General features: G+C 29.8%; 39 protein-coding genes (1 of these 39 only partly in view). 16 read left to right on the top strand and 23 right to left on the bottom strand.

Annotation, left to right across the window (positions count from 1 at the left end):
• The coding region (locus KO500_RS09835) for a sugar transferase (RefSeq protein ID WP_215956370.1) at positions 1-625 on the bottom strand (625 nt) is incomplete at its 3' end.
• Entirely contained in the window at positions 618-1,679 is a 1,062-nt protein-coding gene (locus KO500_RS09830) for a hypothetical protein (RefSeq protein WP_215956369.1), read from the bottom strand. The genes KO500_RS09835 and KO500_RS09830, both read right to left, overlap by 8 nt.
• Positions 1,680-1,812: 133 nt before the next feature.
• On the opposite strand from KO500_RS09830, the gene KO500_RS09825 reads away from it, so the two are divergent.
• From KO500_RS09825 to KO500_RS09800, 6 genes are all read left to right on the top strand, one after another.
• Entirely contained in the window at positions 1,813-2,658 is an 846-nt protein-coding gene (locus tag KO500_RS09825; protein WP_215956368.1) for a formyltransferase family protein, read from the top strand.
• A 134-nt stretch (positions 2,659-2,792) separates the two neighbouring features.
• The gene (locus KO500_RS09820; protein WP_215956367.1) at positions 2,793-4,166 is read left to right on the top strand and encodes a sugar transferase; all 1,374 of its coding nucleotides are present in this window, start codon (positions 2,793-2,795) and stop codon (positions 4,164-4,166) included.
• Between the two features lie 42 nt (positions 4,167-4,208).
• Positions 4,209-5,312, top strand: coding sequence for a hypothetical protein (locus KO500_RS09815; protein ID WP_215956366.1), 1,104 nt, complete (start codon positions 4,209-4,211; stop codon positions 5,310-5,312).
• Between the two features lie 12 nt (positions 5,313-5,324).
• Entirely contained in the window at positions 5,325-6,812 is a 1,488-nt protein-coding gene (locus KO500_RS09810) for an AMP-binding protein (protein ID WP_215956365.1), read from the top strand.
• Positions 6,813-6,816: 4 nt separating this feature from the next.
• The gene (locus tag KO500_RS09805) at positions 6,817-7,062 is read left to right on the top strand and encodes an acyl carrier protein (protein WP_215956364.1); all 246 of its coding nucleotides are present in this window, start codon (positions 6,817-6,819) and stop codon (positions 7,060-7,062) included.
• 8 nt (positions 7,063-7,070) lie between these two features.
• Complete coding sequence (locus KO500_RS09800) at positions 7,071-8,099, top strand: GNAT family N-acetyltransferase (protein ID WP_215956363.1); 1,029 nt, start codon at positions 7,071-7,073, stop codon at positions 8,097-8,099.
• Here KO500_RS09800 and KO500_RS09795 read toward each other — a convergent pair.
• The 12 genes from KO500_RS09795 to KO500_RS09745 all read right to left on the bottom strand — a co-directional run bounded on the left by KO500_RS09795 (position 8,094) and on the right by KO500_RS09745 (position 21,388).
• Positions 8,094-9,047 carry a hypothetical protein gene (locus KO500_RS09795; RefSeq protein ID WP_215956362.1) on the bottom strand — a complete coding sequence of 318 codons (954 nt, stop codon included), beginning with the start codon at positions 9,045-9,047 and terminating at the stop codon, positions 8,094-8,096. The genes KO500_RS09800 and KO500_RS09795 overlap by 6 nt on opposite strands.
• Positions 9,048-9,052: 5 nt before the next feature.
• Positions 9,053-10,507 carry an MBOAT family O-acyltransferase gene (locus KO500_RS09790; RefSeq protein ID WP_215956361.1) on the bottom strand — a complete coding sequence of 485 codons (1,455 nt, stop codon included), beginning with the start codon at positions 10,505-10,507 and terminating at the stop codon, positions 9,053-9,055.
• A 35-nt stretch (positions 10,508-10,542) separates the two neighbouring features.
• Positions 10,543-11,529 carry an OmpA family protein gene (locus tag KO500_RS09785; protein WP_252732473.1) on the bottom strand — a complete coding sequence of 329 codons (987 nt, stop codon included), beginning with the start codon at positions 11,527-11,529 and terminating at the stop codon, positions 10,543-10,545.
• Positions 11,499-11,717: a hypothetical protein gene (locus tag KO500_RS17335; RefSeq protein WP_252732472.1), complete on the bottom strand. Its 219-nt coding sequence runs from the start codon at positions 11,715-11,717 to the stop codon at positions 11,499-11,501. Before KO500_RS17335 ends, KO500_RS09785 begins: the two co-directional genes overlap by 31 nt.
• A 121-nt stretch (positions 11,718-11,838) precedes the next feature.
• On the bottom strand, positions 11,839-12,273 hold the full coding sequence (locus KO500_RS09780) for a hypothetical protein (RefSeq protein WP_215956360.1): 435 nt from the start codon (positions 12,271-12,273) through the stop codon (positions 11,839-11,841).
• A 4-nt stretch (positions 12,274-12,277) separates the two neighbouring features.
• Positions 12,278-13,420 (bottom strand): N-acetyl-alpha-D-glucosaminyl L-malate synthase BshA, encoded by a 1,143-nt coding sequence (bshA, locus tag KO500_RS09775; RefSeq protein ID WP_215956359.1) that lies wholly within the window; start codon positions 13,418-13,420, stop codon positions 12,278-12,280.
• Positions 13,421-13,487: 67 nt separating this feature from the next.
• The gene (locus KO500_RS09770; RefSeq protein ID WP_215956467.1) at positions 13,488-16,400 is read right to left on the bottom strand and encodes a glycoside hydrolase family 3 N-terminal domain-containing protein; all 2,913 of its coding nucleotides are present in this window, start codon (positions 16,398-16,400) and stop codon (positions 13,488-13,490) included.
• Positions 16,401-16,505: 105 nt separating this feature from the next.
• Complete coding sequence (locus tag KO500_RS09765) at positions 16,506-16,988, bottom strand: ABC transporter ATPase (RefSeq protein WP_215956358.1); 483 nt, start codon at positions 16,986-16,988, stop codon at positions 16,506-16,508.
• Positions 16,989-17,006: 18 nt separating this feature from the next.
• Entirely contained in the window at positions 17,007-17,798 is a 792-nt protein-coding gene (locus KO500_RS09760; protein WP_215956357.1) for a (Fe-S)-binding protein, read from the bottom strand.
• A 12-nt stretch (positions 17,799-17,810) separates the two neighbouring features.
• Positions 17,811-19,127 carry a (Fe-S)-binding protein gene (locus KO500_RS09755; RefSeq protein ID WP_215956356.1) on the bottom strand — a complete coding sequence of 439 codons (1,317 nt, stop codon included), beginning with the start codon at positions 19,125-19,127 and terminating at the stop codon, positions 17,811-17,813.
• Positions 19,128-19,130: 3 nt separating this feature from the next.
• Positions 19,131-20,096, bottom strand: a complete 966-nt coding sequence (locus tag KO500_RS09750; RefSeq protein ID WP_215956355.1) for an MlaD family protein — start codon at positions 20,094-20,096, stop codon at positions 19,131-19,133.
• A 59-nt stretch (positions 20,097-20,155) separates the two neighbouring features.
• Positions 20,156-21,388, bottom strand: coding sequence for an N-acetylmuramoyl-L-alanine amidase family protein (locus KO500_RS09745; protein WP_215956354.1), 1,233 nt, complete (start codon positions 21,386-21,388; stop codon positions 20,156-20,158).
• 170 nt (positions 21,389-21,558) lie between these two features.
• Here KO500_RS09745 and KO500_RS09740 point away from each other — a divergent pair, with 170 nt between their 5' ends.
• Positions 21,559-24,303 carry a putative LPS assembly protein LptD gene (locus KO500_RS09740; RefSeq protein ID WP_252732471.1) on the top strand — a complete coding sequence of 915 codons (2,745 nt, stop codon included), beginning with the start codon at positions 21,559-21,561 and terminating at the stop codon, positions 24,301-24,303.
• 81 nt (positions 24,304-24,384) lie between these two features.
• Positions 24,385-24,765, top strand: a complete 381-nt coding sequence (locus KO500_RS09735; RefSeq protein WP_215956352.1) for a RidA family protein — start codon at positions 24,385-24,387, stop codon at positions 24,763-24,765.
• 2 nt (positions 24,766-24,767) lie between these two features.
• Here the strand turns inward: KO500_RS09735 and KO500_RS09730 are convergent, their stop codons facing one another.
• The 4 genes from KO500_RS09730 to KO500_RS09715 form a co-directional block, all read right to left on the bottom strand.
• Positions 24,768-25,619, bottom strand: a complete 852-nt coding sequence (locus KO500_RS09730) for an N-acetylglucosamine kinase (protein WP_215956351.1) — start codon at positions 25,617-25,619, stop codon at positions 24,768-24,770.
• Between the two features lie 75 nt (positions 25,620-25,694).
• Positions 25,695-26,696, bottom strand: coding sequence for a type I glyceraldehyde-3-phosphate dehydrogenase (gap, locus tag KO500_RS09725; protein WP_215956350.1), 1,002 nt, complete (start codon positions 26,694-26,696; stop codon positions 25,695-25,697).
• A gap of 33 nt (positions 26,697-26,729) precedes the next feature.
• Entirely contained in the window at positions 26,730-27,716 is a 987-nt protein-coding gene (pfkA, locus tag KO500_RS09720) for a 6-phosphofructokinase (RefSeq protein WP_215956349.1), read from the bottom strand.
• 143 nt (positions 27,717-27,859) lie between these two features.
• A complete protein-coding gene (locus KO500_RS09715; protein ID WP_436835711.1) occupies positions 27,860-32,305 on the bottom strand; it encodes a translocation/assembly module TamB domain-containing protein in 4,446 nt (1,481 codons plus the stop codon).
• A 58-nt stretch (positions 32,306-32,363) separates the two neighbouring features.
• On the opposite strand from KO500_RS09715, the gene tsaD reads away from it, so the two are divergent.
• Genes tsaD through KO500_RS09700 form a run of 3 tightly spaced genes read left to right on the top strand, consistent with a single transcriptional unit; the run spans position 32,364 to position 34,453 of the window.
• Entirely contained in the window at positions 32,364-33,392 is a 1,029-nt protein-coding gene (tsaD, locus tag KO500_RS09710; protein WP_215956347.1) for a tRNA (adenosine(37)-N6)-threonylcarbamoyltransferase complex transferase subunit TsaD, read from the top strand.
• 1 nt (position 33,393) lies between these two features.
• Complete coding sequence (locus KO500_RS09705; protein ID WP_215956346.1) at positions 33,394-33,735, top strand: TfoX/Sxy family protein; 342 nt, start codon at positions 33,394-33,396, stop codon at positions 33,733-33,735.
• A 1-nt stretch (position 33,736) separates the two neighbouring features.
• Positions 33,737-34,453, top strand: coding sequence for a 16S rRNA (uracil(1498)-N(3))-methyltransferase (locus KO500_RS09700; protein WP_215956345.1), 717 nt, complete (start codon positions 33,737-33,739; stop codon positions 34,451-34,453).
• A 72-nt stretch (positions 34,454-34,525) separates the two neighbouring features.
• Here the strand turns inward: KO500_RS09700 and KO500_RS09695 are convergent, their stop codons facing one another.
• On the bottom strand, positions 34,526-35,299 hold the full coding sequence (locus KO500_RS09695) for a DUF1223 domain-containing protein (protein WP_215956344.1): 774 nt from the start codon (positions 35,297-35,299) through the stop codon (positions 34,526-34,528).
• A 40-nt stretch (positions 35,300-35,339) separates the two neighbouring features.
• Between KO500_RS09695 and KO500_RS09690 the strand changes: the two genes are divergently transcribed.
• Genes KO500_RS09690 through KO500_RS09680 form a run of 3 tightly spaced genes read left to right on the top strand, consistent with a single transcriptional unit; the run spans position 35,340 to position 38,271 of the window.
• Positions 35,340-35,981, top strand: coding sequence for a DUF4159 domain-containing protein (locus KO500_RS09690; RefSeq protein WP_215956343.1), 642 nt, complete (start codon positions 35,340-35,342; stop codon positions 35,979-35,981).
• 3 nt (positions 35,982-35,984) lie between these two features.
• Positions 35,985-37,085, top strand: a complete 1,101-nt coding sequence (locus KO500_RS09685) for an AI-2E family transporter (protein ID WP_215956342.1) — start codon at positions 35,985-35,987, stop codon at positions 37,083-37,085.
• A 7-nt stretch (positions 37,086-37,092) separates the two neighbouring features.
• Entirely contained in the window at positions 37,093-38,271 is a 1,179-nt protein-coding gene (locus KO500_RS09680) for a class I SAM-dependent methyltransferase (RefSeq protein WP_215956341.1), read from the top strand.
• Here the strand turns inward: KO500_RS09680 and KO500_RS09675 are convergent.
• From KO500_RS09675 to KO500_RS09665, 3 genes are all read right to left on the bottom strand, one after another.
• Complete coding sequence (locus tag KO500_RS09675; RefSeq protein WP_215956340.1) at positions 38,268-39,197, bottom strand: alpha/beta hydrolase; 930 nt, start codon at positions 39,195-39,197, stop codon at positions 38,268-38,270. The genes KO500_RS09680 and KO500_RS09675 overlap by 4 nt on opposite strands.
• Before the next feature lie 13 nt (positions 39,198-39,210).
• On the bottom strand, positions 39,211-39,882 hold the full coding sequence (locus tag KO500_RS09670) for a M15 family metallopeptidase (protein WP_215956339.1): 672 nt from the start codon (positions 39,880-39,882) through the stop codon (positions 39,211-39,213).
• 190 nt (positions 39,883-40,072) lie between these two features.
• Positions 40,073-40,741 (bottom strand): bifunctional 4-hydroxy-2-oxoglutarate aldolase/2-dehydro-3-deoxy-phosphogluconate aldolase, encoded by a 669-nt coding sequence (locus tag KO500_RS09665; RefSeq protein WP_215956338.1) that lies wholly within the window; start codon positions 40,739-40,741, stop codon positions 40,073-40,075.
• A 252-nt stretch (positions 40,742-40,993) separates the two neighbouring features.
• Between KO500_RS09665 and msrB the strand changes: the two genes are divergently transcribed.
• Both msrB and msrA read left to right on the top strand, forming a co-directional pair.
• On the top strand, positions 40,994-41,440 hold the full coding sequence (gene msrB, locus KO500_RS09660) for a peptide-methionine (R)-S-oxide reductase MsrB (RefSeq protein WP_215956337.1): 447 nt from the start codon (positions 40,994-40,996) through the stop codon (positions 41,438-41,440).
• Positions 41,441-41,980 (top strand): peptide-methionine (S)-S-oxide reductase MsrA, encoded by a 540-nt coding sequence (msrA, locus tag KO500_RS09655; protein WP_215956336.1) that lies wholly within the window; start codon positions 41,441-41,443, stop codon positions 41,978-41,980.
• A gap of 54 nt (positions 41,981-42,034) precedes the next feature.
• Here msrA and KO500_RS09650 read toward each other — a convergent pair whose 3' ends face one another.
• Positions 42,035-43,477, bottom strand: the 3' portion of a protein-coding gene (locus KO500_RS09650) for a heavy metal translocating P-type ATPase (RefSeq protein ID WP_215956335.1). The gene runs 510 nt beyond the window's last position; 1,443 of the gene's 1,953 nt are visible here — the last part of the coding sequence; its start codon lies beyond the right edge, outside the window — the gene reads right to left on this strand; its stop codon occupies positions 42,035-42,037.

Here is a 43,477-nt window from a genome sequence, read left to right as displayed (position 1 = left end):
TTTCATCCTTTTTTGTTTTTGATCTATAAATATTAAAATCTTCTATAATTCCTGATTCTGGAATATTTACATTTGAAGATTTAAATACTTTAACAAATGACATGAAAAGTATTTTTAGATCTAAAATTAAACTCAAATTATTAACATACTCAACATCAAATTTAAATCTCTCTTCCCAATTCAAATGGTTTCTACCCGAAATTTGAGCTAAACCTGTTATACCAGGCCTTACCAAATGCCTCTTATTCTCTTCCTCTGTATAAAATGGCAAATAATATGTTCTAAGAGGTCTTGGTCCAATTATACTCATATCTCCTATTAATACATTTATCAATTGTGGAATTTCATCTAAAGAGGTTTTTCTAACAATGTTTCCAACCAAAGTAATTCTATCTTCATCAGGTAACAGTTCTCCATCTCCACCTCTCTCTTCTGTCATAGTTTTTAATTTATAAACATTAAAAACTTTTTGGTTTTTACCTGGGCGATCTTGAACAAAAAATGGAAAACCTTTGTTTTGAAAAAATAATATCAATATCACAACCAACATTATTGGAAATGATAATATTAATATTATAGATGATAGTAAAACATCAAAAAAACGTTTAAAAAATATTTTATACATTATCTGTTATCCATTTATTTATTACTGTAAAAATTTGCACCATTTGTTTCTCTGAATAACGAAAATCAATATGTATATTTAATAAGTATTTATAATCAGAAGTCAGTACGTTATCAGGCCATAACTCTGAGGGATAAATTGCATTACTAATCAAGTACATTTTTAAACTATTAAAATATTCTTTGTCTTTAAAAATTAAGTTTAACCCAAAACTTGCAATATCCCCCTTTTCTATCACTTTAAAATTCTCAGTTTTTATTAGGTTTAAAACTAAAATATCTAAATTATTTCTTTTAGGTTTGTTATAATCAAAACTCAAATATTTCTCTACTATAGATTTGTGTTCTTTTTTTAAGGTAACAATCTGATAATGATTATGTAAATATTTTTCTGTATCAGTTATGAGTGACAAAAACTTTTCTTTTGAGCTGTCATTATCACCCAACAAATAATCTTTTTTTAAACTCATTGCTTCTACATTGTCATCCCATTTAACGTAAAAATCAGAATCAACTATTTGCAAATCATCAATTAACTCCACTACTCCATTTGGTTTCCAACAGATACCTCCTAATGGTATTGGTAAAGTTTTTCTCAATGATGCAAAACAATAATCAGCGTTGCTATTAATACAATTTGGTGACAACCACCCGTGTGAATGATCCTCAATAAATAAAGCTCTATTTTTTAAACAAGGAATAATATAATCACTTAATCCCCAAAAATTGTTTAAAACAACTATATCATTTGAACCAAATTTTGCATAAAAAGATTCATCTAATTTTTCATTAGTTTCAAAAGGATTTATGTCATAAACAGCAATATTAGAATAGTTTTCTTTTAACCAAGCTGTCACATGTTGACAATAATATTTTGGTAACCATATAGTATCAACTTTTTGATTTAATGATAGCATATCTATCAAATACTTAATAGCTTGCCTACCCGTATAGAACAATTGATAATTAGATATAAAATCATTTATATCTAATTTAATTAAATTGCTACTTTCTGGATTATGGAAAAAAGATCCAATCTCATTTTTCTCGCTCATACCTTACTGCTCACTTTACTTGTTCGTAAATACTTAGTAAAGAAAATAAAAATAAAAAGAGAAATATATTAATTAAGTTAAAATACCTTTTTCTTATGATTAAAGTTTTAAGCAATCCATTAAATTTGTAATCATGGGAAAAAATATTTTATTTATAGGATCTAGAATTCATGTTTTTAAAGAATGTCAAAATTTTAACCTATCAATTGTAAAAATATATGCTTTAAAAAACAGTCCTTTATATCAATATTTAGCGGAACAAAAAATAGCATTTAAAAGCTTTGAGGTTAAAGACAAAAAAAATATTTTAGAAGATATTTATAAGCAAGACTTTGATTTTTTAATATCAAATGGATGTCCTTATATTTTCCCAGTTGACAAATTTAAGAATGATCAAATTTTATTGAACATACACCCAACTTACTTGCCTCATTTACAAGGCAAAACACCTTTAAATGGAATATTTTATTTAGAATATGATTTTTACGGTGCAACTTTTCATTTAATTGATAAAGGTATTGACACTGGCAATATTATTTATCAAGAAAAGCATAATATAACACCTGATTTAGATTTAGGATTAATTTATTACCTATCAATGAAATTAGAAGGTGTTGTTTTTAAAAAAGGATGGGAAATAATTTTAAATAACAATTTCAAAATTGATAGTTCTAAACAAATTGGTACATCGAGCTACTTTAATAGGACCGATGACATGAGAATAATTGATTTTGACTATCATACTACAGACGATATATTAAGAATTATAAAAAGTTTCGGAATTAGTTCACAAGGGTCATATTGCAATATTGGAAACAAAAAATATATCATATTTAAGGCATCAAAAATTATAAATAATGAAATTTTAACTTTATTTAACAAAAATAAAACAGGTTCAATTTTATTAAATTATGATACAAATATGCTCTTAAAGACGATAGACGGTGTAATTAAAGTTGAAAAATTTAATGTAGTTTAACCGATATTCACAACTAATATCTAATAAAACACTTATTTCATCTAGTTTTTAAAAAATGATTATTCTAATTAATATTATTATAATCATCTTTGAAAAAAAACTATAGTCCATTAACCATTATTTAACACATTAAAATGTCTACAAGATTTAAGTTTAATATACTTGAAAGAAAGTTTATTTTAGTAATAGGAGATATTATCATGGTTCTCTTATCACTATATTACTTTATACATTGTGCTTTTCAAATTCATGAAATATTATCAGTTAAAACAATTACATTTTACACATTAGGTTTGATTTTATATTTAATGTTAGCCTACGTTTTAAACTCATATAGTTTTGAAAAACTATCCGTTTTTAGCATAAAAATGTTATCAAGGTCTATAGCTATCTCTCTATTATTTGTTATTATAATCTTTTTTGTTGGCTTATTTTATTTCAACCCTTATATTAATAGAGTTAATATATTAATTTTTTATGCAGGAACACCGTCAATTATAATTGCATGGCGTTATTTATTTGATAATGTTTTTAAATTTTTGCCTCCAGTAAAAAACGTACTTTATATTTATGATAAAAACTCAAAAGAAAGTTTAAAAGAAGATGTTGAATCAATTAATGGTAAAGACAATAAAAACACTTTTTACGAGGTAAAAGAAAAATTATTTCTATCAAGCAAAGAATCTTATTTTAATGATACTTTATTAAAAAATATTGACACTTATGACGCTTGGGTTATAAATGTTAAAAACTACAATAAAATTAGTCCTGAAATTAAAAATTGCATGCTTTCCACAATTTTGTCCGGCAAAGAAGTAATTACGTATACATCATTTTATGAAAATAATTATGAGGCATTACCAATTAAATGGCATAATGATAGTTTTTATGAAATATTACAACTTCAAAATAGGAAAATTAGATACTTACACACTATTAGTAGCTTTTTTATTAATTTAATATTATCGATTACAGTTGGTATTGTATTCTTTTTAGTCACTCCTTTTGTGTGGTTTTTAAACTTATTTTTCAATAAAGGACCATTATTTTACACACAAAAAAGAGTGGGACAATATGGAAAAGAATTTGATATATATAAATTTAGATCAATGGTTATTGAAGCTGAAAAAACAGGAGCTAAAATGGCTGTGAAAAATGACACTAGAATTACACCTTTTGGGCGAATTTTAAGAATGTTCAGAATAGATGAACTCCCACAAATTTTAGCAGTAATTAAAGGTGACATGAAATTCATTGGACCAAGACCAGAAAGAGCTGTTTTTGTAAACCAATTAAACGAGATAACCCCTTTTTATAATATAAGACATTTTATTAAACCCGGTATAACTGGATGGGCTCAAGTAATGTACAAATACGGGGAAAACTTAGAAGACTCAATCAGAAAACTAGAATTTGATTTATTCTATATTAAAAATAAATCAATAACCTTAGATTTTAGAATTATATTTAAAACAGCCACAACAGTACTTTTTTCAAGAGGTTTGTAGCTACTTTATTTCAAATCAAACAAACCCAATTTAATACCTTAGATGAAAAAAGAACCATTAGAAATTAATACTATTACTAAAAAGAATCTTGTTGAATATTTAAATAACAATTCTTTATGGAGTTTTAAAAATGGTTACTATCCTTTTTCAAAAAGTAAAGCTACTTGGTTAACTAAAAACCCATTAATATCGGATGATGATATCTGTGCCGTAATTGCTACTGAGAACCAAGAGTTAGTTTCTTTTGTAGGTTTAGTACCAGATTTTATTAATTTAAATAATAAAAAACACAAAATTTATTGGACTAATAGATGGTGGGTAGCAAATTCGCATAAAAATACCATATTGCCAACATATGTTTTGAACACAGCATTGAATGCAGCTAAAAACAAGGTGTTAATAAAATATTTAGGTAAAGAAGTAGAAGAATTTTATGAAAAACAGCCTTTCAAAAAATTTTCAGAGAGAACAAGATATATTATCATTTTCAGCCTAGATTCTAATTTAATAAGTGGAAAATTCCCTTTTCTAAAAAAATTATCGGGAATTATGTCTTTTTTTGACAATGTTAGTTATGCTCTATTAAAAAAAATAAACAAAATAAAATTACCCAAAAAAAACAAGGAAATTAAATATAATTATTTCAGTCAAATCAATAACGATGATTGGAGTACTATTCAACAAATAATTAATAATAAAGACACAATTAAGAGTTTAGATTATTTTAATTGGCAAATTTGTAATAATCAATATACTATTACGACTATGAGTAAAAAGAATGAAAATTCTTGTTTACTTGATAGTACATCTAAATTAATTTATAATTTAAATTTTTTTATTATTCATAATGAAAATGAAATTGGATTTATTTCTGCTTTAATAAAAGATCGAAAATTTATCATACGATACTTTGAATGTGTAAGCGAAACAAAATTTGAACTGTGCTTAAGTGCTTTAATGGAGAATTTCATTAACACGAACACTACATTTATTCAAACAGATAATGCTTTATTAGCTGATGAAATACAAAAAAACTACAAGTACATTTTAGCTAATAAAAGAAAATTATATTCTTATGCTCATAACAGTATAAATGAAGATTTTACTTCAATTAAACTACAAGAACACGAAGGTTTCTTTTTATAATTAATATAAAACATGAACGTATTAAAGAAATTAGAATACAATTTTAAAAAGTATAAAAATAATAATGCCTTCTGTATTAATGATATAAATTACACCTATAATCAGCTTTTTATAAAAGTATCTCAAATTAGAGATATCATACAAAAAAATATTCCAGACCAAGAGCAGATATGTGGTTTGTTTGATTATAACGATATTGAAACATATGCAACAATTATTGCGCTATGGTTTGAAGGCAAATCATACATACCTGTAAGTGTAAGTTCTCCAATTGAAAGAAATTCATATATTTTTGAATCAACATCAATTAATTTTTTGTTTTCATCACATTCAGAAGAAAATTATATTGAAAACTTTTCTGTATTAAGTTCAAATATTAACAGCAACGAGTTAATTAAATTTAAACCATATATAATAGATGAATCTAATTTATTATATACAATTTTCACATCTGGGTCAACTGGACTTCCCAAAGGAGTACCAATAGATCTGAAAAATTTGAATTCGTTATTTTCAGCAATGAAATTTGACGAAAGACATGATATTTATCCTACAGATAAATGTTTACAAATGTTTGATTTAACTTTTGACTATTCAATAGTTACGTTTCTATACCCATTATTAAATGGAGCTTGCGTTTACACCCTTCCTAAGGACCAAATAAAATATATGTATATATATAAATTAATAAATATATACCAGCTTAATTATTTGATAATGGTTCCTTCAATAATTAATTATCTAAAACCATATTTTGGTGAAATGAACTTTAAGACCGTTAGGTATTCATGTTTTGGAGCTGCACCCTTACCTTTAAATTTAGTTGAAGAGTGGAAAAAGTGTGTGCCAAACGCTAAAATATATAATTCATATGGACCGACAGAAAACACTGTAACTTCTACTTATTATGATTTTAATGATTATCAAAATCAAATATCAAAAAATGGTATTGTTGCGATAGGAAAACCACTAAAAGGTATCAAAACTATAATTCTTGATACTAATAATAAAATTGTCAAAAACGGAGTTGAAGGTGAATTGTGTGTATCTGGAAACCAGGTAACCGTTGGTTATTTAAATAATACTAAAAAAAATAAATCATCGTTCATCATGTATGATTATGAAGGTTTTAATTTGAAGTTTTATAAAACTGGAGACCTATGCATTAAAAAAGATGATGAAACTTTAATTTTTATTGGTAGAAAAGATTTTCAAATAAAAATAGGAGGTTACAGAGTAGAATTGGGCGAGATAGAACATCATTCAAAAAATTTCTTAAAAAATAACAATATTTCTGTTATAGATATAATCAACAAGAATAATGAAACTGAACTTGCACTTATAATTGCTAATGAAGAATTTGATACAAAAAAATTAATAAACTATCTAAAAACAAAGTTGCCCAGTTATATGATACCTACAAAAATAAAATTTGTAAAAGAATTATTATATAATTCAAACGGTAAAATAGATAACAATAAACTAAAATCACTTTTTTAAAGATATGGACACGGAACAAACTATAAATCAATTAACAAAAATTTTCACTCAAGTATTAGAACGTGATTCTATCGAATTAAATTTAAACACAACTGCAAATGATATAGATGGTTGGGATTCAATCACACATATGATGATTATTAATGAAGTAGAAAACGAATTGAACATTAAATTTAAATTATTAGATTTAATGAATTTAGAAAACATATCAGATTTAGTTACTTTAATTCACTCTGAACAAAAAAATTAGTGTAAATAATGAGATTTAATTTAATTACAAACAAAATAAATAGTGATCAAGACAAAGAAAACTATAGCAGTTATGTAAGTGAAATTAATTCATATAATCCTTTTTTTAAAATTGAATTATTAGCAATTAAAACAGATTATCAATTATATTACTTTTTATTTGAAGTTGATAACCAACCAAAGGTTTTAATGCCTTTTTACCTAAGAAAAATTGAAGATAAACCAAGCTATTTTGATGTAATTAGTCCTTATGGTTATAGCGGACCATTGTTTTCAAAAGGTACAGAAGATTTTATATTACAAGAATTTTGGAGCAACGTAAAGGAATGGTATTTAAAAAATAATGTTGTATCAGAATTTATACGTTTTAATCTTGAAGGCAATCACAAAAATTATGGCGGAGCTACCAACGCTACTTTAAACAATGTTAGAGGCATAATTTTAAACGAACCCCAAAAACAATGGGATAATTTTAAATCTAAAGTTCGAAATAATTATAGAAAAGCTCAAGAATATAATTTAGTTAGCGAAATTCACGAAGGTGAGATTAGTGAAGAGACTATACAGTCTTTTTACAATATTTATATTGATACAATGAAACGTAACCAGGCAACTGATCAATATTTTTACACTTTTAATTATTTTTTTGACTTTATAAAAAACAATACAGAAAACAGAATACTTATTATAATCTTAAAAGACAACACCCCTATTTCTGTAGAGTTAATATTAAAATCAGATGACACATTATATTCTTTTTTAGGCGGAACTGATTCTAATTATTTTGAATGTAGACCAAACGATTTTCTAAAAATTGAGGCTTTAAACTGGGCCAGAGTAAATGGCTTTAAATATTATGTTTTAGGTGGTGGAAGAAAAAATGGAGACAACTTATATAAATACAAAAAAACATTTTTTCATAAAGATGAAGATGTTATTTATTACACTGGAAGAAAAATTGTTAACCCTGAAGTTTATAATGAATTAAGTAAAGGTAAAACTACTGATTCTGATTTTTTTCCACTATATAGACTATAATTTTTTAACAACTTTTGATATTTCATTAGCTACAATTTCTCTACCATTATTATTCCAATGCTTATCGTAAATTAACGTTGTATTTTTAGAAGAACTATTTAATTTTTCACCAATAGGTATGTATTTAAATTTATTATCTGTCAAATATTTTAGAAATTGCTGTGGTGTTTTATTTTCTTCAATCAACAAATAATAGTTTGATTTATCAAAACCATATAGGTCAATTAGAGATTTAAAGTTATCTATCTTTTTATTTATATCTTCAATATGATCTGTGCTATCTTTTTCTTTTTTATTTGTATTTCTTTTGACAAGTAAACTTTCTTTAATGTTACTAAAAAATTTTGTAATTGGGTTTAATGCTCCAATATTTTTTAGATAAACGAGAAGTTTAATTTTTTTTAAACTTCTATTTAAAGGTGATTCTAAGGCTAAACGTGAGGTCATAACTTCATACTTTGATCTATCTAAATCATTAGTAAACTTAAGTCCCAAAATAACTAAATCAATATTTTCAAAATCCCTTGAATACTTATTAATTAAATGTAATTGATCTGCAAAATCATAACCAGCATAACCATATTCATAAACAGACACTGTATCTTTAAAAATCGTTTCAATTTTCTTGCCTATAGAATTGTAGTAATTCTGATGAAATCCTTCAATAAATGAGTCTCCAACTAAAGCAATTTCGTAACCCTCTTTTGTTGGTTTAAATTCTCTATATGAATTAAAACCTTTATCATTTATATGAAACTCTGAGAAGTTTTGCCTCCTATTACCTGTTACTGAAAAACCTTCTTGATTAGGCTTCCACTTTTCAACTTCAAATTCATCTACATACCGACTTGGTGTGTCTTTTGCTAAATGAAAAACTCTAACTAAAACCTCTAAAGCAAGTAGGATTAATATAAAATATAATGCAAATTTTAATATAAGCTTTTTCATATATTTTAAAATTGGAAGTATATAAAAGATCTATCAACACCATCATCAAAAAATAATAAAATTGTAAAAATAATGACTGTGTAAATTAAAAAACGAACTATTTTAGATTTAAATTTAAATGGGTTTCTCTCATCTTTTCGAATGATAAACTCATATACTACAAAAACCAGTATTAATATATAATAATCAATCATTCTATAACCTAAAGGATGATTATAGTTTTCAAAATGAAAATTAGTTGCTATCTGTTTTATAAAATTAAAAGAAGCGGTAATTGACTCTGATCTAAAAAATATTCTTGAAAACGTTACGATAGCAAATGTTACGAACACTTGAAAAACTTCTTTAATTGATGGTAAATATGAATTTTGGGCAATTACAGTGTTCTTATAAACTGCATTTCTACCTAATAAAAAAACAGGTATAAAAGCTACTGCATGAAAAGCTCCCCAAAAAATAAAAGTCCAATTTGCACCATGCCAAAAACCACTTACCAAAAAGACAATACTAATATTTCTTATTGATACTAGTTTGCTCTTTCTTGACCCTCCCAAAGGAATATAAATATAATGTCTAAACCAGGTTGAAAGAGATATATGCCAACGTTGCCAATATTCCGCGACATTTCTTGAAAAATTAGGAAATTTAAAATTAGACATCAATTCAAAACCAAATAGTTTTGAAGTACCAATAGCAATATCAGAATATCCACTAAAATCTCCATATACTTGAAAACTAAATAATGTTACACCTAATATTAAAGTAGATGCGGAATAGGTGTTATAATTATTAAAAACATCATCTACAATTGGAGCTAATGCATCAGCTATTACAAGTTTTTTAAACAAACCCCAGAGTATTAATTTCAATCCACTTACAATTTGATTATAATTAAATGATCTCTTATTTTCAATTTGTATTAACAAGTTAGATGCTCTTTCAATTGGACCAGCTACCAGTTGAGGAAAAAAACTGACAAAAGCTGCAAAATTTAAAAAATTACTTGTAGGCCTTAATCTCTTATAATAAATATCTAAAGAATAAGACATTGTTTGAAAAGTATAAAAAGAAATACCAACAGGAAGTATTATATTTAAAGTCCATGTACTCTTAATCGCATATCCAAAGAATTGAAACATTTCAATAAACGAGCCTACAAAAAAGTTGTAATACTTAAAAAAGCCTAATAAAGATAAATTGAAAATAATACTAACCAACAACCAAAGCTTTGCTTTATTAGCTTTACTTTCATATTTATTAATAAATATTCCAACAAAAAAATCAACAATAGTACTTGCTAGAATCAAAAATAGAAACCTCCAATCCCATAAGCCGTAAAAAAAATAACTCGCAGTTAAAATTAAAAGATTTTGAGCTTTTAATTTATTTTTAAAAACAAACCAGTATAATACAAATACTACTGGTAAAAAAACAGCGAAATCAACTGAGTTAAAAAGCATTAATATAATTTACTTTGGTTGAGTATTATTAATATTTAGAAATTATTTATAACTATATCTATTCTTCTATTAATTTTATGTTCAGATTCAGTACAATATACACCATCTATACAATTATTTAAAAGTCCTTTTTCTCCATAAGAATTTGAAATTATTCGCTCTTGTTCAATTCCATTAATTGTCAAATAATCTAAAGTTTTTTGCATTCTTCTTTCAGACAAGCTTAAATTATAAGTATCTGTACCTCTTGAATCCGTATAAGCTCCTAACTTGATTGTAACTGTAGGGTTCGCTTTTAACAAATTAACAATTAATGACAAAACTGTTTTTGAACTCCTATTCAAATTAGAACTATTTAAAGCAAAATTTATAGCACCAAAATCATCAATTTTAGATTGTAAATCATTTATTTTTCTCTCTCTAGCTTCTAGCTTCTCTTTTTCCGCCAAAGCTAACGCTACTTGCTCTTGTTCTCTTTTTATTCTTTCAGTTAGTAAAATAGCTTCTTTTTCTGCACTAGCAATAGAATCGTTTTTTCTTTGATTCTCTTTTTCAATAGCTTCAATTAATGCTAGTTTTTCTTCCCCACTTTTTGAGAGTTCCTTTTCTATACCAAATTGATATACAAAACCAACAGCGTGCTGTAAATGATTTGTTACACCCTCAGATTGATTCATAGCCCATTTTCCAGATGAATTAAAATCTAAACCAATTCTATCAGAGAACCAGGTTCTAAAGCCTACAACTCCGTTTATTGTGCCTCTACTTGCGTTATTCGCTCTAGTAAAACCTAAACCTACTCCCAAATATGGATCAAACCAACCTGTTTCTCCTACAAGTTTATTTAAATCATAACTTAATCTACTATCAATAGCAAAATAATCCTTTTCAACTTCATTTACAATTCCATCAATAGTTTTACCTACTTTATATTTATTATAAGTTGCTATTGCCTCAAGACCCAAGCCACTTTTAAAATACCTACCTACACTTATTCTTGAAGGATAGGCACTACATTCCATTGAGTATCAAATTCAAATAATTCATTAAAAACATCATTCGAATCATCAACAATGTTTATTCCTACACCAAACATCCATGAACTAGAGGTAATAGAATCTTTTTTAGTTAACTCGACTGTTTCTTGAGAAAAAACAGAATTAAACAATAATAAACCAATACAAACCAAAGAATAAGGTCTCACTTTCATTTTCATAATTTTAACAATAAACTAAAGGTAAAATTAAGTCTATATTTTATCGATTACCTAAGAAAACTTCCAATCGGCAATTATAATCGACAGAAACTGTTTTTTAATAAAACATTAATGTTTATTTAACAATGTGTATTTTTTTACCGCTGTTTTCTATTGAATACAAATAAAACGGACTAATTAATGTTAAATCAATATTTTCATAACTATTTACATCAACCAACTTCAAAACAATATCTCTAGCTGTTTCTTTAGTTTTTTCTATAGAGGAATTGTAAGTTAAAAAACTTTCACCTTCGCAATAAATCACTACAGTTTCTTTATTAAAATCAATTTTAGGAAGTGCTAAACCAGGCTTTTTAGTTTTATTAATTTGTAAAAAGAATTTTTTTAAACTAGTAGCTTCTTTTATTATTAAGATTTTAGGTTGTTTTACCCCACTATAATTGTCTGACAATAAAAACCTTAACTCATTATCACTTGTGTTTTTTTGATTACTCTTTTTTTGAGCATTACATGATATTACTATAAAAAAGATTAAAAAATATTTCACGATTCTAATGCATTTTTTTAAACCTAAACTGTAACGCTTTTTCATATACAGCTTCATAAAGAGGCAGTATTCTTTTTAAATCAAATCTAAAAGCATTTTCAACAGCATTAGTTTTAAATGTTTCTAAGACTGAATCATCTTTTAATATTTTAATGGCATTTTCTGCCATTTCAGAAACATTACCAACATCACTTAAATAACCAGTTACGCCTTGAACGTTAACTTCTGGAATACCGCCTGCGTTACTAGAAATTACAGGTACCTTATTAATCATAGCTTCTAAAGCTGCTAGACCAAAACTCTCTGTTTGTGATGGCAATAAAAATAAGTCAGAAAAGCATAAAATTTTATCTATCTGGTTACTATTACCCAAAAACAATACTTTATTTTCAATTCCTAATTCTTCACAAAGTAATTCCGCTTTTTCTCTTTCAGGTCCCTCACCTACCATCAATAATTTTGCTGGTATTTTTTTTTGGACTTTATTAAATATTTTAATCACATCTGGGATGCGTTTTACTTTTCTAAAATTACTAATGTGTGTTATAATTTTTTCATCATCATTTGCCATCAAGGAACGTTGACAATCTGTAAATGAATTTTTAAATTTAGTAGTTTCAATAAAATTAGGGATAACTTCTATTTCATTTTCAATATCAAAAAGTTCTAAAGTAGAGTCTTTTAAATTTTGAGATACAGAGGTTACAATATCAGATTTATTTATACTAAACGTAACTGCAGGCTTGTAAAAGGGGTGCTTACCTACTAACGTAATATCAGTTCCATGAAGTGTTGTTACCATTGGAATAAAAATCCCTTCTTCTTGCAACATCTTTTTTGCCATATAGCCCGCATAAGCATGCGGAATCGCATAATGCACATGTAACACATCTATTTCATATAATCGTATAGTATCAACTAATTTACTAGAAAGTGCAAGCTCGTATGGCTGATAATGAAATAAAGCGTATTCCGGAACACTTACTTCATGAAAGTGAATGTTATTATTTAAAAGTTCTAAACGAACAGGTTGTTTGTAAGTTACAAAATGGACTTCATGCCCTCTATCAGCAAGAGCGATTCCTAATTCTGTAGCAACAACGCCACTTCCACCAAAAGTTGGATAACAAACTATAGCAATTTTCAAAATTCTACTTTTTAAGTTTTTAAATAGGTCGAGAATGTACGAATCTAATTACATTCAAAACTAGCATTTAATTTTCTATTGCATCATAAATAGCTTTTTGAATACGTGTTCTTAAACTAGATTTAACCAAAAGTGTATTACTTGCTGTAGGATATGTTCTATTTGATAGAAAAACATACACCAAATCTTTATCCGGATCTGCCCAAGTATATGTACCTGTAAATCCGCTATGCCCAAAACTTTGATGTGACACACAACCACATGTTGGCGAACCCGTTCTTAGGTCTGGTTTATCAAAACCTACTCCTCTCCTAACATTTTCATTACAAAAATAACATGTATTGAACTTTTTTATAGTTCGTGATGTTAAATACTGCTTACCACCGTAAGTACCGCCTTGCAAATACATTTGCATTATTTTAGCAACATCATTTGCATTACTAAACAAACCTGCATGTCCGCCAACTCCTCCTTGCATTGCAGCACCCATATCGTGAACGTAACCTTGCACTCTTTCATAACGATAATAATTATCCTCTTCTGTAGGCACAATTCTATCTTTATCAAATTTATTTAAAGGATTATAGGTAGTTGTTGTTGCTCCTAAAGGTGCATAAAAAAAATCATTCGCGAGTTTATCTTGTGGCTCGCCATAAGTATCTTCTATATATTTATGAAACACATAGTAGCCTACATCACTATACCTATACCGGTTAGATTTTAGTTCTTGACGCCCAATTCTATTATAAATTGAATCTTTATAGGCATTGGTTAAAAATAATTTATCATTTACTTTTATTGAAAAACCTTCAGTTGGTGTGGTTCTATAAAACTCATGTGATGGCTTTCTACTCTTATCTAAAGTACTAACATAAAAAGCTATCCATGCAGGAATTCTACCATAATGTGATAACGCTTTCAAAACAGTTACATCTTTTAAGTCTGATGTACTATATTCCGGAACTAAATCTTTAAATGTCTGATTTAGCTTTAATTTACCTTCCTCTTCCATTTTCATTAAAATGGGGAGTGATGATAGTATTTTTGTTAAAGAAGCTAAATCAAAAATATGTTCTATGGTTAACTTTTCTTGTGTGTCATATACAGGCTTACCAAAAGCTTTATTATATATAACTTTACCATGCCTAGCAACTAAAACTTGAGCTCCTGGGAACATTAATGAGTCTAAACCATGTTGCACTAACTCATCAACTTCGGCTAATTTTGTAGAATTCATACCTTCCCTTTCAGGAAAACTATAACCTAATCGTAATAGAGATCCTAATTTCAAACTTGTATTTACTGGCAATTCGGGATGAACAGTTACAGGCAATAAACCATTTACAGGTATTGCACCAAAAATTGCTTGAGCAACTCTTTCTTGAGCTATTTTACTATTTTGATAACCTATAATAATACTATTTATACCTTGTAAGCTTTTAATATCTAACAAGGAATACGGTTTTACAAATTCTGCTAAAATTAAATTTGAAGTTCTTAAACTTGCTATTTGTTTTAAAACTCCAAGTTCTTCTTGTGTGTATTTATATGATTTCCAAGGAGATTCATTACTCTTATGATGACCAACAATAATTACATTATAAGAGGCTAATGTTGAGGAAACTGATGCCAAGTCAGAAATATCAAATCTAGCTACGTCAGTATATTTTTTTAATTGATTATAAAACGAATCTCCTTCAGCATCACCAAAATGAATGTAAGCTATTTTTTTATTTTCTATTTTTTTTAGGGGTAGTAATAAGAATTCGTTTTTAGCTACCGTAATTGCATTTTCAATAGCTTCTTCATAGATCAAATCATTTTCAAGATTATTTAAATCTTCAAACAAATTTTTAACTTCAGTTGGCTTGTAATGTTGCAATCCTACTTTATATTTTGACATCAATATTTTTTTAACTGATGTTTCCAAACGTTGCTCTGTTATTTTTCCTTCTGAATAAGCATTAAGCAATCTAGCTTTAGCTGTTTTTACATCTTTAGGCATTAATAAAATATCATTTCCTGCCATAAAAGCATCCAGCTCAACGTCACCCGCTATTTTTGAAGTCCCAACTCCGTTCATATTTAAAGCATCAGTAAATACTAAGCCTTTAAAACCCAATTCATCTTTTAGAATACCCGATATTATTTGTTCTGAAAGTGAAGACGGAATCTCATTTTGCATCTCTAAACTTGGCACATTTAAATGCGCAACCATAATAGAACTTATCCCTTCTTTTATAATTTTTTTAAACGGATACATTTCTATACTATCTAATCTAGCTCGATCAAAAGGAATTTGAGGCAATGTTTTATGAGAATCTGTAGCAGTATCACCATGCCCAGGAAAATGTTTCCCATTTGATAATACGCCTACACTTTCCATACCTTTCATAAAGGCAATACCATTGCGCGTTACATTCTCTCTATCTTCACCAAAAGATCTGTTTCCTATTATTGGGTTTTGAGGATTTGTATTTATATCAATATCAGGAGCAAAATTAATATGAACCCCTAATCTTTTAGCATGCTTACCAATTTGTCTCCCTACTTTTTCTACAATTGAACTATCACGAATAGCACCTAAAGTCATATTCCAAGGAAATGCATAGGTAGAGTCTAAACGCATTGAAAGACCCCATTCAGCATCCATACCAATCAACAGTGGTAATTTTGATGTTTTTTGATATTTATTAGTAAGTTTAGCTTGCTGTACCGGACCTCCAACGGAAAAAATAACACCTCCAATATGTTCTTCTGCAATTAGTTGATTAATTTTATTGGTGCTTGCTTTGCTTTGGTTTGAAGCAACACTCACCATAAAAAGTTGCCCTATTTTTTCATCAATAGACATTGCGTCATACTTACTATTTACCCATTGTTGTTGCGAAATGCTATCACTTACTTGTAATGGATTTTTTTGTGCTGAAATGGACAAAAAAGGAAAAAGAAGTATAAATACTAAGAAATTTTTTAACATTGAAAAGGTATCTACTATAGGCAACCAAAAATAATGCCTTTTATTGCATTTCATCGAAGATTACAATAAAAATAGGTCTTAATAAGAAGTTAATATTAATATGGTTTACATAAATCTATTGTGCCAACTTTCTTCAGCAGGTACTTCCCAGTGGTTTAAATACTCCTCTTTATTAGCAACCAAATTATTAAATACAATAGTTTTTTTAGATACCGATTTATTCTTCGCCATCTTTTTAAAATCAAGCAACGTTTTATAAGCTACAAATTCACCTTGTTTGTACGATACATTCATTTTATCTAACAAATCAATATTGTATTTTTTTTCTAAACTTTGAATAAAACGAACTGACGCATCTATTGAGCAACCAGTTGCACCTGCCATAGTTTGATCTAGTGCAATTACAATAAAACGCTTATAAGGCATTTCATAACCTGCGCTCAAATCACTACCATGTGTAGTCCATTCATTTATAAAAGCATCTAATTCACTTTTAACTTCTGCAACTTCAGCGTCAGAAAAAGTTCTATTTGATTGGTATATCCAAACTCTTGACGTGTTTGGTAATTTTTCAAAATCTACTAACATAATTTCTACCTCTTCTAATTAAAGATCATCTGCAGAAGCAATAAGCTCAGCAATATCCATAACGGCTATATTATCTTCTTTTTCTTTATTTTTAACACCATCGGTCATCATCGTATTACAAAAAGGACAACCTGCTGCTATAATATCAGGTTTAGTTTCCAAAGCTTGTTCCGTACGCTCAATATTTACATCTTTAGTACCTGGTTCAGGTTCTTTAAACATTTGCGCTCCACCTGCACCACAACAAAGGCCTCTAGTTTTACAGCTTTTCATTTCTACCAATTCAGCATCTAATTTTTTAATTAAATCTCTTGGTGCTTCATATACATTATTAGCCCTACCTAAATAACAAGGATCATGAAAAGTAATACGCTTACCTTTAAACTTACCACCTTCCATAGTGATACGACCCTCTTCTAATAATTGCTTTAAAAATTGGGTATGATGTACTACATCATAAGTACCGCCTAAACCAGGGTATTCATTTTTTAACGTATTGAAACAGTGCGGACAAGCAGTTACTACTTTTTTAACCTCATAAGCATTTAAGACTTCAATATTGGTGACCGCCTGCATTTGAAAAAGAAACTCATTTCCTGCTCTCTTTGCAGGATCTCCTGTACAACTTTCTTCGGTTCCTAAAACGGCAAAACTTACATTTGCTTTATTTAAAATTTTCACAAATGCTTTTGTGATTTTTTTTGCTCTATCATCAAAACTACCAGCACAACCAACCCAAAAAAGTACTTCTGGTTGTTTCCCTTCTGCAAAAAGTGATGCCATTGTTGGCACATTCATTTCATTACTCATACCTAAAAGTTGTTATGATTCGTTAGACCAGTTTAATCTATCTTGTTGATTAAAAGGCCAAGGAGCTCCATTGTTTTCTATATTACCCATCATATTATTTAAATCTGGTGGTGCTGCAGATTCCTCCATTACTAAATATTGACGCATATCCATAATAATTGATAAAGGGTCAATACTTACTGGGCAAGCTTGAACACATGCATTACATGATGTACATGCCCATAATTCTTCATTAGTAATATAATCACCTAATAATTGCTTCCCATCAGGCACAAATGTTCCTTTATTAGTGTCTATGTTTTTACCCACTTCAACCAAACGGTCACGGGTATCCATCATAATTTTGCGTGGTGACAACTTTTTACCTGTTTGATTGGCAGGACACTCACTAGTACAACGGCCACATTCTGTACAAGTATAAGAGTTTAATAATTGCACCCAATTTAAATCAGTTACATCAGAAGCTCCAAATTTTTCGGGTTCTGTCTCCTCTACTCCTTCTGCTGGCGCCGCAAATGGATCAGCATCAGGGTCCATCATTAGTTTTACCTCATTAGTTACAGCTTCTAAATTTTTAAACTGACCTTTTGGTGTTAATTTTCCAAAATATGTATTTGGGAAAGCCAATAATATATGTAAATGCTTAGAATAGTATAAGTAATTTAGAAATATTAATATTCCTACAATGTGTAACCACCAAGCTGTTTGTTCTATAAAATGTAATGTGCTTTCTGACAAACCACTGAACAATGGAGTTATAAATTGACTTACTATATTACCTGAAGCTAAACTCTGGAAACTAGTATCAGTAGCATTCATAATTAAGAATAGACACATTAAAACAACTTCAAAATACAAAATAATATTACCATCGTTCTTAGGCCATCCTGTCATTTCAGCACTTAAAAAACGTTTAATTTTAATAATGTTTCTTCTAATCCAAAAAACAACTACTGATATTAAAACAAGTACAGCTAAAATTTCAAAAGTACCAATTAAAAAACCATAAATTGATACTGGTAAAACACTTAAACCAATTCTATGTGTGCCAAAAACACCATCAATTACAATTTCTAATACTTCTATATTTATAATTATAAAACCCACATATACTATAATGTGTAAAAAACCTGCTATTGGTCTAACAACCATTTTTGTTTGACCTAAAGCTATTTTAGCCATATTGGTCCAGCGTTGTTTTTTATTATCATTAATTTTTACATCTTTTCCTAATTTGATGTTACGAGAAAGTTTTTTTACATTTTGAGCAAAAAAACCTATTCCAGCAATTAATATAATGCTAAATAATATTTGAGGGATGTATTCCATATCTTATTCTTCAATGGTTTGTGCTGGATCGTTTTCAGGAACTTCGTAGTCTACCTGCTTTTTACCAAATACAGATACATTAACATAACGTTTTGGGTTTAAACGAAAATCTTGAAGTAGTAAATCTAATTCTCGTGATGAATTTGCTAAATTATCGTATAACTCATCATCCTTCATCAATTTACCCATAGTACCATTCCCCTTTTCAATTTCAGCTAACATAATATTTAAATTAGCTAGGGTTGACTCTAAATTTCTCATAGTTTGTGGTAATCCAGCATTTGAAATAGAATCTGATAGTTTAGAAAAATTATCAGTAATATTACTAATATTTTTAATAGAACCTTCTAAGTCTCTTTTATTAGAAGCCAAAATTCCATTTAAAGAATTTGCACTGTTTTGAAAACTCTTAACCAAATTGTTTAAACCAGTGATACTCTCACGTAAATCATTTTTAGTTTTAGCATCTAAAACCTCATTTACATTAATCAATAAAGAATCGGCATTGGTTACCGCTCCTTCTATTTTAGATTGTAAAGGAGTTAAGTTTTGTTGAACCAATTCTGTTAAACCTGGTTTTAAACTTGATTGTAATGTCTGGCCAGATTCCGCCATAGGAGCACCATCAAAAACAGGGATAATTTGAATTCCTTTTCCTCCAATTATACCTGTATCATAAAGTTCTGCTTTACTATTTTTTGAAAATTCAAACTCATTATTTACAGAGAATGAAACCTGTAGTTTTCCTGAACTATCTTTAAATTTAATTTCTTGAACCTTACCAACAGTATAACCATTAATAGTAATTGGAGTTCCTGACTGCAACCCACCTACGTTTTGATAAACAGCATAAAACGTTTTACTATTGTCAAAAATCGATGTAGATTTTAAATAGCTAAACCCCATTATAAATAATAAGATACCTCCAATAACTATAATTCCTGTTTTAATTTCTCTTGATATTTTCAACTTATTTTATTTTGGGTTACAAACAAAATTATAAATATTTTACTTGATAAATGATTTTTTTATTGAGAAACAAATTTCGTCGCCTCTTCAACCGATATTCTATTTCCACTTTTATACGCTACAATATAAGCGTCTTTAAAACCTTTTGAAATTGCTTCTGTTTTAAGGCTTTCAGCATTTGTTAATGATGTTGATTCACCATAAAGATACCTATTTACTGAATTAAAACTTTCTTTTGAAATATTTTTTAGGCCTTTAAAAACTGGAGATGTAGTCGCTAAGTCTTTACTGCTAGCAAAGATTTGAACTCTAAAAAAAACACTAGGCTTTTCCGATTCTTTAACAATTGTTGGTTCAATTTCTTTTATAGGTTCTTCTATTTTTTTAGGCACAACCTTAGGGGCTACTGTTACAACCTCCTTTTTTGGCTCAGCCTTTACAACCTCTTTAATCACAGGTTCTTTTTTAATCTCTGTTTCAGTTTTTACAAAACTTGGCTGATCACTTTTAACTGATCCGATATTGTTCTTGTAGTCAACTATGGCATCAGCAATAGCTTGTCCCATATCAGCTTGTCCTTTAGTTGAATTTAAATATTCACCTTCTGGTTTATAAGTTAAAAAACCAGTTTCAACCAAAACACTTGGCATAAATGTTTGATGTAAAACAATAAAACCAGCTTGTTTAACCTTTCTATCTTTTCTTTTTAATTCTCCAGTAAAATTATCTTGCATTGTTTTTGCTAATAAAATACTTTGATCTAAAAACTCTTCTTGCATAATAGTTAACCCTATAATAGACTCAGGTGAGTTAATATTATATGCAGCATAACGAGACTCATAATCATCCTCTAAATAAATAGCTGAATTTTCTTTTTTAGCAATATCAAAATTTTGCTTGTTGGCATGTAAACCCAAAACAAAGGTACCTGCTCCATGTGCCTCTGACGTGTGTGAGTCACAATGTACAGAAACAAATAAGTTTGCATTTGCTTTGTTTGCTATCTCACCACGCACATACAAATCAACAAATGTATCGTCTTTTCTAGTATATATAACTTTAATGTCAGGATGCTTTTTTAAAGCCTCGCCTACTTTTAAAACTATATTTAATGCAATATTCTTTTCTAGATAGCCATTTCCTAAATTTCCGGGGTCATGCCCTCCGTGACCTGCATCAAGAACCACTATAAATGGATCTTGAGCAGCAGTTAATTTGTAATTCCCGCTAAACGTTATTACCGAAAAAGGTAACACAAAAAGCATTAGCAGATAAAAACATTTCTTATTCATATGTTATGATATTTGTAATAATGGTTAAATTAATTGTAATGTATCAAGTACAGAACAAAAAATATATGTAAGTTTGACCTCTAGATAATCAGTCATTAAATACCAGACAAACTAGTACAAAAATAGGATTTATAGCCTTGCAATCAAACAAACATCATTTACTTTTATTAATGCTACTGTTTTGTAGCATCAATTTTCTACACAGTCAAGAAGGTAAGGTTATTACTTTTCCGGTTAAATACGAAGTAGACTCACTTACCGCAACAACAGATTTTACTGAGATCACAAACATTGATTCGCTACGAGTTGACTCATTAAAAATGGATTCGCTCAACAAAAAAAAGCCCATATTATTAGATAAAATAAAGCACAAAGCAAAAGGGTACACAAAATTAAGCCCTAAAGATAACAGAATCTATCTTTATGATGAAGCCGAAATATACTACCAAGATATAGAGTTAAAAGCTGGTGTTATTACTTTAGACTACGTAAACAACGAAGTTTATGCAGGTAGAATGAAAGACTCTCTGGGTAATTACACCCAACTACCCTATTTTAAACAAGGCGAAAACGTCGTTATACCTGATTCTATAAGGTATAATTTTGACACACAAAAAGCATTAATCTGGAACTCAAGAACGGAACAACAAGCTGGTTTAGGTTCTTTAGGTAGTGATGCAATGAAAATTTATGCCGATATAACTAAGAAGGAAAACGATTCCGTTTACTTTTTACAAAAGGGCAAAATAACAACATCAAAAGACACCATTAACCCGGATTATTACATTTTAATAAACAAAGCAAAATTTGTTCCTGGTGAAAAAGTAATTGCAGGTTTTAGCAACATGTACATTGCTGATGTTCCTACACCTATATTTTTACCATTTGCCTATTTCCCAATGAGTTCAGGTAGATCAGGAGGCTTAATTTTCCCAACGTTTGGTAATGTTTCTGAAAGAGGTTATTTTCTACAAGGAATCGGATACTATTTACCAATTAGTGATTATGCTGATCTTGAAGTTACTGCAGATTTATATACAAATGGTAGTTATGGGCTATATGCACAATCCGTTTATAAAAAACGCTATAAATTTAGTGGTGGCTTTAACTTTCAATACCAAAATTTAGTAACTAGCCAAAAAGGGTTTGACGATTATGCTTTAACAAAAAGCTACAATATTCAATGGAATCATTCTCAGGATGCAAAATCTAGTCCAAACTCGTCTTTTTCTGCCTCTGTTAACTTAGGTAGTAGTGATTATTATCAAAATTCACTTAGCTCATCAGATATAGCAAATACCCAAAATAACACATTAAGCTCATCTGTATCATACTCTAAAACATTCCCTGATTATCCATCAATCACCATGAGTTTAACAGCATCACAGAGTCAACTTACATCATACGATGATGATGACGATGACGATGATGATGACGATGATGATGACGATGATGATGATGATGACAACATAGATATTACATTACCAACTTTCAATGCAAGTATGGAACGTATCTACCCTTTTAAAAAGAGAGATGCTACAGCAAAAGGGTTAATACAAAATATAAATTTCCAATACTCAGTTACTGCTGCAAACACATTATCTACTAATGATGATGAATTTTTAACTGGCGAAATGTTTGACGGCGCCTTGGTTGGGGCAAGCCACTCTATACCAATTAGCACTAATTTTAAAATATTTAAATATTTAAGTCTTACAACGGGAGGTACGTACCAAGACATATGGGCCTTAGACACCTACAAACAAACCTATAACAAAGAAACTTACGAAGAAGAAGTTACTGACACCATAAGTGGTTTTGACCGCTATTACGAATATAATTTTAGCGCTAGCTTAGGTACAACATTATATGGAACTTATTCTTTTGGTGAGGATAAAAAAATTCAAGCCATTAGACATACACTTACACCAAGTATTAGCTATAGCTACACTCCAGCGTTTGATCAATTTTATGAAGACTTAATAGATAATGACGGGGATGTTGTTTTGGATAGCGATGGTGAAGTTGAGCAATACTCAAGATTTGAAGGTACTTTATATGGCGCTCCAAGTGTTAGTAAGTCAAACTCTGTAAGCTTTTCATTATCAAACACCGTAGAAGCTAAAGTTCGAGATAAAGATTCAACAGCCACAGAAGCCAAAAAAGTATCCATTTTAAAAAGTTTAAATTTCTCTACTAGCTACAATTTTAATGCCGATTCTTTAAAACTTAGCCCTATTAGTTTTACCGGTGGTACGAGTATTTTAGATAGTAAAATGAGTATTAACTTCGGAGGTAGCTTAGACCCTTACACCATTGACAATGATGGCACTAGAATCAACACGCTTAACAAAAATAATGGCGGTAGTTTATTTAGACTAACAACAGCAAGAGCAAGTGCCAGTTACAGCTTTTCAAGTAAAGATTTTGAAAAAGATAATAACGATGATAAAAGAGAAGGCGCTAACAAATATGATTATGCTGCAGCAAGTGGCGGGCGAAGTGATGACCTATTTGGTGATAGCGACTTTTTAGATAGCGATAACCGACAAGGTGAAGAAGAGGAAGAAGAAAGAAATGATCCATTATTTACGAATAAAATACCATGGGATTTAAGTTTAGCTTATAGTATTAATTATTCCAATTCAAGCAGGCAAAATGAAATTAGCAGCCACAGTTTAATGTTTTCTGGTAATATTGAATTGACTCCTATGTGGAAAATTGGAGCATCATCAGGTTACGATTTTGCTAATTCCGGATTCTCTGTAACACAATTACGTTTTGAAAGAGAACTTGGCAGTTTTAACATCAAATTCAACTGGACACCTTTCGGAACCTACGAAAGATGGGATTTCTTCATTGGAATTACAAGTTCTATACTTAGTGATTTAAAGTGGGATAAGAAAAGCCAGTAAACAAAATTTCACATTTCTTTATTTAAAAGAAATCACTTTATCTTTTATCTTTATTCAAAATAATAAATCTAAAACATTATAATGAAGAAAATAATTAACACCCCAAATGCCCCTGCTCCAATAGGCCCATACAATCAAGCTATTTTAGTAAATGATACTTTATATATTTCTGGACAAATTCCAATAGATCCTAAAACAGGAGAGTTAGTTGAGGGTGATATTCAAAAAGAAACAAAACAATCTATGGAAAATTTAAAAGCCATTCTTACCGAAGCAGGAATGACTTTTGAAGATGTTATAAAGTCATCAATTTTTGTAAAAGATATGCATCAATTTTCAAAAATCAATGATGTATATGCTACCTATTTTAATCCTTCTATTGCTCCTGCGAGAGAAACTGTAGAGGTTGCTAATTTACCAAAATTTGTAAATGTTGAAATTAGCATGATAGCTATCAAATAAACTTATAATTTTCGTTGGTGAAATTCAACTAAACCATCAATTGGTTTTTGCCTTATAGTTCCAACAATTAAATCATTACGCTCTAAAATTCTAGTTAGTTCTTCTCGTAAGTAATAAGCAATACTACCAACAAAACTAATTGGAATTTTAGTAGCTAATTCAAACTGCATTACGTAGTTATTAATAAACTGCTGAAAGCCTTTTTGTATAACTCCTTTACAATATGGATGCTCTTTATTTTCTACAATAAAACGTGCGAAAGTTGCTAAATAGGTATTAGGGTTAGGTTGCTTATAAAGATTCTCTTTAATAACATCTGCCTCTAAGTTATATTCACTAGCAAATTTTTCAGCCAACTCTTTAGGTATCTTATTGAAATAGTAATCACGTATTAATTTTCTGCCAAAGAAATTACCACTACCATCATCCATAGGTATATACCCTAAAGACGTTACTTTTTGGTGTAAATTTTTACCATCATAATAACTACAGTTAGATCCTGTACCTAAAATACAAACAATACTTTGATCTCCAACTTCGGTAGTTGCATAAACCGCTGCAAAAGTATCTTCTCTTACTTCCGCTACTGCATTAGGAAAGAATCCTTTGAAAATTTCTGATAAAAAAACTTGCATTCTTTCAGTCCCACATCCTGCTCCGTAAAAGAACAAATGTGTTACACTTTCTCTATTCTTAGAAAGCTCAAAATTATTTGCCAATCTATCTTCAATAACTGGCCTTGTTAACACCTCAGGACTTAAGCCTAGCGTTTGGGTAAGAAATAATCTTTCTCCTTCTTTATTTAGAGCAATCCAATCAGATTTAGTTGCCCCACTATCTACAATTAATATCATACTGAAAAGAATAAAAAAAATCCTGTAAGCAGCCCTAAAATTTAAGGTATGCCAACAGGATTTTTTGAATTAATACTATAATTTAGAAACGTGCTGTGTTAAATCTAACATTTTGTTAGAGAAACCAGCTTCGTTATCATACCAAGATATTAACTTAAAGAAACCAGAATTTAATTCGATACAAGCTTCTGCATCAAAAATACTAGTTCTAGCATCACCTACGAAATCTTGAGAAACAACACTTTCGTCAGTATAACCTAAAACACCTTTAAGTTCTCCTTCTGAAGCTTCTTTGAAAGCTTTCTTTATTTCTTCTAAAGAAGTTTCTTTTTTAGTTCTTACAGTTAAATCAACAACAGAAACATCAGCAGTTGGAACTCTAAAAGCCATACCTGTAAGTTTTCCTGTTAAAGCAGGAATAACTTTAGTTACTGCGATAGCTGCACCTGTAGTTGAAGGAATAATGTTCAACATAGCAGAACGACCTAAACGGTAGTTTTTTCTAGAAGGCGAATCTACAGTAAACTGAGTAGAAGTACTCGCGTGTATAGTAGTCATTAAAGCTTCTTCAATACCAAATTTATCATTTAATACTTTAGCAACAGGAGCTAAACAATTTGTTGTACAAGATGCATTAGAAACAATTGTATCTGTAGCTTTAACCTCATTATGATTAACACCCATTACAAACATTGGAGCATCTTTAGAAGGAGCAGATATAACTACTTTTTTAGCACCACCATCAATATGATATTGAGCAGTTTCTAAAGTTGTGAATATACCAGTACACTCTGCTACTATTTCAGCACCAACAGCATCCCACTTAATATTTTTTGGTTCTCTTTCTGCAGTAATACGAACAGTGTTTCCGTTTACTACTAAGTGACCATCTTTAACTTCAACAGTACCATCAAACTTACCATGAACAGAATCATACTTAAGTAAGTAAGCTAAATGCTCTACATCTAACAAATCATTTATTGCAACTACATCAACATCACCTCTTAATATACTAGTTCTAAAAACTAATCTACCTATTCTACCGAATCCGTTGATTCCTATTTTTAAATTTGACATCTTCTTATTATTTATTTGTATTTATTAAAATTATTATATCGTCATTATATCAGAAACCCTCATAAGCTCCTTATCTATTTTTGTATGGCCTTTAATTGCCTTACTTATTGGCGTGAGTGTTATTTTATTATCTTGAATACCAACCATTAAATTTGATTTACCTTCTAATAAAGCTTCCACAGCCTTAACCCCCATTCTACTGGCAAGAACCCTATCAAAACATGATGGCGAACCTCCTCTTTGCATATGCCCTAATACCGATACTCTACAATCGTATATTGGCAAATGCTCTTCAACATATTCCTTAAGTTCAAAAACATTTTTACCTGTTTTATCACCTTCAGCCACTACAACAATACTTGAAGATTTACCTGACTCTTTACTTCTCTTTAAAGATTCTAATAAACGTTCTAATCCTAAATTTTCTTCAGGAATTAAAATTTCTTCAGCACCTGCTCCTACGCCTGCGTTTAAAGCGATATGACCAACATCACGCCCCATTACTTCAATAAAAAACAAACGGTTATGCGAACTTGCGGTATCTCTAATTTTATCAATTACATCAACAACAGTATTCAATGCTGTATCAAAACCTAGAGTATATGTTGTACCAAAAATATCGTTATCAATAGTACCAGGAATTCCGATTATTGGAATACTATATTCTTTATGAAAAATAAGTGCTCCTGTAAAGCTACCATCACCACCAATAACAACTAAAGCATTTATACCTGCTGCTTGTAATTGATCGTAAGCTTTTTTTCTACCTTCTGGAGTTTGGAACTCCATAGATCTAGCTGATTTAAGAATGGTACCACCCTTATTTATAATGTTATTTACACTACGAGCATCCATTGGTTTAAAATCACCTTCGATCATTCCTTGATACCCTCTATAAATCCCAATACAATCAATTTTCATGTATGCACATGTACGAACTACTGACCTAATTGCAGCATTCATACCTGGGGAATCTCCTCCAGATGTAAAGACACCTATTTTATTAATTTCTGCACTCATCTACTTCAATATGTAACAAAAATAGCAATCTTTTTGAATTAAAATAATAGATGATTCCCTTTATTTACAATAGTTTGTTTCTATAACGTTTTCGTAACAAAGTGACTTAACATTAACTTAAATTTTCACCCATTTTGTAGCAATTATGGGTTTGGTATATTTCTCATTAAGCTATCTTTTGCTCTTTGAGTTCGTAATGAATCTGATTCTTTTAGAGTCAATATTTTCTCTTTTTTACCAAATATTTTTTTCTTGAATTCTTTGAACGAATTAAAATCTACTTCATACGATAAACCAACACCTTGTTTATAGCTTTGTGAATCTCCAATTAACTGTAACGACTCATCTTCTCTATTAAACACTTTACCTTTAAAAGTACCATCATCATTAATAAGGTATTGCAATTCAAAATCACCACCTACAGTAGATTGTGTTAAACCGTCACCACCACCAACTGGTATCCCTAAACTACCTGTAAACAACAATCTGTCACTAATATTTGTAGCAAAGTTTAAAATAGCTTTACTATCTGTTTGATAGGTTGCATCAGTACTCCCTTGCTCGTATGAAACTCCTATATCAACATTTTCATTATTAGTTTCTAACACCGAATTTATTAAGCCTGATGCTGATTGAAATATATTACCTGCTAAACCTTGTTGATTTAAACCACCGTCTGCACTAATAAAACTTCCTTGTGCCAATAATGAAAAGGCATTATTATCACGCACAGTAGGGTCTTGCAAATTATACTCTAACTCAGATTTAGTCAACGATGTTGCAGAAGGAAAATCAATATCAAATTCAATATTTGGCTTTTCCAGAGATTCTTTTAAGTTAATAATCACATTCGTTGCTATTCTGTTAGCATAACTTGTATTATCTAATAATGGTGCTGGGTTTGCATTTAAAGAATAAACAGCTTGCATATTTAATTGCGCATCAAGCGGATCACCTAACCAGTTTATTGTACCACCTGGCACCACTGTAAATGTTTTATCAATTATACCTCCAAACTTATAACGATATTCACCCGTAACCACAACAAAGTCCCCTTCCATTATAAATTTACCATTGGTATTAATTTCAATTAAAACCAACCCTACTCCTGTACCTTTTAAATTACTTCCAGTTTTTTGATCTACAATTATTTCTACTTCTGCATCAGGTGTAATCCCTAAATCAAAATTAAGCTCAAGACCTTCGTATTTATCTAAAACCCTTTTTTCAACTTCTTCTTCTAATTTATTTTTATTTATAAAGTTGATAAATGAATAATCACCCACACTTGCAACATCGCTCAAAGGAATTTTAAACATGGTCCCTTTTGCAGTTTCCCCAACAACATTTATCGTTAGCGCAGTTGTTGGGCCGTAAATTCTACCTGAACCTTTTAAATAGCCTTTACCATAATAAAGAACTTCTTCTTCATAATCTGTATTAAGAATTAAAAAAGGATTTTTGTTAGTATCAACATTTAAATCTAAATCCCAATCTTTAAAAAAATGATGATTAATAACTCCGTTTAAAGTTGCTTTTGTATTATGAGCTACATCGGTTAAATGAATGTTTTGAAAATCGAAAGTCTGTTTATCCAACACCACCCTTGAATTAAACCCAAAACCGTAGTCAACATTTAAATACGGAATACCTATTCCGGCATTATTTAAAGTTAACACACCAGACATATCAGGGTTATCAATTCTACCTTGTATTCTTGCATTACCATAAATTAAACCTCTAATATTTGACAATACATCTTGACCCAACGGACTAAAAGGCTCTAAATTAAAAGCGTTAAAAGTAGCCAGCAAATCCGTTTCAGTAACATCTCCACTAATATCTAAAGTACCGTTCACATCTAATTTATCAACACCTTTATCAGTTAAAGCAGTATTCACTGTAATTTTAGATAAATCATTATTACCCAACGCATTCAAATTCAAATCGCCTAAACGCATCGTATTTATTGAAAAGTCTTTTACATTTAAATTTGAAGTTGGCCTGTATATATTATTATTCTGTCTAATATTTAAAGTTCCGTTTACTTCACCATCTAATCGTAAACTATCAATAGCTGGCGTTACTTTATTTAATGACACCTTACTAAACTCTAAAGCTAAATCTTTATAAGTAGAATCAGCAATTTGACCACGTAATGTTACTTGCTCATCATCACCATTATTTATTACAATCTCTTCAATAGAAATACTATCAAGGGTTTTGTTTAAAATAACTTTATTCTTTTGATTACCTTCTTCATTAAGCACCCAAGTACTACCTTTAAAACTAATATCTGAAGTTTTTAAACCTATTACAGATTTTTTATCTTTATTAAATGTATGATAGAAGTTTAAATTATATTTATCATTAAATTTTGAACCGCCTTTAAACTCTGTTCTAAAAAACAAAGTATCTTTTAAAGTAGTATTTATTAAATTGAAATCTTTTACATTGTAATAATTAGTAGATAAATCTGCTACCGATATAAAAGTATTAAACAATGGATTTTTGTTATCAATTTTTACATCTAAGCTATCTAAAACATTACCATAAGCTTCAATATTTGGTGATTTAAAATTCAATTTAAAATCACCTTCGTCAGCAACAATTTTCCCCCTAATTGCAGTATTTACACCAAATTTCACTTCTGGAAAAAACACATCAACAATTTTATTATAAATCTTAAAATTAAAAGCTAATCTTTGACCAGGCGATATCTCAAAAGGTTTATAATTTGTATAAATGCTACCCACAGAATTCGCTGCCAATTTGCCTAATTCAGCAATTTTAAAATTACCTTTCAAATATCCAGTAATAATATCAGGAGAGTTAATATCAATTAACCTAATAGTATCATTTTCAAAAGTTGAGGAAATTTTGAAATCATCAAAATAATACGTTTCATTTTTATTTTGATAACTAGTTTTTGAAAATTTCACATCGCCAATAATATTATCTAAAGTATTCCCTGTAATATCCATATTTACATTTCCTTTAAACACAGAAACGCTATCCTTTATAAAATTAAGTCTTCTAAAATCTGCATGCTCTACCGAAGCGATAAAATTGAAATTATTCTGGTCTTCTTCAAAATCAGCTAATCCTTTGAAAGTAAACTTTGCATTTTCATCATTAGAAATCAACAAACCATCAAAAAGTTGTTCTTTTAAAACCCCTGAAACCTTTAAGTTGTTATAAGTATAATTATTAAAGTCCATCGAATATACATCTCCAATAACCTCAGTATTTAAGTTTTCCTTTAAAAAGCTTTTCCCTTCTACATTAAAATCTAATGATGTTTTACCTAACTTATCATTATCAACAAAATATCCTAAATCAAAATCGATTAGCGAGAAAAACCCTTTGTAAAAAGCGTTATCAATATTCCTAATATTTGTTAACTCAAGGTCTGAATAACTACTACCAATAGCTGTATTAATATTTACTTTAGATTTTATAGTATTTTCAGTTACCCTTACATCTCCTCTAATCGTAAACTCACCTAATTTTTCAAACACAGAAGGTAATGATTTACCTAACATATTCGGCATTAAACTACGTAACTGATAGTAACTGGTAGTTAAATCTCTAATTTCAGCATCCATAACAAAAGGAGCCTTGCTATCAAACAGATTTATAAAATTAAAATTACCCCTAATACCTGTATAATCTGAAACCAAAAACAAATTTGACGCAGTCAGATCATTTAAAACACCAGTTATTTTTGATGAAAAACTAACCTCCTTACCTTTACCAAATTGATCATAAAGTAGATTAATTTCATCAAAAGATGCTTTTGAATCCGTAAACTCAGAAGTAAACTTGACTTTGTTTAAAAAATCAAGAAAATCTTCTCTTTCATAATCCATTACAACAACACCATTAAGTTCCGATTCTTTTGTCTTTATTTGTAAAGAATCAAAACGCATTTGTGTTTTTGTATAAATGTATTTTGTAGACATACTTTCAACAGACAATCCTCTTTTACTTTTAAAAGAAAGCTGTTTAATATCTGCTGTAACTACAGGTCCTTCAATTTTAAAATAATCAGCATCAATATTTAAGTTTTTAAAATTGAGAGATTCTACGGTTTCTAAGTTCTCATTAATCAACCTAAAATTACTGTTCTCAATTTTCACGTTTGAAGACGTTAATAAAAAAGGAGGTGTATTAGGGTCTCTAGGAACCCCATTATCTAATTTGCCAACAAAAACATTAATATTTGAACTTGTTTCGTCTTTATATGTTTTTAATTTAAAATTCAGCTGATCTACATTAATATCACCAAACTCTAAATTACCATTTACTAAATTGTGTATACTTTTTATAGAAGTGTTTATTTTATTTACATGAAAAAGTGTATCCTTCTTATAATCCTGGATATAAATACCTTTTAGATCAGCATCCCAAGTAAGTAATGAGATTTTAATTTTATCTAAAAAAATATTAGTCCCAAACTTTTTATTAATATTATTAGTAGCGTAACTAGCAATATTTGTCTGTACAACTGGTAAAGACAAAACAAGTGTTACCAATGCACAGATAATAAAAATTATCAGTAATATTCTTAGCAATATTTTACGCAGTTTTTTGATAGGACTTTTATGTTTTATCTTTGCACTTCAATTATTATTCCAACATTAAATGGAAAACAAACCAATTTATATTTTAGCTATTGAATCTTCATGTGATGACACTTCTGCTGCTGTTTTATGTAACAGAAAGAGACTCAGTAACGTTGTTGCAACACAAAAAATACATGAGGAATATGGTGGTGTTGTACCTGAACTTGCTTCAAGAGCACACCAACAAAATATTGTACCTGTAGTACATCAAGCGTTAGCAAAAGCAAATATCGATAAAAAACAGTTATCCGCCATAGCTTTTACACGCGGACCTGGACTTATGGGCTCATTATTAGTTGGCACCTCATTTGCCAAGTCATTATCTCTTGGTTTAAATATTCCATTAATTGAAGTTAACCATATGGAAGCCCATATCTTAGCTCATTTTATTGAAGAAGAAAATACAAAAACACCCACTTTTCCTTTTTTAGCCATGACTATTAGCGGTGGACACACACAAATAGTTTTAGTGAAAGATTATTTCAATATGGACATTTTAGGCCAGACTTTAGATGATGCCGTTGGTGAAGCTTTTGATAAAAGCGCGAAAATTTTAGGCTTACCTTATCCTGGTGGGCCATTAATTGACAAGTATGCACAATCAGGGAACCCAAAAGCATTTCCGTTCCCTAAATCAAAAGTGGGCGATTTGAATTTTAGCTTTAGTGGTTTAAAAACCAGTATTCTTTATTTTATTCAGAAGAATGTTAAAGAGAATCCGAATTTTATAGCAGAAAACAGAGACGATATTTGCGCTTCTATTCAATACACAATTGTTGATATTTTAGTTACCAAACTAAAAAAAGCAGTAAAGCAAACCGGTGTAAAGCGAATTGCTATTGGTGGTGGTGTTTCAGCTAATTCAGGCATACGAAAAGCACTTGAAGAAGGTGAAAAAAAATATGGATGGACAACCTACATACCTAAATTTGAATACTGTACAGATAATGCCGCAATGATTGGTATTGTTGGTCTTTTAAAATATAATGAAGAAAAATTTACAGACCAAAGTATTACTGCAAAAGCGCGTTACGTAATAAATTCGTAAAATGGCCTACAACCAACTTTTAGCAAAACGTATTGAAGCTTCTTTCTCGTATTTCCCGAAAGAAATGTCAAATGAAATTACACAAAAGAAAATGTTTGGTGGTATTGTATTTTTATACAAAGGCAAAATGAGCGTTGGTGTAATGAATAACGATTTAATGGTTCGTGTTTTAAGTCATGAAATGGAAATTTCTATGCAGAGAGATTACGTAAGGCCAATGGATTTTTCTAAAAAACCAGTGAAAGAGTTTATATATGTTAGCGCTGAAGGTTTTAAAACCGAAGAAGAACTACAACATTGGATTGAACTTGGCGTAGCACACGCACAACATAAATTAAAATAATATGCAACTTTTTTTTAACCCTGACATCACAGAAAAGTCATCACATTTTACTTTCCCTTCTGATGAAAGCAGACATATTGTAAAAGTATTGCGCAAAAGAGAAGGTGACACTTTACACATTACAAACGGAAAAGGGTTTTTATTTGAAGCTACAATTATAGCTACAGATATACGAAAGTGCAGTGTTACAATTGTTAAAAGCACTTTTCACCCAAATAAAAATTCTAATTTACATATAGCTGTTGCACCAACAAAAATGAACGACCGTTATGAGTGGTTTTTAGAAAAAGCCACCGAAATTGGGATTACCGAAATAACGCCGATTATTTGTGACCATTCAGAACGAAAAGTTATAAAAAAAGATCGCATGCAAAAGGTATTGCAGTCGGCTATGAAGCAATCATTACAGTTTCATTTACCAAAATTAAACAACCCTATCTCCGCTAAAGATTTTATCAAAAATAACAATCAAGCTAAAAATAATAATCAACAATATTTTATAGCACACTGCGAAGAAACTGAAAAAGTAGATTTAAAAGAACGTTTAATTAAAAATAGCAATGTGACAATTCTTATTGGCCCTGAAGGCGACTTTAGCACTTCTGAGATTGAAATAGCACTAGCAACTGACTACAAACCTGTTTCTTTAGGTGAAAATAGATTAAGAACCGAGACTGCTGCAATATTTGCTTGCGCAACCGTAAACCTTTTAAATTAAAATAAAAAGGTTAAAAACAATTCAATTTTTGACCTATCAACTCCGATTAATAAGTCTCGAGAGATTTCTATTTTACCTACTAACATTAATTTTAGTAGCACCAGTAATATCTAATTGTTCATTCTCACTAATTAACAATAATGCTATTTTTTCATTTGCTTTTACAATTTCAGGAATTTGAATATTAGCTTCTCCGCTTGCATTAGCAACTATATACTTTTCTGCAACAACAATATTATTATTCGTTAATACTCTATTTCTGTTTTCACCACCTTTAACCTTAGTCACTCTTTTATCTAAAATTAAAACCACTCTAATTTTCTTATGAGCTAACTCCCCTTTTAAGCTATACTCAAATTTAATAGAATTTGCATTTGTTTTTACATTTGACACCAAAATAGTATTATCAGGTTTATTATTTTTAAAAATGTTAATATTCTTATACATTTCTAAACTATTAGAACCTACAAAATGAGTAGCTCCATTTACCACAACCTGTGGTGTATAGTTACTCCTATTTTTAAATTTATAATTATATGCAGTTTGTTTTTCAGTGTAAGTAGCCTTACTAAATGGATCATCCCAGCCTATATAATTCCAATAATCTACATGGTATGATAATGGAATAACCGTTTCAGCATATTGATTTTTCACTTTTTCTAATAATGCATCAGCAGGTGGGCAACTAGAACAGCCTTGCGATGTATACAATTCTAAAACCACAAAACCTTTATCTTCATCAGCAGTTTTATTAATTGATTTATTTGCACTAAAATTTGCAACTTTAAAAGAGGTTACCACAAAACCTACCAAAAGTAAAATTAAAAATACACCTTTATTCTTCATAATATTTTAAATTTGAAACTATAGAAAAGGTCGATTTCACATGAAAGTACTTACCACTTTATTACTTTTTATTACTTTTTTAACAGCTAATGCTCAAGATATTGCCATATTAAAGTATAATGGCGGTGGTGATTGGTATGCAAACCCAACTGCAATTCCTAATCTAATTCGGTTTTGCAATAACAATATTAACACTAAACTAAATGATAAAACCGAAACAGTAGAACCAAATAGTGATGACATTTTTCAATACCCATTTATTCATATGACGGGGCACGGAAATGTGTTTTTTTCTGATGAAGATACTAAAAACCTCAAAACTTATCTCTTAGCAGGTGGCTTTTTACATATTGATGATAATTACGGAATGAAACCTTATTTAGAAAAAGAACTTACTAAAATTTTTCCTGATAAAGAACTTACAGAGCTTCCTGCTGATCATCCAATTTTTAATCAAGCATTTACTTTTACAGATGGTTTACCTAAAATACACGAACACGATGGCAAAAGACCACAAGCATTTGGCATTTTTGAAGAAAATAGACTAGTATTGCTATTTACTTTTGAAAGTGATTTAGGTGACGGATGGGAAGACCCAACTGTACACAATGACCCTGAAGAAGTGAGACAAAAAGCATTACAAATGGGCGCCAACATCATACAGTATGTTTTTAAACACTAGAAAATGACATCAAAAACAATATCAAACGGTATTTTAAGAGCTTTAGGAATTATTACAGCCATAGTCCTAATACTTCTCTTCTTATACAAAATACAGTCTGTTTTAGCCTATTTATGCATTGCTGCTGTTTTTGCCTTATTAGGCAGACCCATTGTTTTTTTTCTGAGGAAAAAACTCAAGGTTCCAAACACCGTAGCGGTAATTATAACTATGTTATTAATGGTCGGAGTTTTTGCAGGAATCATTGCTTTATTTGTGCCATTAATTACAGAGCAAGGTAAAAATTTATCATTGCTTGACATTAATCAACTACAAGAAAACCTTAATACTTTATATCTTGAAGTTACTCAATATTTTAGTTCTTCACCAGATGTTGTGAATGAACTATTAAAAGAATCTAGTCTTGATAAAAATATTTTAGACGGAGTTAATGTTGGTTTTATTCCTAATTTTTTAAACTCTTTTTTAGGAGTTTTAAGTACGGCCAGTATTGGTTTGTTTTCAGTTTTATTTATATCTTTTTTCTTTTTAAAAGATAGTAATTTATTGCAAAATGGAGTTTTAATGTTTGTGCCAAAAGGAAAAGAATCAAACATGACTAACTCAATTGAAAAAATTAATAATCTACTTTCAAGGTATTTTGTAGGCCTACTTTTACAACTGTTTATTCTATTTGTAATATACACTATCACACTGCTAATTGTAGGGATAGAAAACGCCATTGTAATTGCCTTTCTATGTGCCTTGTTTAATGTGATTCCATACATTGGCCCAATCATTGGAGCTGTGCTTATGATTATACTTACAATGACCACCAATTTAGGTGCAGATTTCAGCACTATTATTTTACCAAAAGCAGGCTATGTTTTAATTGGTTTAGCTATCGGACAATTGATTGATAATTTTTTCTCTCAGCCATTTATTTTTTCGAATAGCGTAAAGTCTCATCCGCTTGAAATATTCTTAATTATTATCATAGCAGGTCTTCTTTTCGGTATTGTAGGTATGATAGTCGCTGTACCAGGTTACACTGCAATAAAAGTGATTTTAAAAGAGTTTTTATCTGAAAATTCATTTGTAAAACAACTGACTAATAATTTATAGTATTACTTTGAATAAAAATATATTAAAAACTGGTGTTCAATATTTTATATCAAAAAAATGGAATACTGACATAATGTCAATACTGCTTAAAAAACCAATTTTTGATGGGGTATCTCAAAAGGAGTTAGTTGAACAACTTGAAGCTAAAAAAAAGTGCCATACCAAATTACCAACTTGGTTTAACACTGCAAATATTTACTACCCTAATAAACTAAACATTGAACAGACTTCATCTGAAATTACTGCGACCTACAAAGCTAATTTAGTTAACGGAAAATCATTAATTGACCTTACCGGAGGATTTGGAATTGATAGCTATTTTTTTAGTAAAAAATGCGATCAAATTCACCATTGTGAAATAGACAAAAATCTATCTGAAATAGGTGCTTATAATTATGAAATTTTAGGTGTTAATAATACCACATTTAATTCAGAAAATGGACTTGATTTTTTACAAAAAAATAATCAGAAATTTGACTGGATCTACATTGATCCTTCAAGAAGAAATGACGCAAAAGAAAAGGTGTTTTTTATGGCTGATTGCTTGCCAAATGTTCCTGATAATTTAGACTTCCTTTTTTCAAAATCGAATAACTTATTAATTAAGACATCTCCGCTTTTAGATTTTTCTGTTGGAATAAAAGAATTTGAAAATGTAAAAGAAATTCATGTGGTTGCACTCCAAAATGATGTTAAAGAATTACTATGGATTTTAGAGAAAAATTACACTGATGCTATCACCATTAAAACCATAAATTTTGCAAAAACAGGCAAACAGATATTTAAATTTAATTTAGACAAAGAGAAAAAGGTTGTTAATAAGTTCTCTGATCCACTTTCTTACATCTACGAACCCAATAGCGCAATATTAAAATCAGGAGCCTTTAAAACTATTGGGAATAGCTTTGAACTTAAAAAACTACATGAGCATAGTCATTTATACACTTCCGAAAAACTAATTAATTTTCCGGGTCGTAGATTTAAAATTTTAAATACGATACCTTATTCTAAGAAAGAAATTAAAAAACTTAAAATATCCAAAGCAAACATCACTACCCGAAACTTTGCAGACAGTGTTGCAACAATTAGAAAAAAGTATAAAATAAAAGATGGAGGCAATCAGTATTTGTTTTTTACAACAAATAGCGAAAACAATTATATTGTTTTAGATTGTGAAAAAATCTAATCTTTATAATTTAAATTATCAATCCACCTATTTAATTGCTCTGGCCAATGCTTTAAAATCGCATTAGAGTTTGCTAATGAAAAACCATGACCACCACTTGGATATACATGCATTTCAACAGGAATCTTATTCTCTCGTAAAGCTAAATAAAATAACAAGCTATTTTCAACAACTACCACATTATCATCTGTTGCATGAACCAAAAATGTTGGCGGTGAATCAATTTGCACTTGCAACTCATTAGAATAATAATTTCTTAATTCATCAGTAGGTTTTTCACCTAGTAATGCTTTCTTAGAACCATTATGCGTAATATTATCTTGCATTGAAATTACAGGATAAATTAAAGCCATAAAATCTGGTCGCGCAGTTAAATCATCTATCTCATCTTGAGGCTCATAAGCAACTTCATTAAAATGAGTACCTAATGTGGATGCTAAATGCCCACCTGCTGAAAAGCCAATCACTCCTACTTCATCTGGTATTATATTCCAATTTTCAGCATTAGCTCTTACCATTCTCATAGCACGTTGCGCATCTTGTAATGGTACTTTATAATTCTCAGTTAATGATTTTGAATTAGGCAACCTATATTTCACTACAATACCAGCAATTCCTTTTGAATTTAAAAATTTAGCAATATCAGTACCTTCCCAGTCGTAAGCTAAGTGATGGTAACCTCCACCCGGAAAAATAAGCATTGCTTTACCTGTAGCACTACCTTTTGATGGCAAATAGACTTCTAATAATGGATTTTGAACGAACGAATAAGATACCCTCCTATCATTCTCTTTGCGTATCTCTTTTTCGTCTGAAGCAGTATAATTAGGAATTTTATTAGTCCATAATGAAACAATGGTATCTTGAGCTTTTACAGATAAACCGTATAAAGAAATAATCAAAATATTTAAAATAACTTTTTTCATTACAAATACGTTTTTAGTTGCAGTCCCATTTAAAATTAGCAATCTTAGCATTACTTCCTGCAGATAAATTATAATGCCACCATTCCGTTCTAATAGACCAAAAACCGTAAGCTTCCATAGTCTCTTTTAGCAGTTTTCTATTCGCTAAAATGTTTTCAGGCAAATCAAAATTATCGTGATATGCTTTTTTTCCGAAGAAATCAAAATCGGTACCCATATCTAATTCTTTTCCATCAAGAGCAACCAAAGTAATATCAACAGCTCCACCTTTATTGTGGATTGAGCCTTTTTTAGGGTTTGCTACGTATTGCGGATTTGGAACTATAGCCCACATTTTATATTGCACATCATTTGGTCTATAACAATCAAAAAACTTGATTTTTACACCGTTTTTCATAAAATCAGCATTTGCTTTCAACAACGCCTTTGCTGTTTTTACACGAGTATAACATTCTGCACAATCGTAAACTTGTTTTTTTAAAAAATTATTATTGGTTGCATAACGCATGTCATAAGCAAAATCATGACTATAGTCTGCCAAACGAACAAAAGTAGTATCTGCTAAACCATCTAAGGATTTTAAAGTTTCTTGTTTCTCTTCTGTAATCGAAACTATAGTGTCAATGGTTATAAGTTCTGTTATACTATCTTTAATTTCAGTTTTACTTATAACTGACTTTTTCATTTCTTGTTTACAGCTAAAAAACACTAATACTCCTAAAAAATATAACTTACGCACAACTTAATTTATTAACCAATTATTAATTTCTTGTAAAATACTAGATAGTTTTAAAACCACATAAAAAATTCTATAAAAAAAAGCCTCACCAAATACATAGTGAGGCTTTTAAAACCTTAAGTTAAATATAAATATGTTATTTACGTAATGTCTTAATTAACGATAAAGTATCTCTAACTGTTTTTTCAAGACCAGCATAATCTTTATTAGCTAAAACGTCTTTACTAATTAATTTAGAACCCATACCAACACAAGTAACACCTGCATCAAACCAACCTTTTAAGTTAGTTTCGTCAGTACTCACACCACCTGTAGGCATAATACTTGTCCAAGGCTGAGGGCCTTTGATACCTTTTACAAATCCTGGACCATATAAATCACCAGGGAAAAGTTTAACGATTTCACAACCTAATTCTTCAGCTGCATTAATTTCAGTTAAAGAACCACAACCAGGAGACCATAATACTTTTCTTCTATTACAAACTTTAGCAATATCTACTCTTAATGAAGGAGTAACAATAAAGTTAGCACCCATTTGCATGAACATAGAAGCTGCTGCTGCATCAGTTATAGAACCAACTCCTAAAATCATCCCAGGAAGTTCTTTAATTGCATATTTATTTAATTCAGAAAACACTTCAAAAGCAAAATCTCCACGAGCAGTAAACTCCATTAAACGAGCTCCTCCATCGTAAACTGCTTTTAATATTTTTTTCCCTAATTCAATATCAGGATGATAAAATAAAGGAACCATACCGTTTTCCTTCATTACGTTTGCCACTTCAATTCTTGAATATTGCGCCATTATAATTTTGTTAGTTTATTAGTGTTTTGCCTATTTTTTACAAATAGCATTTTAAATTGACGCCTAAAATACAAATTCTGTCATTTATTTACTATCTCAAACGTTATAGATGTAATATTTTAATTAAAAACTAACATTTTAACAAGCAGGCGTTTTAAAAATTAAAGCTATTTTCAATAGCTTTAACAGCTGTAAGAAAAGAGGTTGTTTTACGACTAATAAAAACCATTAATTTTTAAACTGAAAGATACAATGTTGACTTGGAAAAGTATTATTAGTTTTACTGCCAAAGGAAACTCTACTCCTGACAAAAGAGTTGAAAAATCTGAACAGGAATGGCGAACTTTATTAACAGAAGAACAATATAAAATTACACGTAAAAAAGGTACTGAGCCTGCACACAGTGGTGCATTATGTAGCACTCATAAAGTTGGAAAATACAATTGTATTTGCTGTAATGCTCCACTTTTTGACTCTACAATAAAATTCGAATCACAATCGGGCTGGCCTAGTTTTACGCAACCTATAAAAGAGAATGCAATTAAATATATTAAAGATGTATCATTTGGTATGATACGTGTTGAAGTGTTATGCAATATTTGTGATGCCCATTTAGGACATGTTTTTCCTGATGGACCAGAACCTACAGGCTTGCGATATTGCGTAAATTCTGAAGCAATAACATTAGAAAACTTATAAATGAAAGATAATAATTTAGAAGAAATGACTGTTGGAGGCGGATGCTTTTGGTGTGTTGAAGCAGTTATTAAAGAAGTAAAAGGCGTAGAAAAAATAATTTCTGGATATACTGGTGGTACAGCTCCGGGAAAACCAACATACAAAGAAGTGTGTTCTGGTTTAACTGGTCATGCAGAAGTTATTCAAATAACTTTTGATAGTAGTATTATTAGTTATGAAGATTTGCTAGTGATTTTTATGACAAGCCACGACCCTACCACTTTAAACAGACAGGGTGCAGATGTTGGTACGCAATACCGTTCCGCTATTTATTATCACAATGAAGCTCAAAAAGAGTTAGCCAAAAAAGCTTTAGAAAAAGTTACCCCGTATTATGATGAACCAATTGTAACCGAGTTAACTAAACTTGGTGTTTTTTATGAAGCTGAAGATTACCATCAAGATTACTATGCCAATAACCCAGAAAATGGATACTGCAATGCAGTAATAACTCCTAAACTAACAAAACTTAGAAAGTTATACGGTGATCGATTAAAGTAATCACGCAAAAGTCACAAAAAAAAGAGGATGCAAATTGCATCCTCTTTTTTGAATTTAATTCCATGATTTGTTTTGCAAACGTACCGCATTTAATATTGCTAAAAGCGCAACACCAACATCTGCAAAAACAGCTCCCCACATACTTGCTAACCCAAACAAACCTAATAAAAGTATTATAAATTTTACACCAAAAGCTAAAGCTATATTCTGCCAAACTATTTGCCGTGTAGATTTACCTATTTTTATTGCCGTTGCTATTTTTGAAGGCTGATCTGTTTGAATAATTACATCTGCAGTTTCTATAGCGACATCACTACCTAAACCACCCATTGCAATACCAACATCACTAGTTGCTAATACTGGTGCATCATTAATTCCGTCACCAATAAAGGCTACTTTATGTGATTTGCTTTTTAAAAGCTCAACCTCATTTAATTTATCTTCAGGCATCAAACTACCTTTTGCCTTGTCTAGTTTTAATTCTTTTGCTACTTTTTGAGTAATTACATCTTTATCACCTGACAACATAACAACATTTAATACTCCTACTTCTTTAATTTTCTGTACAGCAATTTTAGCATCATCTTTTAATTCATCAGCAATACTAACATAGCCTAAAAATGTATTATCAATTGCAATAACAACTAAAGTATCAACAATGTTTTCAAGCTCTATAGGAACCGTGACCCCATTTAAATCCATTAAAGCTTTATTTCCTACTAATACAGATTTATGATTTACAATTCCCGACAAACCTTTACCTTGTATTTCTGTTACATTAGTAGCTTGAAAAATTTCACCTTCAATCTTATATTTCAGTAATGCTTTTGCTATTGGGTGCGTAGATTTTGACTCAATGGCTAGTAAGTATTGCATCAATTCATTCTCAGATACACCAACAACCTTAATTTCTGTGATTTTAAAAACACCTTTAGTAACCGTTCCTGTTTTATCCATTACCACAGTATCAATTTTAGTAATCGTATCTAAAAACGAAGCTCCTTTGAATAAAATACCATTTCGAGACGCTGCACCTAACCCTCCGAAATACCCTAAAGGAATAGAAATAACCAAAGCACAAGGACACGAGATTACTAGAAATATTAACGCCCTGTACAACCAATCGCTAAACACATAATCAGTCACAAAAAAATAAGGTAAAAAAGTAACAGCAATTGCTAAAAAGGTAACTATCGGCGTATATACTCTTGCAAATTTTCTAATAAATAATTCTGTTTTTGATTTTCGAGCGGTAGCATTTTGAACCAAATCTAAAACACGAGCAATAGAACTATCTTTAAACACTTTAGCAGTTTTAATTTCAATAACTGCTTCTAAATTAATACTACCCGCAAAAACATTCTGATTTATATTTGCACTTTTAGGTTTACTTTCTCCTGTAATAGCAGCTGTGTTTAAAGACGCTTTATCTGATAACAGAATACCATCTAAAGGAACTTTTTCACCTACTAATACCTGTATTTTTTCACCAATGCT

Origin of the sequence: Cellulophaga baltica, assembly GCF_018861125.1 — a bacterium.
Taxonomy (GTDB): domain Bacteria; phylum Bacteroidota; class Bacteroidia; order Flavobacteriales; family Flavobacteriaceae; genus Cellulophaga; species Cellulophaga baltica_A.
Note: the sequence above shows the minus strand (reverse complement) of the source record. Positions and strands in the feature narration are given on the sequence as shown.

Excerpts from the sequence above, each read along its gene's own strand:
- KO500_RS09805 (WP_215956364.1), top strand. The coding sequence starts at position 6,817 with ATGGACACGGAACAAACTATAAATCAATTAACAAAAATTTTCACTCAA.
- KO500_RS09800 (WP_215956363.1), top strand. The coding sequence starts at position 7,071 with ATGAGATTTAATTTAATTACAAACAAAATAAATAGTGATCAAGACAAA.
- KO500_RS09745 (WP_215956354.1), bottom strand. The coding sequence starts at position 21,388 with ATGAATAAGAAATGTTTTTATCTGCTAATGCTTTTTGTGTTACCTTTT.
- KO500_RS09760 (WP_215956357.1), bottom strand. The coding sequence starts at position 17,798 with ATGAGTAATGAAATGAATGTGCCAACAATGGCATCACTTTTTGCAGAA.
- KO500_RS09795 (WP_215956362.1), bottom strand. The coding sequence starts at position 9,047 with ATGAAAAAGCTTATATTAAAATTTGCATTATATTTTATATTAATCCTA.
- KO500_RS09685 (WP_215956342.1), top strand. The coding sequence starts at position 35,985 with ATGACATCAAAAACAATATCAAACGGTATTTTAAGAGCTTTAGGAATT.
- KO500_RS09770 (WP_215956467.1), bottom strand. The coding sequence starts at position 16,400 with ATGTTAAAAAATTTCTTAGTATTTATACTTCTTTTTCCTTTTTTGTCC.
- KO500_RS09695 (WP_215956344.1), bottom strand. The coding sequence starts at position 35,299 with ATGAAGAATAAAGGTGTATTTTTAATTTTACTTTTGGTAGGTTTTGTG.
- KO500_RS09700 (WP_215956345.1), top strand. The coding sequence starts at position 33,737 with ATGCAACTTTTTTTTAACCCTGACATCACAGAAAAGTCATCACATTTT.
- msrA (WP_215956336.1), top strand. The coding sequence starts at position 41,441 with ATGAAAGATAATAATTTAGAAGAAATGACTGTTGGAGGCGGATGCTTT.
- KO500_RS09755 (WP_215956356.1), bottom strand. The coding sequence starts at position 19,127 with ATGGAATACATCCCTCAAATATTATTTAGCATTATATTAATTGCTGGA.
- KO500_RS09705 (WP_215956346.1), top strand. The coding sequence starts at position 33,394 with ATGGCCTACAACCAACTTTTAGCAAAACGTATTGAAGCTTCTTTCTCG.
- KO500_RS09815 (WP_215956366.1), top strand. The coding sequence starts at position 4,209 with ATGAAAAAAGAACCATTAGAAATTAATACTATTACTAAAAAGAATCTT.
- KO500_RS09690 (WP_215956343.1), top strand. The coding sequence starts at position 35,340 with ATGAAAGTACTTACCACTTTATTACTTTTTATTACTTTTTTAACAGCT.
- KO500_RS09825 (WP_215956368.1), top strand. The coding sequence starts at position 1,813 with ATGGGAAAAAATATTTTATTTATAGGATCTAGAATTCATGTTTTTAAA.
- pfkA (WP_215956349.1), bottom strand. The coding sequence starts at position 27,716 with ATGAGTGCAGAAATTAATAAAATAGGTGTCTTTACATCTGGAGGAGAT.
- KO500_RS09785 (WP_252732473.1), bottom strand. The coding sequence starts at position 11,529 with ATGGAATGTAGTGCCTATCCTTCAAGAATAAGTGTAGGTAGGTATTTT.
- KO500_RS09730 (WP_215956351.1), bottom strand. The coding sequence starts at position 25,619 with ATGATATTAATTGTAGATAGTGGGGCAACTAAATCTGATTGGATTGCT.
- KO500_RS09830 (WP_215956369.1), bottom strand. The coding sequence starts at position 1,679 with ATGAGCGAGAAAAATGAGATTGGATCTTTTTTCCATAATCCAGAAAGT.
- KO500_RS09765 (WP_215956358.1), bottom strand. The coding sequence starts at position 16,988 with ATGTTAGTAGATTTTGAAAAATTACCAAACACGTCAAGAGTTTGGATA.
- tsaD (WP_215956347.1), top strand. The coding sequence starts at position 32,364 with ATGGAAAACAAACCAATTTATATTTTAGCTATTGAATCTTCATGTGAT.
- gap (WP_215956350.1), bottom strand. The coding sequence starts at position 26,696 with ATGTCAAATTTAAAAATAGGAATCAACGGATTCGGTAGAATAGGTAGA.
- KO500_RS09665 (WP_215956338.1), bottom strand. The coding sequence starts at position 40,741 with ATGGCGCAATATTCAAGAATTGAAGTGGCAAACGTAATGAAGGAAAAC.
- KO500_RS09740 (WP_252732471.1), top strand. The coding sequence starts at position 21,559 with ATGCTACTGTTTTGTAGCATCAATTTTCTACACAGTCAAGAAGGTAAG.
- KO500_RS09790 (WP_215956361.1), bottom strand. The coding sequence starts at position 10,507 with ATGCTTTTTAACTCAGTTGATTTCGCTGTTTTTTTACCAGTAGTATTT.
- KO500_RS17335 (WP_252732472.1), bottom strand. The coding sequence starts at position 11,717 with ATGAAAGTGAGACCTTATTCTTTGGTTTGTATTGGTTTATTATTGTTT.
- KO500_RS09735 (WP_215956352.1), top strand. The coding sequence starts at position 24,385 with ATGAAGAAAATAATTAACACCCCAAATGCCCCTGCTCCAATAGGCCCA.
- KO500_RS09670 (WP_215956339.1), bottom strand. The coding sequence starts at position 39,882 with ATGAAAAAGTCAGTTATAAGTAAAACTGAAATTAAAGATAGTATAACA.
- msrB (WP_215956337.1), top strand. The coding sequence starts at position 40,994 with ATGTTGACTTGGAAAAGTATTATTAGTTTTACTGCCAAAGGAAACTCT.
- KO500_RS09810 (WP_215956365.1), top strand. The coding sequence starts at position 5,325 with ATGAACGTATTAAAGAAATTAGAATACAATTTTAAAAAGTATAAAAAT.
- KO500_RS09675 (WP_215956340.1), bottom strand. The coding sequence starts at position 39,197 with ATGAAAAAAGTTATTTTAAATATTTTGATTATTTCTTTATACGGTTTA.
- KO500_RS09820 (WP_215956367.1), top strand. The coding sequence starts at position 2,793 with ATGTCTACAAGATTTAAGTTTAATATACTTGAAAGAAAGTTTATTTTA.